The 56,714-nt window shown below is 40.4% G+C and carries 59 protein-coding genes and 2 pseudogenes (2 of these 61 running past the window's edge); 44 read left to right on the top strand and 17 right to left on the bottom strand.

The genetic code is table 11. The features are described from left to right. The 4 genes from tgt to secF all read left to right on the top strand — a co-directional run. On the top strand, window positions 1–971 hold the 3' portion of the coding sequence (gene tgt / locus PGX00_RS14290) for a tRNA guanosine(34) transglycosylase Tgt (protein WP_272137554.1). The gene continues 154 nt to the left of window position 1, outside the view; only the last 971 of its 1,125 coding nucleotides appear in the window; the start codon falls outside the window, past its left edge; it ends in the stop codon at window positions 969–971. Window positions 972–1,138: 167 nt separating this feature from the next. After that, complete coding sequence (yajC, locus tag PGX00_RS14285; RefSeq protein WP_272137552.1) at window positions 1,139–1,474, top strand: preprotein translocase subunit YajC; 336 nt, start codon at window positions 1,139–1,141, stop codon at window positions 1,472–1,474. A 21-nt stretch (window positions 1,475–1,495) separates the two neighbouring features. Beyond that, complete coding sequence (secD, locus tag PGX00_RS14280) at window positions 1,496–3,352, top strand: protein translocase subunit SecD (protein ID WP_272137551.1); 1,857 nt, start codon at window positions 1,496–1,498, stop codon at window positions 3,350–3,352. A gap of 9 nt (window positions 3,353–3,361) precedes the next feature. Continuing rightward, window positions 3,362–4,309, top strand: a complete 948-nt coding sequence (gene secF, locus PGX00_RS14275; RefSeq protein ID WP_272137550.1) for a protein translocase subunit SecF — start codon at window positions 3,362–3,364, stop codon at window positions 4,307–4,309. Between the two features lie 803 nt (window positions 4,310–5,112). Here the strand turns inward: secF and suhB are convergent. Beyond that, the gene (suhB, locus tag PGX00_RS14270) at window positions 5,113–5,916 is read right to left on the bottom strand and encodes an inositol-1-monophosphatase (RefSeq protein WP_272137549.1); all 804 of its coding nucleotides are present in this window, start codon (window positions 5,914–5,916) and stop codon (window positions 5,113–5,115) included. A 314-nt stretch (window positions 5,917–6,230) separates the two neighbouring features. On the opposite strand from suhB, the gene trmJ reads away from it, so the two are divergent. From trmJ to PGX00_RS14170, 20 genes and pseudogenes are all read left to right on the top strand, one after another. Further along, entirely contained in the window at window positions 6,231–6,959 is a 729-nt protein-coding gene (gene trmJ / locus PGX00_RS14265) for a tRNA (cytosine(32)/uridine(32)-2'-O)-methyltransferase TrmJ (RefSeq protein ID WP_272138078.1), read from the top strand. 111 nt (window positions 6,960–7,070) lie between these two features. Beyond that, window positions 7,071–7,580 carry a Fe-S cluster assembly transcriptional regulator IscR gene (iscR, locus tag PGX00_RS14260; protein ID WP_272137548.1) on the top strand — a complete coding sequence of 170 codons (510 nt, stop codon included), beginning with the start codon at window positions 7,071–7,073 and terminating at the stop codon, window positions 7,578–7,580. A gap of 26 nt (window positions 7,581–7,606) precedes the next feature. Then, on the top strand, window positions 7,607–8,821 hold the full coding sequence (locus PGX00_RS14255; RefSeq protein WP_272137547.1) for an IscS subfamily cysteine desulfurase: 1,215 nt from the start codon (window positions 7,607–7,609) through the stop codon (window positions 8,819–8,821). A 33-nt stretch (window positions 8,822–8,854) separates the two neighbouring features. Continuing rightward, a complete protein-coding gene (iscU, locus tag PGX00_RS14250) occupies window positions 8,855–9,238 on the top strand; it encodes a Fe-S cluster assembly scaffold IscU (RefSeq protein ID WP_272137546.1) in 384 nt (127 codons plus the stop codon). Window positions 9,239–9,338: 100 nt separating this feature from the next. Then, the gene (gene iscA / locus PGX00_RS14245) at window positions 9,339–9,662 is read left to right on the top strand and encodes an iron-sulfur cluster assembly protein IscA (protein ID WP_272137545.1); all 324 of its coding nucleotides are present in this window, start codon (window positions 9,339–9,341) and stop codon (window positions 9,660–9,662) included. Window positions 9,663–9,709: 47 nt separating this feature from the next. Further along, window positions 9,710–10,212 (top strand): annotated as a pseudogene (gene hscB, locus PGX00_RS14240) (co-chaperone HscB). 25 nt (window positions 10,213–10,237) lie between these two features. After that, entirely contained in the window at window positions 10,238–12,088 is a 1,851-nt protein-coding gene (gene hscA / locus PGX00_RS14235; protein WP_272137544.1) for a Fe-S protein assembly chaperone HscA, read from the top strand. A gap of 36 nt (window positions 12,089–12,124) precedes the next feature. Beyond that, window positions 12,125–12,463 carry an ISC system 2Fe-2S type ferredoxin gene (fdx, locus tag PGX00_RS14230; protein WP_272137543.1) on the top strand — a complete coding sequence of 113 codons (339 nt, stop codon included), beginning with the start codon at window positions 12,125–12,127 and terminating at the stop codon, window positions 12,461–12,463. A gap of 21 nt (window positions 12,464–12,484) precedes the next feature. Then, window positions 12,485–12,679 carry a Fe-S cluster assembly protein IscX gene (gene iscX, locus PGX00_RS14225; protein ID WP_272137542.1) on the top strand — a complete coding sequence of 65 codons (195 nt, stop codon included), beginning with the start codon at window positions 12,485–12,487 and terminating at the stop codon, window positions 12,677–12,679. Window positions 12,680–12,846: 167 nt separating this feature from the next. Next, window positions 12,847–14,139, top strand: coding sequence for an aminopeptidase PepB (gene pepB / locus PGX00_RS14220; RefSeq protein ID WP_272137541.1), 1,293 nt, complete (start codon window positions 12,847–12,849; stop codon window positions 14,137–14,139). 163 nt (window positions 14,140–14,302) lie between these two features. Further along, window positions 14,303–14,734, top strand: a complete 432-nt coding sequence (gene ndk, locus PGX00_RS14215; RefSeq protein WP_272137540.1) for a nucleoside-diphosphate kinase — start codon at window positions 14,303–14,305, stop codon at window positions 14,732–14,734. A 261-nt stretch (window positions 14,735–14,995) separates the two neighbouring features. Continuing rightward, complete coding sequence (locus PGX00_RS14210) at window positions 14,996–16,114, top strand: bifunctional tRNA (adenosine(37)-C2)-methyltransferase TrmG/ribosomal RNA large subunit methyltransferase RlmN (RefSeq protein ID WP_272137539.1); 1,119 nt, start codon at window positions 14,996–14,998, stop codon at window positions 16,112–16,114. Window positions 16,115–16,172: 58 nt separating this feature from the next. After that, window positions 16,173–16,904, top strand: a complete 732-nt coding sequence (gene pilW / locus PGX00_RS14205; protein ID WP_272137538.1) for a type IV pilus biogenesis/stability protein PilW — start codon at window positions 16,173–16,175, stop codon at window positions 16,902–16,904. 13 nt (window positions 16,905–16,917) lie between these two features. Next, window positions 16,918–17,853: a cytoskeleton protein RodZ gene (rodZ, locus tag PGX00_RS14200; RefSeq protein WP_272137537.1), complete on the top strand. Its 936-nt coding sequence runs from the start codon at window positions 16,918–16,920 to the stop codon at window positions 17,851–17,853. An 8-nt stretch (window positions 17,854–17,861) separates the two neighbouring features. Beyond that, window positions 17,862–18,986, top strand: coding sequence for a flavodoxin-dependent (E)-4-hydroxy-3-methylbut-2-enyl-diphosphate synthase (gene ispG, locus PGX00_RS14195; RefSeq protein WP_272137536.1), 1,125 nt, complete (start codon window positions 17,862–17,864; stop codon window positions 18,984–18,986). Between the two features lie 25 nt (window positions 18,987–19,011). Then, the gene (hisS, locus tag PGX00_RS14190) at window positions 19,012–20,280 is read left to right on the top strand and encodes a histidine--tRNA ligase (protein WP_272137535.1); all 1,269 of its coding nucleotides are present in this window, start codon (window positions 19,012–19,014) and stop codon (window positions 20,278–20,280) included. A gap of 11 nt (window positions 20,281–20,291) precedes the next feature. Next, window positions 20,292–20,906 carry a YfgM family protein gene (locus PGX00_RS14185; RefSeq protein ID WP_272137534.1) on the top strand — a complete coding sequence of 205 codons (615 nt, stop codon included), beginning with the start codon at window positions 20,292–20,294 and terminating at the stop codon, window positions 20,904–20,906. Window positions 20,907–20,917: 11 nt separating this feature from the next. Beyond that, window positions 20,918–22,075 (top strand): outer membrane protein assembly factor BamB, encoded by a 1,158-nt coding sequence (gene bamB / locus PGX00_RS14180; protein ID WP_272137533.1) that lies wholly within the window; start codon window positions 20,918–20,920, stop codon window positions 22,073–22,075. A 170-nt stretch (window positions 22,076–22,245) separates the two neighbouring features. Beyond that, window positions 22,246–23,733 (top strand): ribosome biogenesis GTPase Der, encoded by a 1,488-nt coding sequence (gene der, locus PGX00_RS14175; protein WP_272137532.1) that lies wholly within the window; start codon window positions 22,246–22,248, stop codon window positions 23,731–23,733. A 357-nt stretch (window positions 23,734–24,090) separates the two neighbouring features. Continuing rightward, window positions 24,091–24,321 (top strand): zinc ribbon domain-containing protein, encoded by a 231-nt coding sequence (locus PGX00_RS14170; protein ID WP_272137531.1) that lies wholly within the window; start codon window positions 24,091–24,093, stop codon window positions 24,319–24,321. A gap of 30 nt (window positions 24,322–24,351) precedes the next feature. Here the strand turns inward: PGX00_RS14170 and xseA are convergent, their stop codons facing one another. Further along, entirely contained in the window at window positions 24,352–25,683 is a 1,332-nt protein-coding gene (gene xseA, locus PGX00_RS14165; protein ID WP_272137530.1) for an exodeoxyribonuclease VII large subunit, read from the bottom strand. Window positions 25,684–25,916: 233 nt separating this feature from the next. Here xseA and guaB point away from each other — a divergent pair, with 233 nt between their 5' ends. The 3 genes from guaB to PGX00_RS14150 all read left to right on the top strand — a co-directional run bounded on the left by guaB (window position 25,917) and on the right by PGX00_RS14150 (window position 29,869). Continuing rightward, the gene (gene guaB, locus PGX00_RS14160; RefSeq protein WP_272137529.1) at window positions 25,917–27,380 is read left to right on the top strand and encodes an IMP dehydrogenase; all 1,464 of its coding nucleotides are present in this window, start codon (window positions 25,917–25,919) and stop codon (window positions 27,378–27,380) included. A gap of 107 nt (window positions 27,381–27,487) precedes the next feature. After that, on the top strand, window positions 27,488–29,065 hold the full coding sequence (gene guaA / locus PGX00_RS14155) for a glutamine-hydrolyzing GMP synthase (protein WP_272137528.1): 1,578 nt from the start codon (window positions 27,488–27,490) through the stop codon (window positions 29,063–29,065). Window positions 29,066–29,260: 195 nt separating this feature from the next. Beyond that, the gene (locus tag PGX00_RS14150) at window positions 29,261–29,869 is read left to right on the top strand and encodes an acetate uptake transporter (protein ID WP_272137526.1); all 609 of its coding nucleotides are present in this window, start codon (window positions 29,261–29,263) and stop codon (window positions 29,867–29,869) included. Window positions 29,870–29,956: 87 nt separating this feature from the next. Here the strand turns inward: PGX00_RS14150 and nqrM are convergent, their stop codons facing one another. The 3 genes from nqrM to PGX00_RS14135 are packed head-to-tail and all read right to left on the bottom strand — an operon-like array spanning window position 29,957 to window position 30,953. Continuing rightward, window positions 29,957–30,160 (bottom strand): (Na+)-NQR maturation NqrM, encoded by a 204-nt coding sequence (gene nqrM, locus PGX00_RS14145; RefSeq protein WP_272137524.1) that lies wholly within the window; start codon window positions 30,158–30,160, stop codon window positions 29,957–29,959. Window positions 30,161–30,168: 8 nt separating this feature from the next. Continuing rightward, on the bottom strand, window positions 30,169–30,666 hold the full coding sequence (locus PGX00_RS14140) for a NifB/NifX family molybdenum-iron cluster-binding protein (protein WP_272137521.1): 498 nt from the start codon (window positions 30,664–30,666) through the stop codon (window positions 30,169–30,171). Continuing rightward, window positions 30,663–30,953: a DUF134 domain-containing protein gene (locus PGX00_RS14135; protein ID WP_272137518.1), complete on the bottom strand. Its 291-nt coding sequence runs from the start codon at window positions 30,951–30,953 to the stop codon at window positions 30,663–30,665. Before PGX00_RS14135 ends, PGX00_RS14140 begins: the two co-directional genes overlap by 4 nt. 129 nt (window positions 30,954–31,082) lie before the next feature. On the opposite strand from PGX00_RS14135, the gene PGX00_RS14130 reads away from it, so the two are divergent. From PGX00_RS14130 to PGX00_RS14115, 4 genes are all read left to right on the top strand, one after another. Next, on the top strand, window positions 31,083–31,502 hold the full coding sequence (locus PGX00_RS14130) for a PaaI family thioesterase (RefSeq protein WP_272137516.1): 420 nt from the start codon (window positions 31,083–31,085) through the stop codon (window positions 31,500–31,502). A 115-nt stretch (window positions 31,503–31,617) separates the two neighbouring features. Then, window positions 31,618–32,532, top strand: a complete 915-nt coding sequence (locus PGX00_RS14125) for a dienelactone hydrolase family protein (RefSeq protein WP_272137512.1) — start codon at window positions 31,618–31,620, stop codon at window positions 32,530–32,532. 97 nt (window positions 32,533–32,629) lie between these two features. Continuing rightward, window positions 32,630–32,896, top strand: a complete 267-nt coding sequence (locus PGX00_RS14120; RefSeq protein ID WP_272137509.1) for an SOS response-associated peptidase family protein — start codon at window positions 32,630–32,632, stop codon at window positions 32,894–32,896. Beyond that, complete coding sequence (locus tag PGX00_RS14115; protein WP_272137507.1) at window positions 32,893–33,222, top strand: SOS response-associated peptidase family protein; 330 nt, start codon at window positions 32,893–32,895, stop codon at window positions 33,220–33,222. The genes PGX00_RS14120 and PGX00_RS14115 overlap by 4 nt, the downstream gene beginning before the upstream one ends. Window positions 33,223–33,247: 25 nt before the next feature. Here PGX00_RS14115 and PGX00_RS14110 read toward each other — a convergent pair whose 3' ends face one another. Next, a complete protein-coding gene (locus PGX00_RS14110; RefSeq protein WP_272137505.1) occupies window positions 33,248–34,012 on the bottom strand; it encodes a DNA/RNA non-specific endonuclease in 765 nt (254 codons plus the stop codon). A gap of 227 nt (window positions 34,013–34,239) precedes the next feature. Here PGX00_RS14110 and PGX00_RS14105 point away from each other — a divergent pair, with 227 nt between their 5' ends. Next, window positions 34,240–34,860, top strand: a complete 621-nt coding sequence (locus PGX00_RS14105; protein ID WP_272137502.1) for a hypothetical protein — start codon at window positions 34,240–34,242, stop codon at window positions 34,858–34,860. Between the two features lie 54 nt (window positions 34,861–34,914). On the opposite strand, the gene PGX00_RS14100 is transcribed toward PGX00_RS14105, so the two are convergent. Then, window positions 34,915–35,214, bottom strand: a complete 300-nt coding sequence (locus PGX00_RS14100) for a hypothetical protein (RefSeq protein ID WP_272137500.1) — start codon at window positions 35,212–35,214, stop codon at window positions 34,915–34,917. Between the two features lie 208 nt (window positions 35,215–35,422). On the opposite strand from PGX00_RS14100, the gene PGX00_RS14095 reads away from it, so the two are divergent. Then, a complete protein-coding gene (locus PGX00_RS14095) occupies window positions 35,423–37,189 on the top strand; it encodes a polysaccharide deacetylase family protein (RefSeq protein WP_272137498.1) in 1,767 nt (588 codons plus the stop codon). A 171-nt stretch (window positions 37,190–37,360) separates the two neighbouring features. Further along, the gene (locus tag PGX00_RS14090; protein WP_272137496.1) at window positions 37,361–38,053 is read left to right on the top strand and encodes a pseudouridine synthase; all 693 of its coding nucleotides are present in this window, start codon (window positions 37,361–37,363) and stop codon (window positions 38,051–38,053) included. Here the strand turns inward: PGX00_RS14090 and PGX00_RS14085 are convergent. Beyond that, window positions 38,032–38,700 carry a tRNA (adenine(22)-N(1))-methyltransferase gene (locus PGX00_RS14085; protein WP_272137494.1) on the bottom strand — a complete coding sequence of 223 codons (669 nt, stop codon included), beginning with the start codon at window positions 38,698–38,700 and terminating at the stop codon, window positions 38,032–38,034. The two genes, PGX00_RS14090 and PGX00_RS14085, sit on opposite strands and share 22 nt — an antisense overlap. A gap of 194 nt (window positions 38,701–38,894) precedes the next feature. On the opposite strand from PGX00_RS14085, the gene PGX00_RS14080 reads away from it, so the two are divergent. Continuing rightward, window positions 38,895–39,065, top strand: a complete 171-nt coding sequence (locus tag PGX00_RS14080; RefSeq protein ID WP_272137492.1) for a hypothetical protein — start codon at window positions 38,895–38,897, stop codon at window positions 39,063–39,065. Between the two features lie 124 nt (window positions 39,066–39,189). On the opposite strand, the gene PGX00_RS14075 is transcribed toward PGX00_RS14080, so the two are convergent. The 3 genes and pseudogenes from PGX00_RS14075 to PGX00_RS14065 all read right to left on the bottom strand — a co-directional run bounded on the left by PGX00_RS14075 (window position 39,190) and on the right by PGX00_RS14065 (window position 42,565). Continuing rightward, complete coding sequence (locus tag PGX00_RS14075; RefSeq protein ID WP_272137490.1) at window positions 39,190–40,818, bottom strand: NAD(P)/FAD-dependent oxidoreductase; 1,629 nt, start codon at window positions 40,816–40,818, stop codon at window positions 39,190–39,192. 170 nt (window positions 40,819–40,988) lie between these two features. Next, window positions 40,989–41,950: pseudogene (pfkA, locus tag PGX00_RS14070) on the bottom strand (6-phosphofructokinase). Window positions 41,951–42,316: 366 nt separating this feature from the next. Then, window positions 42,317–42,565, bottom strand: coding sequence for a DUF3297 family protein (locus PGX00_RS14065; protein WP_272137488.1), 249 nt, complete (start codon window positions 42,563–42,565; stop codon window positions 42,317–42,319). Between the two features lie 232 nt (window positions 42,566–42,797). Here PGX00_RS14065 and PGX00_RS14060 point away from each other — a divergent pair, with 232 nt between their 5' ends. Continuing rightward, window positions 42,798–43,088 (top strand): putative quinol monooxygenase, encoded by a 291-nt coding sequence (locus tag PGX00_RS14060; protein ID WP_272137486.1) that lies wholly within the window; start codon window positions 42,798–42,800, stop codon window positions 43,086–43,088. Window positions 43,089–43,179: 91 nt separating this feature from the next. Here the strand turns inward: PGX00_RS14060 and PGX00_RS14055 are convergent, their stop codons facing one another. Then, window positions 43,180–44,640, bottom strand: a complete 1,461-nt coding sequence (locus PGX00_RS14055; protein WP_272137484.1) for a DUF3360 family protein — start codon at window positions 44,638–44,640, stop codon at window positions 43,180–43,182. A 370-nt stretch (window positions 44,641–45,010) separates the two neighbouring features. On the opposite strand from PGX00_RS14055, the gene PGX00_RS14050 reads away from it, so the two are divergent. The 4 genes from PGX00_RS14050 to PGX00_RS14035 all read left to right on the top strand — a co-directional run bounded on the left by PGX00_RS14050 (window position 45,011) and on the right by PGX00_RS14035 (window position 49,331). Further along, entirely contained in the window at window positions 45,011–47,569 is a 2,559-nt protein-coding gene (locus PGX00_RS14050; RefSeq protein ID WP_272137483.1) for a DUF294 nucleotidyltransferase-like domain-containing protein, read from the top strand. A gap of 208 nt (window positions 47,570–47,777) precedes the next feature. Then, a complete protein-coding gene (locus PGX00_RS14045; RefSeq protein ID WP_272137480.1) occupies window positions 47,778–48,209 on the top strand; it encodes a DUF3010 family protein in 432 nt (143 codons plus the stop codon). A gap of 367 nt (window positions 48,210–48,576) precedes the next feature. Next, window positions 48,577–49,047: a DUF4405 domain-containing protein gene (locus tag PGX00_RS14040; RefSeq protein WP_272137478.1), complete on the top strand. Its 471-nt coding sequence runs from the start codon at window positions 48,577–48,579 to the stop codon at window positions 49,045–49,047. Beyond that, window positions 49,044–49,331, top strand: coding sequence for a hypothetical protein (locus PGX00_RS14035; RefSeq protein ID WP_272137476.1), 288 nt, complete (start codon window positions 49,044–49,046; stop codon window positions 49,329–49,331). Before PGX00_RS14040 ends, PGX00_RS14035 begins: the two co-directional genes overlap by 4 nt. A gap of 561 nt (window positions 49,332–49,892) precedes the next feature. On the opposite strand, the gene PGX00_RS14030 is transcribed toward PGX00_RS14035, so the two are convergent. Then, window positions 49,893–50,621 carry a helix-turn-helix transcriptional regulator gene (locus tag PGX00_RS14030; protein WP_272137474.1) on the bottom strand — a complete coding sequence of 243 codons (729 nt, stop codon included), beginning with the start codon at window positions 50,619–50,621 and terminating at the stop codon, window positions 49,893–49,895. A 138-nt stretch (window positions 50,622–50,759) separates the two neighbouring features. Between PGX00_RS14030 and PGX00_RS14025 the strand changes: the two genes are divergently transcribed. The 4 genes from PGX00_RS14025 to PGX00_RS14010 all read left to right on the top strand — a co-directional run bounded on the left by PGX00_RS14025 (window position 50,760) and on the right by PGX00_RS14010 (window position 53,634). After that, window positions 50,760–51,137 (top strand): hypothetical protein, encoded by a 378-nt coding sequence (locus PGX00_RS14025; protein WP_272137472.1) that lies wholly within the window; start codon window positions 50,760–50,762, stop codon window positions 51,135–51,137. Between the two features lie 139 nt (window positions 51,138–51,276). Next, window positions 51,277–51,693, top strand: coding sequence for a GFA family protein (locus PGX00_RS14020; RefSeq protein ID WP_272137470.1), 417 nt, complete (start codon window positions 51,277–51,279; stop codon window positions 51,691–51,693). 322 nt (window positions 51,694–52,015) lie between these two features. After that, window positions 52,016–52,381: a helix-turn-helix domain-containing protein gene (locus PGX00_RS14015; RefSeq protein ID WP_272137468.1), complete on the top strand. Its 366-nt coding sequence runs from the start codon at window positions 52,016–52,018 to the stop codon at window positions 52,379–52,381. Beyond that, window positions 52,378–53,634, top strand: coding sequence for a type II toxin-antitoxin system HipA family toxin (locus PGX00_RS14010; protein ID WP_272137467.1), 1,257 nt, complete (start codon window positions 52,378–52,380; stop codon window positions 53,632–53,634). The genes PGX00_RS14015 and PGX00_RS14010 overlap by 4 nt, the downstream gene beginning before the upstream one ends. Window positions 53,635–53,994: 360 nt before the next feature. Here the strand turns inward: PGX00_RS14010 and PGX00_RS14005 are convergent, their stop codons facing one another. The 4 genes from PGX00_RS14005 to PGX00_RS13990 all read right to left on the bottom strand — a co-directional run. Next, window positions 53,995–54,936, bottom strand: a complete 942-nt coding sequence (locus PGX00_RS14005; RefSeq protein WP_272137465.1) for a metallophosphoesterase family protein — start codon at window positions 54,934–54,936, stop codon at window positions 53,995–53,997. Next, the gene (locus PGX00_RS14000) at window positions 54,909–55,466 is read right to left on the bottom strand and encodes a hypothetical protein (protein ID WP_272137462.1); all 558 of its coding nucleotides are present in this window, start codon (window positions 55,464–55,466) and stop codon (window positions 54,909–54,911) included. The genes PGX00_RS14005 and PGX00_RS14000 overlap by 28 nt, the downstream gene beginning before the upstream one ends. Next, the gene (locus PGX00_RS13995; protein WP_272137460.1) at window positions 55,448–56,413 is read right to left on the bottom strand and encodes a hypothetical protein; all 966 of its coding nucleotides are present in this window, start codon (window positions 56,411–56,413) and stop codon (window positions 55,448–55,450) included. Before PGX00_RS13995 ends, PGX00_RS14000 begins: the two co-directional genes overlap by 19 nt. A 229-nt stretch (window positions 56,414–56,642) precedes the next feature. Next, window positions 56,643–56,714: the end of a TIR domain-containing protein gene (locus PGX00_RS13990; RefSeq protein WP_272137458.1), read on the bottom strand. The gene runs 357 nt beyond the window's last position; the window shows 72 of its 429 coding nt (coding positions 358–429); its start codon lies off the right edge, out of view; its stop codon occupies window positions 56,643–56,645.

Here is a 56,714-nt window from a genome sequence, read left to right as displayed (position 1 = left end):
AGATACTACTAGGTAATACCTTCCATCTTTGGTTGCGCCCAGGTCAAGAAGTTATGAAAATGCATGGTGATTTACATGACTTTATGAATTGGAACGGTCCAATTCTTACTGATTCAGGTGGTTTCCAGGTGTTTAGTTTGGGTGATATTCGTAAGATCACCGAAGAAGGCGTCCATTTTCGCAATCCTGTAAACGGTGATAAGATTTTCATGGACGCAGAAAAGTCGATGGAGATTCAAAAAGACTTAGGTTCTGACATCGTGATGATATTCGATGAATGTACTCCTTATCCAGCAACCCACGACGAAGCGAAAAAGTCGATGGAGATGTCACTTCGTTGGGCGCAACGCAGTCGCGATCATTTTGATAAGCAAGAAAACCCAAATGCGTTGTTTGGTATTGTCCAAGGTGGCGTATTTGAAGACTTACGTGATGTTTCTGTCGAAGGATTAACCAATATTGGCTTTGACGGTTATGCTGTAGGTGGATTGGCCGTAGGTGAACCTAAAGAGGATATGCATCGTGTTCTAGAGCATACGTGTCCTCAATTGCCTGAAGATAAGCCACGTTATCTCATGGGTGTTGGTAAACCTGAAGATTTAGTAGAAGGCGTTCGCCGCGGTATCGACATGTTTGATTGTGTTATGCCAACTCGAAATGCTCGTAATGGACACCTATTTGTGACTGGTGGTGTGATCAAGATCCGTAATGCGAAACATAAAACGGATACAGGACCACTAGATTCAGAATGTGACTGTTACACTTGTCAAAATTATTCAAAGTCGTATTTGCATCATCTGGATCGCTGTAATGAAATCTTAGGTGCAAGACTGAATACTATCCATAATTTACGCTATTATCAGCGTTTGATGGCGAGTATTCGCAAGGCGATTGACGAGGACCGTTTCGAACAGTTCGTAGAAGAATTCTACGCGCGTCGCGACAGAGACGTACCGCCATTGAATAAATAAGTGCTCTAACTAGACGATTTTTAATGTGATTGAGATGCAAATATGGACACTGACTGCATAAAAATCGTTTAATGTGAGTTCAATATATAGGGGTAGACCTTGAAATAAGGAAACTACTCCCCAATTTCTAATAGCAATTAAAACCTTAAAATAGAGGACGTTTTTGAATGAGTTTATTCATTTCTCAGGCTCACGCAGCAGCTGAAGGTGCGGCACCCGGTGGTGGTTTCGAGATGATAATCATGCTCGGCATGTTTGCAGCCATTTTTTACTTCATGATTTATCGCCCGCAATCAAAGCGTGCAAAAGAGCATAAAAACCTAATGTCCTCTATGGGCAAGGGTGATGAAGTGCTTACTAATGGCGGTATTGTTGGCAAGATCAGCAAAATCTCTGAAGACAATGATTATCTTGTGATTGCCCTAAATGACAACAATGAAGTAACGATTAAGAAAGACTACGTTACTGCAGTGCTGCCAAAGGGTACGCTCAAGTCTCTATAATTCAGCTTAAGGGTCCTTACTGTGCTGAACCGTTATCCTTTGTGGAAGTATCTGATGGTTGTGTTTGCCATTCTCATCAGTGCGCTATATGCCCTTCCAAATATCTACGGTGAAGATCCGGCTATTCAAATTACAGGGGCGCGTGGCGCCTCTGTTGATATGTCAACGCTGGATGCTGTCACTAAAACTCTCGATGAAAAGAGTCTATCAAGTAAATCCATTGCGTTAGAAAATGGATCTATTTTTGTTCGTTTTAACGATACAGATACTCAGATTAGTGCGCGTGACATAGTCAGCGAGGCACTGGGTAAAGATATTATTGTTGCGTTAAACCTTGCTCCATCTACGCCAGACTGGCTTGAGTCTATTGGTGCTGCACCAATGAAACTCGGCCTAGATTTACGTGGTGGTGTTCACTTTCTTATGGAAGTGGATATGGACGCCGCAATGGTTAAGTTAATTGAGCAACAAGAAGAAGCTTTCCGTGCTGAACTTCGAGAAGAGAAGATTCGCTATCGTGCTATTCGTAAACAAGGCAAAGAAGCAGTTGAAGTAATACTTCGTGATGCAGAGCAATTAGCTCAGGCAAAGCAAGTGCTCTCTTCAAAGCATGCGGATATGAGCTTTGTTGATTCTGAAGCGAACGGTAGTTTCTCCCTTACGGCAACTTTTTTAGAAACACGCTTAGCCGAAGTTCGCAATTACGCTGTTGAACAAAATATCACTATCTTGCGTAATCGTGTAAACGAACTCGGTGTAGCTGAACCACTTGTTCAACGTCAAGGCGCAAGTCGCATTGTTGTTGAATTACCGGGTGTACAAGATACCGCGCGCGCTAAAGAAATTCTTGGTGCGACGGCAACACTTGAATTCCGCGAAGTAGATGATAAAGCGGATTTAGCCGCAGCGGCGAGTGGACGAGCACCTGCGGGCAGTGAAATTAAAACCGATCGCGATGGTCGCCCAGTAGTACTTAAAAAGCGCATTATTCTTGGTGGCGAAAGTATTACTGACGCAAGTTCAAGTAACGATGAATACGGTCGTCCTCAAGTGAATATTTCACTAGACAGTGAAGGTGGTAGCAAAATGTCAGCATTCTCTAAAAAGAATGTCGGCAAGTTAATGGCTACCGTATTTGCAGAGTATAAAGACAGTGGTCGTAAGAATGCTGAAGGCAAAGTAATTTTGTCTAAGCATGAAGAAGTAATCAACCAAGCGACGATTCAAACTGCTCTTGGGCGTAACTTCCGTATCACAGGTATCGATTCACCAGCTGAAGCTCACAACCTAGCGTTGCTACTTCGTGCTGGTGCTTTGATTGCGCCAATTTCTATTGTTGAAGAGCGAACCATTGGTCCATCAATGGGGCAGCAGAACATCGATATGGGTATTCAGGCGTGTATCTGGGGTATGGTAGCCGTAATGCTGTTTACTCTGATTTACTACCGTACGTTTGGCTTAATCGCTAACATGGCGTTGATGGCAAACCTTGTATTGATTATTGGTGTGATGTCGATGATACCAGGGGCGACTATGACGTTGCCGGGTATTGCAGGTATTGTTTTGACCGTTGGTATGGCGGTGGATGCAAACGTACTGATTTTCGAGCGTATACGTGAAGAGTTGCGAGAAGGTCGTAATCCTCAGCAAGCTATTCACCAAGGTTATTCAAATGCACTAAGTACGATTGCTGATGCAAACATCACAACCTTAATTACAGCGATTATCCTATTTGCTGTAGGTACGGGTGCGATAAAAGGTTTCGCAGTTACGCTATCTATCGGTATTTTGACCTCAATGTTTACCGCCATTATCGGAACACGCGCTGTCGTGAACTTGATGTATGGTGGCAAGCGCATTAAGAAATTGTCGATCTAAGGGAAAGTTATGTTTCAGTTAATGAAAGCAGACAAAACGATCGACTTTATGCGTTGGTCAAAAGTGGCGTTTGTTTTATCTATTTTAATGATCGCGACCGCTATTGGTACCCTTTCAACCAAATGGTTGAACTGGGGACTAGATTTTACCGGTGGTACGTTAATCGAGGTCGGTTTTGAACAACCTGCGAATTTAGAACAGATTCGTGGAGCTTTACAAGCTGAAGGTTTTGGAGATGCAACAGTTCAAAACTTTGGTTCTGCTCGTGAAGTATTGGTGCGCCTTCGTCCTCGTGAAGATGCAACAGGTGAGAAGCTTGGCAACCAAATTTTGGATGCAATTAAACTAGGTACTGGTGAGCAAGTTGAGATGCGCCGTATCGAGTTTGTTGGGCCGAATGTTGGTGACGAACTAACCGAGGCTGGTGGTTTAGCTATTATTGTATCGCTTATCTGTATCTTGATTTATGTCTCGATGCGATTTGAATGGCGTCTAGCCGCTGGTGCTGTGTTAGCGCTGACTCACGATGTGATTATTACGCTTGGTATATTCTCTTTGCTACAAATTGAAGTCGATCTAACGATAGTCGCTGCGCTATTAACCGTTGTTGGTTACTCGCTTAACGATACCATTGTTGTATTTGACCGTATCCGAGAAAATTTCCGTAAGATGCGTAAAGGCGAACCAGTTGAAGTAATGAACAATTCGATTACTCAAACACTGAGTCGTACATTAATCACCTCAGCAACCACGTTATTCGTTGTTATCGCACTGTTTACTCAAGGTGGGGCGATGATTCATGGTTTTGCTCTGGCGCTTCTATTAGGTATTACTGTAGGTACATATTCTTCAATCTATGTTGCTTCGGCGCTCGCATTGAAACTGGGTATCCAGCGTGAACATTTAATGCCAACTCAGGTAGAGAAAGAAGGCGAAGAATTTGATGAGATGCCATAACGGAAACGTTACGTAACTTATTAAATTAGAATCAAAAATATAATGCCGCTAACAATAATGTTAGCGGCATTAATTTTTGGTGACTGTATTATTCGACGTAACACAAACCGGCCACCATGCGGTAATAAGCGGATGGGTTCAACTGTCAATAAATAATTAATAATATTCAAACGCAATAATATAGTTATTGCTAGGTTGAACTGTATTTTCATTGTCGAGCCTAGTTATATTGACTTTGATATTATGCTTGCTTGTTAGTTTGTTCATGTTATTCAAAATCGAGGCTTTAGAAGGGGACTGGTTTACGACTTTATTAATGTCAGAAAGGGGAAAGCTCGAACGAGTCTGAACGCTGTTACTTAAGCTATAGCAACCGGTTATCTCAAGTGTCGCGTCTCGAACTGAATTCGATACTGTACAAGTGGGCTCCGTGATTGCTCCTGTAAACGAAATCTTGCCCTTTGAAGCAAAGCTAAATGAGGACGTGCATAAGAGAGTTAATGTTAAAACTAAAGATATTTTATTATTCATTGTAATGTACTTATTGTTGATTTCTTAATTAAGCGCATAAGACACATATATTTACGAACAATGATTGATTGTATTTATAGTGTGCAATTACAAGCTCGACTATTTCTTAATATCATTACAATGGTAGACCATATTTTTTCTGCTGTAGCAAGTTATCATTAAAAATGGAAGCAATATGCTAACAGGTTGGGAAGTTTGAGCATAAAAAAACTCTCTTCTTTCGAAGAGGGCTTATAAACTTTAGCTATAACGGCCAGTATAAATGGCCTGTATTATTTTAGAATCGCACTGTTACCGTTTTCACGGATGTGCTTTAGTATATTCTTAGTACCACGGGCACTTGATGCAACCACATTGCCAGATTCCATGTAATTTGTACCACCGGCAAAGTCAGTTAAGATCGCGCCAGCTTCACGAGCTATAAGCTCTCCTGCTGCCATATCCCACGGCTTAAGACCAAGCTCGAAGAAACCATCTATACGACCGGCCGCCACATAACATAAATCAAGCGCTGCAGATCCTGCACGACGGAAGTCAGAACATTCGGTAAATAGAGATGTCATGATTTTGAAATAAGCTTCAGAATGTTGCTTTTGCTTAAATGGAAAACCTGTTCCTAAAACCGTACCTTCAAGATCTTTAAGTTGTTTTACGCGGATACGTGAGTTATTTAGTTGTGCGCCAGAACCACGTTGAGCAGTGAATAGCTCATTTAGCATTGGGTCATAAACGCAAGCAACTTCAGTTCTGCCGTTCATTCGAACTGCAATAGAAACTGAAAATTGAGGAAAACCTTTTACGAAGTTAGTAGTGCCATCCAGTGGGTCTATGATCCATTGTACGCCTTTATCTTTACCTTCAATGGCACCGACCTCTTCTGCGAGTACGCAGTGATCAGGATAAGCCGCTTTGATGATATCGATAATGATAGCTTCAGCTTCTTTGTCTACGTTAGTGACGTAGTCATTACTACCTTTAAGTGTAGCTTCGATTTTTTCAGCGTTTTCTAGTGATTTGGCAATATGATTGCCTGCTTTTCGCGCAGCGCGAATAGCGATATTTAGCATAGGATGCATAAATTTATACCCAACAGATGTTAAAGAACAGAAAGCGGCCGCGAGTATACCAGAGCCATTAAAAAATGGAAGTGGTTATTTTTTGTCCTTTGTTGGCGCTAAGTAAGATTTAATCAGATATGGTTTTGAGGGCGTTAATATTATTCACGCCAACTTATTTCTAGTCGACGTTTCGTTTCATAATACTTTGTTGGTCAAGTTGGCAATATAGCCCATTAATACAGTAAAATTTCACCAAGCAGCACTCTCTCAGTTTCCCGAAAACCCGAGCTGTGCTACCATTCTTCGGATTTTTTAATAGAGCAATTTTGAGTATGTTAGATAACGTAAAAGTAGTACTCGTCGGGACTTCTCATCCTGGTAATATCGGATCTGCCGCACGAGCAATGAAAGTAATGGGTTTGAGTCAACTTGTATTGGTTGAACCACAATGTAAAGTAGATGCTCAGACGTTAGCATTAGCTGCTGGAGCAGCAGATATCGCTCAAAATGCTCTAGTTGTTGATAGTTTAGAAGAAGCCGTTGCAGATTGTGGTCTGGTGGTTGGTTCAAGTGCTCGTTCTCGCACATTAGAATGGCCTATGCTTGAGCCAAGAGAATGTGGCGAAAAGTTTGCTATTGAAGGTGAAAGCCACCCCGTTGCTTTAATATTTGGCCGTGAACGCACTGGTCTTACAAATGAAGAGCTGCAAACCTGTCATTACCATGTTTGTATTCCTGCTAATCCTGAATACAGTTCCTTGAATCTCGCAATGGCAGTACAGACACTCTCCTACGAAGTGAGGGTTGCTCATCTTAATCGTCTACAAAGTGTTCACCTACAGCGTCAAGAAGAGTACCCGCGTCACAAAGAATTAGAGATGTTCTATGAACACCTTGAAAAAGTGATAACAGATACCCAGTTTATTGCACAGGATAAACCAAATATGGTGATGAATAAGTTGAGACGTTTATTTAATCGTGCTCGACCAGAATCACAGGAAATCAACATATTAAGAGGTATTTTGACCTCTGTTGAAAAGCAATTGCCGGGTAAAAAATAACCATTTTTTAAAAAAGGTTAAATACCTGACTAAATTAGTCAAATAAATACTTGACCATTTTGGTCGGGTATGAAAAACTCTTGAGTATGTTAGACATACAAAGAGTGTGATATGAGACTTACATCCAAAGGAAGATATGCAGTAACTGCAATGTTAGATGTTGCGCTTCACTCCCAAGACGGGCCGGTGCCACTAGCGGATATATCTGAGAGACAAGGCATTTCGCTCTCGTATTTAGAGCAACTTTTCTCGAAACTGCGTAAAGCAAGTTTAGTTGCTAGTGTGAGAGGTCCTGGTGGTGGTTATCGCCTCGGGAGAGAAGCATTTGATATCTCTATTGGAACCGTTATTTCTGCCGTTGATGAGTCGGTTGATGCGACTAAATGTGCAGGAAAAGGTGGTTGCCAAGGCGGCACTCGCTGTTTAACTCATACACTTTGGCGTGATTTAAGTGACCGAATCAGTGATTTTCTAGATAACATCACACTTGGTCAGCTTATGAATGACAATGAAGTATTACAGATTGCAGATCGCCAGGAGATAGAACTGGTGGTTAATAATGGGTATACACAAAAAACAAAAAGCACTGTCGCACCCATCAGTGCAAATGCGCGCTCATAGCGGCAATTTTTTACTGGAGTTAAAAAATGAAACTGCCTATTTATTTCGATTATTCAGCTACGTGCCCTGTTGACCCAAGAGTTGCTGAGAAAATGGTTCAATGTATGACGATGGATGGTAATTTTGGTAACCCTGCATCTCGTTCACATCGTTACGGCTGGCAGGCAGAAGAAGCGGTTGATACCGCTCGTGAGCAAATCGCAGATCTTATTAATGCGGATCCACGTGAGATAGTATTTACTTCTGGTGCCACAGAGTCAGATAACCTTGCGATTAAGGGTGCTGCGCATTTTTATGGCAAGAAAGGTAAGCACATTATTACCTGTAAAACAGAGCACAAAGCTGTTCTTGACCCTTGTCGTCAGCTTGAGCGTGAAGGCTTCGAAGTCACATATCTTGAGCCTGAAACTAATGGTCTTATTGACCTAAATAAATTATCAGAAGCATTGCGTGAAGATACGGTTTTGGTTTCTATCATGCATGTAAACAATGAAATTGGTGTGATTCAAGACATCACCTCTATTGGCGAATTATGCCGTGAAAGAAAAATAATTTTTCACGTAGATGCAGCTCAGTCTGCTGGTAAATTACCCATTGATGTTCAAGAAATGAAGGTGGATCTGATTTCATTTTCTGCACACAAAGTATATGGACCGAAAGGTATCGGCGCTTTGTATGTTCGTCGTAAGCCTCGCATCCGTTTAGAAGCACAAATGCACGGTGGCGGTCATGAGCGTGGATTCCGTTCTGGTACTTTAGCGACACATCAAATCGTTGGTATGGGAGAAGCTTTCCGTATTGCCAAAGAAGAGATGCAACAAGATTTTGACCATGGCTTAGCCATGCGTGACAGAATGCTTGCAGGCCTTAAGGACATGGAAGCGTTAACGATTAACGGTGATTTAGAACAAAGATTACCGAATAACCTTAATATCAGCTTTGCCTTTGTTGAAGGTGAGTCTTTATTGATGGCATTAAAAGATCTTGCTGTTTCATCAGGTTCTGCGTGTACATCCGCCAGCCTTGAGCCATCATACGTTTTACGTGCGCTTGGTCTTGACGATGAATTAGCACATAGCTCTGTACGTTTCTCTTTTGGTCGCTTTACGACTGAAGAAGAAATTGATTACGCAGTAGAACAAATTCGTGTAGCGGTAAGTAAGCTACGAGACATGTCTCCTCTATGGGATATGTATAAAGAAGGGGTTGATTTGAGCACAGTGGAATGGGCGCATCATTAATCTCAAGGAAATAGAGGATTCGAGGAAAATATTATGGCTTATAGTGAAAAAGTAATCGACCATTATGAAAATCCACGCAACGTAGGTTCTTTCGATAATGAAGACCCAAGTATCGGTAGTGGTATGGTCGGGGCACCGGCTTGTGGTGACGTGATGAAACTACAGATTAAGGTAACACCAGAAGGTATTATCGAAGATGCTAAATTTAAAACCTACGGTTGTGGTTCCGCCATTGCGTCTAGCTCATTAGTAACAGAGTGGGTAAAAGGCAAAAGTATCGATGAAGCAGCCGCGATTAAGAACTCAGAAATTGCAGAAGAACTGGAACTTCCCCCAGTAAAAGTGCATTGTTCTATTCTTGCTGAAGATGCGATTAAAGCTGCGGTTTCTGATTACAAGAAAAAGCATCAAGAGTAACGAATCTTAACAGTAAACCCTTTAGCTATTTATTAGCATTAACTGGAAATAAGGGAGGAAATTTCCTCCCTAGTAAAGAACAAACATTTAAGGTTGAAGTATGGCCATCTCCATGACTGAAGCGGCGTCTAGCCGAGTACAAACATTTCTTGATAACCGAGGCAAAGGTATTGGACTGCGTCTTGGGGTAAAAACAACAGGGTGTTCGGGAATGGCGTATGTGTTGGAATTTGTTGACCAGTTAAATGAAGAAGATCAAGTTTTCGAAATGAACTCTGTTAAGATTATTGTTGATCCCAAAAGCTTAGTTTACCTTGATGGTACCGAACTCGACTTTGTAAAAGAAGGTCTAAATGAAGGCTTTCAGTTTAATAACCCAAACAAAAAAGACGAATGTGGATGTGGTGAAAGCTTCACCGTCTAATTGCTGTTTCTAGGAACCATCTTCCTAGCAAATTGGAATCTATCTTAATGAATCATTTTGAACTATTCGGGCTACCTATCCAATATGAATTGGATGGTAGCCTTATTTCTTCCAAGTTTAGAGATTTGCAGCGTACTTTTCATCCTGACAACTTTGCTACCGCTTCGGAAAGAGACCGCTTGTTGTCCGTGCAGAAAGCCGCGCAGATTAACGATGCCTATCAGGTACTAAAGCAGCCTATTGCTCGTGCTGAATATATCCTTCTGCTCAACGGTTTTGATATAAAGGGTGAGCAGAGAACACTACAGGATCCACTCTTCTTGATGGAGCAAATGGAACTACGTGAAGAACTAGAAGAAATCACCTCCGAAGATGACTTGTTTGACTTTGATAACAAGGTCAGCAAAATGTATAAAAAAACCTACTCGATGTTAAAAAAGAACTCGATGAATCCCTTTGGGAACAAGCGACCGATCGAGTACGTAAACTCAAATTTATTGCCAAACTTAAGAATGAAATTGAGCGAGTTGAAGACAAATTAGTTGGTTAATCGACCGCTCAGATAAGGAAGCTCCATGTTATTGCAAATTGCTGAACCGGGACTAAGCCCGGCACCACATGAAAGTAAACTTGCTGTTGGTATTGATTTAGGTACGACAAATTCATTAGTCGCTTCTGTTCGAAGCGGTACAGCTTCACCACTACCTGATGTTAATGGAAATAATATTCTACCGTCTGTTGTTCATTACCAAGGCGAAACTCATCAGGTAGGTATCGAAGCACGAACTCATGCTCAAACCGATCCAAGTAATACGATTATTTCTGTTAAACGTCTTATTGGTCGGTCCTTAGTTGATATTAAAAATCGTTACCCATCGTTGCCATATAATTTTGAAGAAAGTGATAATGGCTTGCCGTTATTACAAACCAAATCTGGCCTGAAAAATCCTATCGAAGTGTCATCTGATATCCTAAAGGCATTAAATATTCGCGCTGAAAGTACCTTAGGTGGGGAACTGGAAGGTGTGGTTATTACCGTTCCTGCTTATTTTGATGATGCACAACGAGCAGGCACAAAAGATGCGGCAACATTAGCAGGAATGAAAGTACTTAGGTTGCTCAATGAGCCTACGGCCGCTGCTATTGCTTATGGGTTAGACTCTGGACAAGAAGGTGTTATAGCGGTTTATGACTTAGGTGGTGGTACGTTTGATATCTCTATTTTACGCTTGTCAAAAGGTGTATTTGAGGTACTTGCTACTGGTGGTGACTCTGCGCTAGGTGGTGATGATTTTGACCATTTGATAGCGAATTATTTTCAAACCCAGATGGGGCTAAAGTCGCCATTATCTGCTGAGCAAAATAGAACACTGCTAGACGCAGCGACAGAAGCTAAAATTGCGTTATCAAAAGAGTCTTCTATAGAAATTACTATTTTTAATAAAGTTTGTAACTTAACACGTGAAGAGTTTGAATCTTTGATTCAACCGCTCGTTAAAAAGACGCTACTTTCTTGCCGTCGTGCAATGAAAGACGCAGATGTCGATAGCGAAGAGGTGCTGCAAGTGGTTATGGTGGGAGGCTCTACTCGCACCCTTCTTGTACGTGAAATGGTTGGCGAATTTTTTGGTCGTACTCCACTGACAACAATAAATCCTGATGAAGTCGTTGCAATAGGAGCGGCTATTCAAGCGGATATTCTTGTTGGTAACAAGCCTGATGCAGATATGCTTTTGTTGGATGTTATCCCTCTCTCTTTGGGTATAGAAACCATGGGAGGATTAGTTGAAAAGATCATTCCACGTAACACCACTATTCCTGTAGCTAAAGCACAAGAGTTTACGACTTTTAAGGATGGGCAAACCGGTATGATTGTTCACGTGACGCAAGGGGAACGTGAACTTATTGATGACTGCCGCTCTTTAGCTAAGTTTTCACTTAAAGGGATTCCTGCAATGACGGCGGGTGCTGCTCATATACGCGTAACTTATCAGGTAGATGCGGATGGTTTGTTGTCAGTAACGGCAATGGAGAAAAGCACCGGTGTACAAGCGGATATTCAAGTAAAGCCTTCTTATGGTCTAAGTGATGATGAAATTGCTAACATGCTAAGAGACTCAATGACGTATGCTAGAGACGATATGGAAGCGAGAGCGTTAGCGGAGCAGAAAGTCGAAGCTGATAGAGTGATAGAAGGTTTAGTTGCGGCAATGCATACTGATGGTGATGCTTTGCTGACTGACGACGAAAGTAAAGAACTAATAAAAGCCATTGAAGCCCTAATAGAGCTTCGAAATGGTGATAATGCAGACGCAATAGAGCAAGGTATTAAAGACACAGATAAAGCAAGTCAAGAATTTGCTTCACGTCGAATGGATATTTCGATACGTAGCGCTCTTTCTGGACAGTCTGTTGACGATCTTTAGGCCGTTGTTGTACTGATTAAAACGTAGGAAAAAGTTATGCCGAAGATAGTTGTATTACCTCATGAAGATCTTTGTCCTGAAGGCGCTGTATTTGAAGCGAAATCAGGTGAGACGGTTCTTGATGTAGCATTAAAAAATGGAATTGGTATTGAGCATGCGTGTGAGAAATCATGTGCCTGTACAACCTGCCATGTTATCGTACGAGAAGGGTTTGATTCGCTTGATGAAAGCGATGAGCTAGAAGATGATATGTTAGATAAGGCTTGGGGACTTGAGCCTGAATCTCGTTTAGGTTGCCAAGCTAAAGTTGCTGATGAAGATCTCGTTGTTGAAATCCCTAAATATACGCTGAATCACGCATCAGAAGACCACTAGAGATAATAAAGGGAGTGAATGATGAAATGGACTGATTCTCTAGATATAGCTATCGAATTGTGCGAGTTATATCCAGACACCGATCCTAAAACGGTAAGGTTTACTGATTTGCATAAATGGATCACAGAATTGGAAGAGTTTGATGATGATCCCCAACGTTCTAATGAGAAAATATTAGAAGCGGTCATCCTTTGCTGGATGGATGAAATGGATTAATCATCAGATAAATCTACTCTACATGGTCAAAAAGAAATCACATAAAAATAGAAGGGCATAGCCCTTCTATTTCGTTTGTAATAGCGATGAAATAGACTGTCACTACGAACAATGAAAATAGACGCAGCCATAATAAGAAAGAGCTGCATATAGAGCTAGGAGAAATCATGTCTACACAGATGCAAGTAAAAATCTCAAATGAACAAGCTGATGCACAATGGGGTAACAAAGCGATTATCTCATTTAATGAAAATGGTGCACAAATTCATACTGATGGAACACACAAGTTAGGTGTTATTCAAAAGGCGGCTCGAAAACTCGATGGAAACGGTATTAAGTCTATTCAATTAGTTGGAGAAGGTTGGGGTTTAGAAGAAGTTTGGGCATTCCATCAAGGTTTTCGCTCACCTAAAAACCAAGAAACTATTGAGTGGCCACCATTAGAAGATGCAGCGCAACAAGAGCTAAACGCAAGAATAAAAACGACCAATTGGGTTCGTAATATCATCAATAAACCAGCAGAAGAAGTGGCCCCACGGCAACTTGCTTCTATGGCGGGTGAATTTATTAAATCTCTTTCTCCAGAGCACGTTACGTACCGTATTGTTAAAGATAAAGACTTATTAACAGAAGGTTGGACGGGTATCTTTGCGGTAGGTCGAGGTTCAGAACGAACATCTGCCATGCTTCAGTTAGACTATAACCCGACTGGCGATGAAAACGCTCCTGTATTTGCTTGTTTAGTCGGTAAAGGGATCACGTTTGACTCTGGCGGTTATAGTTTGAAGCCTTCTAATTTCATGACATCAATGAAAGCAGATATGGGAGGAGCTGGCACAATTACAGGTGGATTTGGTTTAGCCATTCTTCGAGGCTTAAATAAGCGTGTAAAGCTGATTTTATGCTGTGCAGAAAACATGGTGTCGGGTCGAGCCTTGAAACTTGGTGATATTATTACCTATAAAAATGGTAAAACTGTTGAGATCATGAATACAGACGCTGAAGGGCGTTTGGTACTAGCGGATGGACTTATTTACGCTAGTGAACAAGAACCAGAGCTGATTATAGACTGCGCAACTCTGACTGGAGCAGCTAAAAATGCACTAGGTAATGATTTTCACGCATTACTATCTTTTGATGACGAGCTATCTCATAAAGCATTAACTAGCGCAAATGAAGAGAAAGAAGGTCTATGGCCGTTACCGTTAGCTGACTTCCATAGAGATATGTTACCGTCAAGCTTTGCTGATTTGTCCAATATCAGTAGCGGTGATTACTCACCAGGAGCAAGCACAGCGGCTGCATTCCTATCTTATTTTGTGAAAGAGCACAAAAAAGGGTGGTTACACTTTGACTGTGCGGCGACTTATCGTAAAACTGCTAGTGATAAATGGTCTGCAGGAGCAACAGGTATGGGTGTACGTACGTTAGCGCGCATATTAACCGACCAGTCAAAGTAAAAAATAGAAAGAAAAATTAGAATAATAATGTGGCTTATACCTCAACAGTGAGTCTAAATAGATGGGTATAAAGCCACGAGTAAAGTCAGTTAGTAAATTAGTATCAAGCTGCCGATTTCGTGATTGGAATATAAGCAGATAATAATAAATTAAAGGAAAAGATATGGCCCTAGAAAGAACATTCTCAATTGTTAAGCCAGACGCAGTGAAGCGAAACCTTATCGGCGAAATCTACAACCGTATTGAAAAAGCCGGCTTAAGTGTTGTTGCAGCAAAAATGCTTCACTTGACGGAGGAACAAGCAAGTGGCTTTTATGCCGAACATGAAGGCAAAGAGTTCTTCCTTGCTCTAAAAGAGTTTATGACATCCGGTCCAGTAATGGTTCAGGTGCTAGAAGGGGAAAATGCTATTCAGCGTTATCGTGAACTAATGGGAACAACAAATCCTGAAACGGCCGCATGTGGAACTATTCGTAGTGACTATGCATTGAGCATGAGATTTAATTCTGTACACGGATCCGATAGCCCTGCTTCCGCAGATCGTGAAATAGAGTTTTTCTTTCCGGCATCTGAAATCTGCCCTAGGGTAGAATAACATTTGAAAAGACCAAATCGTCAAGAGCGTTTTCCCATTTCTGGAACCTAATAAAATAGAGCTAGGTTTTGGTAAGTGAAAACGCTCAAGATTCTATATCTTACGTAATCAAACTCTTACCTAGCATGCTCCTTTCACCCCTTGTTGTAGCTGATTAAACGCTGTACAATTCGCGCCCTTATTTATATTTAACCTGATAGCATCAATGGTGTGTTCAGGCTATTTGGTATTTTTAAAAATTAACTGTCGTCGAGAGGTCACATGACTACTGCAAAAGTCAATTTAATGGATTTTGATCGCAAAGGACTTCGCCAATATTTTGTTGATGAATTGGGTGAAAAAGCTTTCCGAGCAGAGCAAGTGATGAAATGGATCTATCATTTTGGTATCGATGATTTCGAACAAATGAGCAACATCAATAAAAAGCTACGTGAAAAACTAATGCGCGTAGCGGAAATTAGAGCTCCTTACGTTTCCGATGCGCAGCATTCATCTGATGGAACGATTAAATGGGCGATGCGTGTTGGCGATCAAGACGTTGAAACGGTTTATATCCCAGAAGAAGATCGTGCAACTTTATGTGTTTCGTCACAAGTAGGTTGTGCACTTGAATGTAAGTTTTGTTCTACTGCACAACAAGGTTTCAATCGTAATCTAAAAGTATCCGAAATTATTGGCCAAGTATGGCGGGCAGCTAAAGAAGTTGGCTTATTAAAAGATACAGGCCGTCGCCCAATTACCAACGTGGTAATGATGGGAATGGGTGAGCCGCTTTTGAACATGAAAAACTTAATACCAGCATTAGAAATTATGCTTGATGATTTAGGATTTGGCTTGTCTAAACGCCGTGTAACGGTTTCGACTTCTGGTGTGGTTTCTGGTTTGGATCAGATGACGGGTGTTATCGATGTCGCGCTAGCGGTTTCTTTACATGCCCCGACAGATGAACTTCGTAGTCAAATTATGCCAATTAACGATCGCTGGAATATTGAAGATTTACTCGCATCTATTCATCGTTATGTTGATTCATCAAATGCGAATCGCGGTAAGGTTACCATCGAATATGTTTTGTTGGATCATGTAAATGATGACATGCAGCATGCAAGGCAACTCGCAGAAGTAATGAAAGGTACGCCTTGTAAGATCAATTTGATTCCATTTAACCCTTATCCTGGTTCACCATATAAAAAACCAAGTAACTCCCGTATCGATCGTTTCCAAAAAACGTTAATGGAATATGAGCATACTGTAACTGTGCGTAAAACCCGTGGTGATGATATAGATGCAGCATGCGGGCAGTTAGTTGGTGATGTGATAGACAGAACAAAACGAACAAAACAAAACCAGCTTGGGGAACCAATTCCGGTAAAATCAATCTGATAAGATTGTAACTATTGAATTGGGTGTGACCTAACTGCTTATTTAGGGCTTCGATTCAATGGTTGAATGGGTTGTAACAACTTTTCTTGCGTGCATAGTGATGGGTTGTGTTACAGTTACTGAGCAAGAAAACGGTAGTAAAAATAATAACGTTGCAGCCGCAGATGCAAGAATAGAGCTAGGTTTAGGCTATCTTGATGCGGGAAATAGGCTTAAAGCAAGGGAAAACCTTGAGTTAGCTATAAAATATGCACCAAAATACTATCGAACATTGAATTCAATAGCTTATTATTATCAGTTAGTTGGCGAGAACAATCTTGCCGAACAAACGTATAAAAAAGCAATGAGGGAGTCTCCAAAGAACAGCGAAGTGCTTAATAATTACGGTGCATTCTTATGTCGACTTGGTCAATATGAAAAAGCCGACGATTTTTTTACCCGTGCTATCGAGCAACCAAATAACTATCAGGTTATTGATAGTTTAGAAAATGCAGCAATATGCTCACTAAAAAGTGGCAACAGAGCAGAAGCAGAGCATTATTTCACGCGCTCTTTGGAATACGATCCAGAACGTTATTTTTCACTGATTCAATTGTCGAAATTGAACTCAGAAAATGGAAATTATAATGATGCAAGGATCAGACTCATTAAGTTTCACGATAGATTTGGATATCAACCAAGTAGTTTACGCTTGCTGATTAAATTGGAAGAAAAAGCAGGTAATAAAGAGTTAGCAAATAAATACGCTAAAATACTTGCGGCAAGATATCCGAATTCTACAATAAATTAGAAATACGAAGCAGATGACTACTGAAATAGAAACAATTGTTACAGAAGAAGTGGTAGAGACGACGGCAGCAGTGCAAGCTGGCGACATGCTCCGTGCTAAACGTGAAGAGCTAGGGATTTCTCAAGAAGAGATAGCTGACCGTTTAAGATTGAGACTTTCTATCATCCAAAGTATTGATGAAAATAATTACGACTTTGATCAAGTAGCTACGTTTACACGTGGCTATTTGCGTTCTTATGCTAAAGCTGTATCTCTGGATGAAAAAATGGTGCTTGCCTCTTTAGATGGCTTTAAAGAAGCGCAACACTCTGAACAGAAAATGCAGAGTTTTTCTCGTAAAACGAAAAGAGAAAAGCATGATCGCCGTATCATGAAGTTAACCTGGGTAATTGGTCTTGTCATTGTTGGGATATCTTCTGTTTGGTGGTATCAAAACCAGCAAGATACATTAACGCAAGTGAGCGATGTTGAGATGGCTTCACCCGTTATCGAAGTTGAGCCAGTTCAATCAAATGAACCCGCTTCTCCTGACCGCTCTCAATTTGAGCAACCAGCAGTTGAAGTCATTCCTGAGATGATAGAAGAAAACCAGTCAGAGCTTGTAGAACCGACACCAGAAGTAACGTCAAATAGTGAACCTCAACAAGCTATCCCTGAAGTAGAAACAGAAATTGTTATTACGGAAGACACATCAGAGCCACTTGAACAAAACAGCCACGAGTTAACCATGTCGTTCTCGGCTGACTGTTGGGTACAAGTGAAAGATGACACAGGCAAAACATTTGCTACTGGTGTTAAAAAAGCAGGTAGTTCGCTTAAGTTTAATGGAAAAGCGCCCTACAAAATTATTTTAGGTGCGCCTGAAGGCGTATCGATGACATTTGCGAATGAACCGGTCGACCTTTCTGGGTATAATACCGGCAAAGTAGCAAGATTCACCTTACCTTAGAAGTTAATATGCAACACAAATCCCCTATTAAACGTCGCCCATCGACAAGAATATACGTGGGTGATGTACCTATTGGTGACGGTGCACCTATTGCCGTGCAATCAATGACAAATACACGTACTACCGATGTAGACGCAACCGTTGCCCAAATCCGAGCTTTAGAAAAAGTTGGTGCAGACATCGTTAGAGTTTCTGTTCCTACGATGGATTCGGCAGAAGCGTTTAAACTCATTAAACAGCAAGTGAGAGTGCCTCTGATTGCTGATATCCATTTTGACTACCGTATTGCGCTAAAAGTGGCGGAATATGGCGTTGATTGTCTGCGTATTAATCCAGGAAATATCGGTAAAGAAGACCGTATTCGTTCTGTAGTTGATTGTGCTCGAGACAAGAACATACCAATTCGAATTGGTGTTAATGGTGGCTCTTTAGAAAGGGATATTCAAGAGAAGTATGGTGAACCAACACCCGCTGCGCTCGTTGAATCCGCCATGCGTCATGTTGATATACTCGATAGACTCAATTTCGACCAATTCAAAGTAAGTGTAAAAGCTTCTGACGTTTTTTTAGCGGTAGACTCTTATCGTCTACTAGCAAAAAAAATAGATCAGCCTCTACATTTAGGTATTACTGAAGCCGGTGGCGCTAGGGCTGGTTCTGTTAAGTCAGCAGTAGGACTTGGATTACTTTTATCAGAAGGTATTGGAGATACTCTAAGGATTTCTCTAGCAGCGGATCCTATAGAAGAGATTAAAGTCGGTTTTGATATTCTTAAATCACTACGCATTCGCTCAAGAGGTATTAATTTTATTGCATGCCCGACATGTTCTCGTCAAGAGTTTGATGTTATAGCGACAGTTAATGCATTAGAACAGAGATTAGAAGATATCATCACACCAATGGATGTGTCTCTTATCGGTTGTGTGGTTAACGGACCAGGAGAGGCCGAAGTATCCCATTTAGGGCTCGCTGGTGGTGCAAGAAAGAGTGCTTTTTACGAAGATGGCAAACGTACCAAAGAGCGCCTTGATAACAATGATCTTCTCGACAATTTAGAAGCAAAAATTCGTGCTAAAGCATCGGTTTTAGACGCTAAACAACGAATTGAAGTAAACCAAATTGAAAGTAATTAATCTCAACGAATTACGGTAAAAGACAGTGGCAAAAACAATTCAAGCAATTCGAGGCATGAACGACTGCCTTCCAACTGACTCACCACTTTGGCAAAAAGTGGAAGGGACAGTAAAACAAGTGATTGGTGCTTATGGGTATAGCGAAGTACGCATGCCTATCGTTGAACAAACGCACTTATTCAGCCGTGCAATTGGTGAAGTAACCGATGTGGTTGAAAAGGAAATGTATACCTTTGAAGACCGTAACGGAGATAGTTTAACTCTTCGTCCTGAAGGCACGGCTGGCTGTGTTCGTGCAGGGATAGAAAACGGTCTTCTATATAATCAAGAACAACGTCTTTGGTATATGGGACCAATGTTTAGGCATGAGCGACCACAAAAAGGGCGCTATCGTCAGTTTCATCAGGTTGGTGTTGAAGTATTTGGTTTAAACGGCCCAGATGTTGATGCCGAGTTGATTATGATGACGGCACGTTTATGGCGTGAACTAGGTATCGCGGAACATGTGCGTCTAGAGCTTAATTCAATTGGTTCTTTAGAAGCGCGAGCTAATTACCGAGATGCCTTGGTTACCTATTTAGAGCAATATGAAGATGTTCTAGATGATGATTGTAAACGTCGAATGTATACCAACCCTTTACGTGTATTGGACAGCAAAAATCCGGATGTGCAAGCTATTCTAGGTGATGCGCCAAAGCTTTCTTCATTTTTAGATGAAGAGTCAGTACAACATTTCTCGGGCTTATGTGAACTTCTCGATTCCGCTGGAATCGAATATCAAGTTAATGAACGTTTAGTACGTGGTTTAGATTATTACAATCGGACTGTATTTGAATGGATTACAGAAAGCCTAGGGGCTCAAGGTACTGTTTGTGGCGGTGGTCGTTACGATGGACTGGTTGAGCAATTAGGCGGAAAAGCAACCCCAGCAGTTGGTTTTGCCATGGGCTTAGAGCGTTTAGTCTTATTACTTGATACTCTGGGTTTAACTGATGTACGCCGTAATGTTGATGTCTACTTAGTGACCGCTGGTGAAGGCACTATGATGGCTGGTATGAAATTAGCCGAGCATCTACGTGAAACCTCTCCGAGTTTACGAATTATGACCCATTTTGGTGGTGGTAATTTTAAGAAGCAGTTTAAGCGCGCAGACAAAGTCGGTGCAGCTGTAGCTCTTGTGCTAGGTGAAAATGAAGTCGCTGAAAATACCGTTGTGGTAAAAGACCTCAAAGGTGGCGAACAAAAAACGGTTGCTCAAACAGACATCGTAGCTCAACTAATAGAATTGGTTTAAGAGGATTTAAAGTGGAATTGTACGATAGCGAAGAAGATCAAGTTCTGGCCATAAAAGATTGGTGGAGAGAGAACGGTAAAGCGGTTATTTTGGGTGGAGTTATCGGTTTAGGTGGCTTATTTGGTTGGCGCTTTTACCAAGACTCAGTGATCGAAGCAAAAGAAGCTGCATCTGATGGCTATTCTCAAGTTATTGAGAAACTTGCTACTCAAGGTGTTGCTGCTTCTTCTCAGGTCGAAAGTTTTATAGAGTCGAATAAAGGCACGGAATACTCTGTATTAGCAGCACTTCAGCTTGCTAAATCTCAGGTTGATGCTGGTGAGCTAGATGAGGCTTTAGCACAATTAGAGTGGGCGAAAGCAAACACGCAAGATACTGCTATAGGACCAATTGCTAGTTTCCGTATTGCTCGAATTCAAGCACAGAATGAACAATTTGATGAAGCTCTATCTACACTTAACGCATTGGATTCTAAAGCTTGGACAGGCAGAGTAGCTGAACTAAAAGGTGATATCTTACTTCGCAAAGGCGATAAAGATGCAGCATATAGCGCATATACTGAAGCTCAACAAGCGGATGATGCTAGCCAAGATATTCAATTTAAGTTGGATGACCTTGCCAAGTAAGGGCTGAAGCAATGAAGAAAACACTCAGTCGAATCTTATTAGGTACCGCTATTGTTGTTGGACTAACAGCATGTTCTAGTGAAGAAGATACCGTTGTAATGGCACCGGTTCCTCAAGTTGCTAGCCAGTTCACGCCGAACAGCAGCTGGTCTGCAAATATAGGTGATGGCGTTGGTCAGTATTTTTCAAAATTACAACCTGTTTTTGCTTACGATAAAATTTTTGTAGCAGGTCGTGATGGCGAAGTTAAGGCGCTGGATCCTGAAAACGGTAAGACTATTTGGAAAAATGATCTAGAGAAAGACACTCTTGCTCGTTTGTCTGGTGGTATAACCGCGTCTTACGGAAAGTTGTTTATTGGTTCGGAAAATGGCGAAGTTATCGCGCTTGATAGTGAAACAGGTGAAGAACTGTGGCGTCAACAAGTCATTGGTGAAGTATTGTCTAAGCCAGCGACTGAAAATAACCTTGTTATTGTTCATACTAGTCGCGGTATTTTAGAAGCTCTTGATTCCGAAACGGGTACGCAAGAGTGGACGATAAGTACAGAGGTACCAAACCTAACATTAAGAGGGGATAGCTCTCCATCGACTGTTTCGGGTGGCGTTTTTTGGGGCACGGCAAATGGTCGATTAGCCGCAGCAATTGTTGCCCGTGGTCAACTTATTTGGCAGCAACCTATTGGTATACCAAAAGGAGCGACAGAAATAGATAGATTGGTTGACGTCGATTCTTCTCCCGTTATTTTGGGTGGGATGCTTTATACCGTTGGTTATAACGGCCAACTCGTCGCGATTGATTTGCGTTCAGGTGCACCTGCATGGAAGCGCAATTACTCTTCCTCTTTGGATATGGCAACTGATGGTTCTGACCTATTCTTAGTGACCGACAATGATCATATTGCGGCAGTAGATGTGCGGAGCGGGACTGAGATATGGACGAATAAGTTGTTAGAAAACCGATTACTTACTGCACCTGTATTAATAAATGGTTACTTAGTATTGGGTGATGCAGAAGGTTATCTCCACTGGTTGGATAAAGACACAGGAGAATTTGTGGCTCAGCAGTTGGTTGATAGCAGTGGTTTTGCCGTTGGTCCAATAGAGGTCAATGATGAATATTTAATCACGACACGTGACGGTAGTATCCGTAAGTTAAAGGTCGACTAGATCTTAACTCAAATAATGAAAGTGTGATAGAATTCACGTTCGGCTCCTGACTTTGCGGTCAGGAGCCGTTTTGTTGCAGTAAATAATTCTTGTTGAATTGAGTAGTTATAGGTAAGTCTTCAAAAACTTACCTATAACTACATAATAAAATGTTTTTTGTAGAGGTTGTTATGATTCCTGTTGTTGCTCTAGTTGGGCGTCCAAACGTAGGTAAGTCTACGCTATTTAATCGATTAACACGTACGCGTGATGCACTTGTTGCAGACTTCCCTGGACTGACTCGTGACCGAAAATACGGTCAGGCAAAACTTGGAGAACACGAATTTATTGTTATCGATACCGGCGGTATTGACGGCACCGAAGAAGGCGTCGAAACCAAAATGGCTGAGCAATCACTTGCCGCTATCGATGAAGCGGATGTTGTGTTGTTCATGGTAGATGGTCGTGCAGGTTTAACCGTATCAGATGAAGCGATAGCACAACATTTACGTAAGATAGAAAAGCCTGCCATGCTTGTAGTCAATAAAGTAGACGGTGTTGATGCAGATGCAGCGAGTGCTGAGTTCTGGCAACTAGGTATGGAAAATATGTACCAAATAGCGGCTTCTCACGGTCGTGGTGTAACAGGGCTGATTGATCGTGCTTTGAATCCATTCGCAGAAGCTCTTATCGAGAAGGAAAAAGGTGAAATCGAAGATTTGACCGATCTTGTTGATGGAGATGAAGAGAAGCTAGAGTATACAGAGGAAGAAGCAGAAGCTGAGTTTAAGCGTCTTCAAGACCAACCAATTAAATTGGCGATTATCGGTCGTCCAAATGTGGGTAAATCAACTCTTACAAACCGCATTTTAGGAGAAGAGCGTGTTGTTGTCTATGACATGCCCGGAACTACGCGTGACTCAATCTACATCCCGATGCAGCGTGATGAGCGCGAGTACGTATTGATTGATACCGCTGGTGTTCGTCGTCGTAAGCGCATAAATGAAACGGTAGAAAAATTTTCTGTGGTGAAAACGCTTAAAGCGGTAGAAGATGCTAACGTTGTTTTGTTAATAATCGATGCCCGTGAAAACATTTCAGATCAAGATTTAAGCCTACTTGGTTTTGCGCTAAATGCAGGTCGTTCCATTGTTATCGCCGTTAATAAGTGGGACGGTTTAGATACCGATGTTAAAGAGCACGTGAAAAAAGAGCTCGATCGCCGTTTAGGTTTTGTCGACTTTGCTCGTATTCATTTTATTTCTGCATTACATGGTACAGGCGTAGGCCATCTGTTTGAATCAGTACAAGAAGCTTATAAGTCTGCAACGACTCGTGTTGGTACTTCGGTTCTTACCCGAGTAATGAAGATGGCAACAGATGATCACCAACCACCACTTGTTCGTGGACGACGTGTTAAGCTTAAGTACGCCCATGCTGGTGGTTATAACCCTCCGATTGTTGTAATCCATGGTAACCAAGTTAAGGAGCTACCTGACTCCTATAAGCGTTATCTGATGAATTACTATCGTCGTTCTCTAGAAATTATGGGTACACCAATTCGCATCCAATTCCAAAACAGCGAAAACCCATTTGAAGGAAAGAGTAACAAGATGACATTGTCTCAAGAGCGTAAAAGAAATCGCGTAGTGGGAATGATGAAAAACAGAAGAAAATAAATAGAAAGGCGCTTTAAATGCGCCTTTTTTTATGGAAGCATGAAAATATTCCTGTTTTACGGTAAGTTACTGTGAAGTGAATTTCGAATTTTAAGTTTTTCCGATCAATTTTCAAAAACTCTGCGATCTATGGTTTGGCACTAGCCTTTAAAGAATAATTATCTATATGGAATCCAAAAACAGCACATGTAACTTATGCTTTCGGGTTGTGTGTATATTTATGTTCTTAATAGGGTAGATCGCTGATCAAAATTGATAAAGCAGACGATCTGGTAAAGATCTTTGATCGCGATAAGTTATTGCTTATCGGCTTTGTTACGGTAACTTAGACATATTTTAATTTCTTGAGGTGAGACAATGTCAGCAGAAAATACATGCCCTAAATGCAATAAAGAATTGATGTGGGACGCAGGATCATACCGTTGTGATGATTGCGATGCTAGTTATAGCAAAGTAGCATTTTGTCCCAAGTGCGATGCAGAATTAGAAAAATTACAAGCTTGTGGTTCAGTGAGCTATTTTTGCAATAGCTGTAACGAGATGAAATCTAAGTCCGCTGTTCGCGTTGAATTTCAGATCAAAGGTTAACTATTCTGATTCAGTTTGATACGACTTAGACTAATTAACGGTGGAAGATATTTCACCGTCAACGAATTGGGTGATCATTTGATCACCCTTTGTCAATTTAGAAGCGTGAGAGATTACTTTTCCCGATTGATCTTTAGAGATGGAATAACCACGTTTCAATGTCGCCAATGGGCTAACCGCATCTAGTTTTTCGGCATGAAGGGCGAGGTTATGTTTGGATATCATCATATTTCTATTGATAGCGTCTATTAGTTTTTGTTCAGCTTGAATTAAAGAATGCTTTTGTTGATTAAGTTTTCTATCTGGTGAATTAAGATGTAATTGATGGCTAAGTCCCTGAATTTTACTTTGTCCTGAACGTGTTTGTTTCTCAATTGCTCGAAGCAAACGAGATTCCAAGTCATCTAATCTCTGGCTCTGCTGTTCTAAACGATAGTTTGGATGCTGTTTTTCTAATCTATGGTTAGTTTGTTGCAATAGATAAAGTTGTTGAGATAGCGAGGCCTTAATGGCACTTTGTAAACGATTAACCCGAGATAATAGAGCTTGTTCTTTATGGCTTTGATCTCGGCTGACTAACTCTGCAGCGGCTGAGGGGGTAGGCGCTCGAACGTCAGCCACAAAATCCGCGATAGTTACGTCAACTTCATGCCCTACGGCGCTAATAATAGGGATATTGCTTGCAGCAATTGTTCTGGCGACCACTTCGTGATTAAAACACCAGAGATCTTCTAATGAGCCACCACCGCGACCAACGATTAAAACATCACACTCATTGCGAGAGTTTGCTCTTCCAATAGCTTGCGCAATTTCAAACGTTGCCGCGTCTCCTTGAACCGTTGTTGGGTATACAATGACCGGTAGGTTAGGGTCTCTACGTTTCAGTACATCTAAAATATCGTAAAGTGCTGCACCTGTTTTAGAGGTAATGATACCGACGCATTTGGGGTTCTCTGGTAGTGTCTTTTTTAAAGACTGAGCAAAAAGCCCTTCTGCTGCCAATTGCATTTTGAGTTTGTCAAATTCTTGCTGAAGCTTCCCATCACCTTCTGGCTGCATACTCTCAATAATAAGTTGATAATCCCCACGTGGCTCATATAACGACAAGCGAGCTTTAACCAATACTTGATTACCGTTTTCAGGCTTGAATGTAACTCGACGATTGTTGCCACGAAACATCGCGCATTTAACTTGCGCGCGAGAATCTTTTAAAGACAGATACCAGTGGCCTGAAACAGGTGCAGAAAAATTCGAAACTTCACCTACTAGCCAAACTATGCCCATCTCGCTTTCTAGCAGTAGACGCACTTCTGCATTAAGACGGGAAACGGTGAATATGTTTTGGTTGGTTTGCAAAGACAAGGGAATACCACGGAACGTGAGTATGGAAATTAGCGGCAATATAATACATAGCAAGGGGTGAATTGCAAATAAAAAGTAAAAAAATGAGTGGCTAAACGATTGCGTCGTGCGTATAATCCGTCTGCAATATCAATTTAGATTCAAATTTGGTTCATCCTTATTATGCGAAACGATAAGGGTGAATTTTTCGTTTTAACCTCGGTTTTTAATAACCATAGTTGAGAGATATTGCAATGCTACGAATAGCAAAAGAAGCACTCACCTTTGATGACGTATTACTCGTCCCTGCACATTCGACAGTTCTTCCTAATACAGCGGACCTTCGCACTAAGTTAACTAAAAATATTTCGCTGAACATTCCTATGTTATCTGCATCTATGGATACAGTTACGGAAGCTCGCCTTGCAATCGCCTTGGCTCAAGAAGGCGGTATCGGTTTTATCCATAAAAACATGTCTATTGAAGAACAAGCTGAACAAGTGCGTTTAGTGAAGATCTTTGAAGCTGGTGTAGTATCACATCCAGTAACCGTTAAACCAACAAACACAATTGCAGATGTATTAGCGCTAACTGAAAAAAATGGTTTTGCTGGCTATCCTGTTGTTGCTGATAATAATGAATTGGTGGGTATTATTACCGGTCGTGATATTCGTTTTGTTACGGATCTTGAAAAAACCGTTGATAAGGTGATGACACCGAAAGCACGTCTAGCAACGGTAAAAGAAGGGGCTTCTCCAGAAGATGTCCAAGAAGAGATGCATAAAGCGCGTGTTGAAAAAGTATTGGTTGTAAACGATGCATTCCAACTTACCGGTATGATCACGGCAAAGGATTTCCATAAAGCAGAGCGCAAACCAAATGCGTGTAAAGATGATAAAGGTCGTCTTCGCGTTGGTGCTGCCGTTGGTGCTGGAGCGGGTAACGAAGAGCGTGTTGCTGCGCTTGTAGAAGCTGGTGTAGACGTATTGCTTATCGATTCTTCTCACGGTCATTCAGAAGGCGTGCTGACTCGGATTCGTGAAACCCGTGCTGCTCACCCTAATTTAGAAATCATTGGTGGTAACGTGGCAACTGGCGCAGGTGCTAAAGCGCTTATCGAAGCCGGTGTTAGTGCTGTCAAAGTAGGTATTGGCCCAGGTTCAATTTGTACTACTCGTATTGTTACTGGTGTTGGTGTTCCTCAAGTTACTGCGATCTCTGATGCAGTAGAAGTAGCAGACCAATATGGTGTTCCAGTTATTGCTGATGGTGGTATCCGTTTCTCTGGCGATATCTGTAAAGCGATTGTTGCTGGTGCATCTTGTGTAATGGTTGGTTCAATGTTCGCAGGTACCGAAGAAGCGCCTGGTGAAATCATCCTTTATCAAGGTCGTTCGTATAAGTCTTATCGTGGTATGGGCTCATTAGGGGCTATGTCTCAAGGTTCTTCAGATCGCTATTTCCAAAGTGATAATGCAGCAGACAAGCTTGTACCTGAAGGTATTGAAGGTCGAATTGCTTATAAAGGTCGTTTAAAAGAGATTGTTCATCAGCAGATGGGTGGCTTACGTTCAAGCATGGGCTTAACGGGTTCTGCAACCATTGAAGACATGCGAACTAAAGCTGAGTTCGTTCGTATTTCAGGCGCAGGAATGAAAGAATCCCACGTACATGATGTGCAGATAACGAAAGAAGCGCCAAACTACCGTTTAGGCTAATTTTTGTAATCTAGTTATTGATGTGAATATAGCTATCGCGGTATTCACATTAATTGAGAAATGATTTGTTATAGAGTTATTTCATCAACCTATTTTGAGAAGAGAAAATGACAAAAGACATCCATGATCAACGAATTCTGATTTTAGATTTTGGCTCTCAATACACACAGCTTATTGCTCGTCGTATTCGTGAAATTGGCGTTTACTGTGAATTGTGGAGCTGGGATGTGGATGAAGCGGATATTCGTGATTTCAATCCTAACGGTATTATTCTTTCTGGCGGCCCTGAAAGCGTTACAGAAGCAAACTCTCCGCGTGCGCCTAAGTATGTTTTCGAAGCAGGTGTTCCTGTATTTGGTGTCTGTTACGGAATGCAGACTATGTCTGAGCAGCTTGGTGGTAAAGTAGCAGGCTCTGACGAGCGTGAGTTTGGTTATGCTCAAGTTAAAGTTATTGCTGAGTGTGAACTGTTTAAAAACATTGAAGATGCTATTGCAGAAGATGGCGCACCACTCCTAGATGTTTGGATGAGTCACGGTGACAAAGTGGTAGAAATACCATCTAATTTTACCAAGGTTGCAGAAACCGATACGTGTCCATTTGCCGCAATGGTGAATGAAGAGAAGAAGTTTTATGGTGTGCAGTTTCACCCAGAGGTAACGCATACTCGTCAAGGGCTGCGTATGTTAGAGAACTTTGTTCTCAATATCTGTGGCTGTGAAAAACTTTGGACTTCTCAGTCTATTATTGAAAATGCGGTTGCTAACATTAAAGAGCAAGTAGGGGATGACGAAATTATCCTAGCATTGTCAGGTGGAGTGGATTCTTCTGTTGTTGCTATGCTTGTTCAGCGAGCCGTTGGCGATAAACTGACCTGCGTATTTGTAGATAACGGTTTACTGCGTTTAGACGAAGGCCAACAAGTGATGGATATGTTTGGTGATCATTTTGGTCTGAACATCATCAAAGTTGAAGCTGAAGAACGCTTTCTAAATGCATTGGCTGGTGAAGTAGACCCAGAGAAAAAACGTAAGATCATTGGTCATCAGTTTATTAATGTCTTTGATCAGGAGTCACAGAAGCTTAAAAATGCTAAGTGGCTTGCCCAAGGAACTATTTACCCGGACGTCATTGAATCTGCAGCATCAAAAACTGGTAAGGCACATGTCATAAAGTCTCACCATAACGTTGGTGGCCTGCCAGACGATATGGAAATGGGTTTAGTCGAACCGCTGCGTGAACTGTTTAAAGATGAAGTGCGTAAAATCGGCTTAGAGCTTGGCCTTCCTTACAATATGCTTTATCGCCACCCGTTCCCAGGGCCTGGTTTAGGTGTTCGTGTACTTGGTGAAATCAAGAAAGAGTATTGCGATCTTCTTCGTCGTGCTGACGCTATCTTTATCGAAGAGCTGCACAATGCTGACCTTTATAATAAGGTTTCTCAAGCATTTACGGTATTCCTTCCTGTCCGCTCTGTTGGCGTAATGGGTGATGGCCGTAAATATGATTGGGTTGTCTCTTTGAGAGCAGTTGAAACTATCGACTTTATGACGGCACATTGGGCGCATTTACCATATGATTTCTTAGGTAAAGTATCTAACAGAATTATCAATGAAGTAGATGGTATATCCCGAGTGGTATATGACATTTCTGGTAAACCACCTGCGACCATTGAATGGGAATAAGTTGCTGTTTAAAAAGCACTTAATTAGTTTTTTAAAACCAGCTTTCGAGCTGGTTTTTTTGATTTTAATTGATGAAATTTCTTTTTTGTTTTTGGGACTGAATAACAGTTGAACCTGAGCAAACTTTCATCTAGTATGCCCCCGAATTCAACTTTTTTGTATTTTTTAAACTATTTTTGATAAGGTTAAGGCCAGATGTCGACACAACTAGCAAATCCAGCTCCATTAGGTCTAATGGGCTTTGGGATGACAACTATTCTTTTGAATATCCACAATGCAGGATTTTTCCCAATCGATTCTATGATCCTAGCAATGGGTATCTTTTACGGCGGTCTTGGCCAAGTTATTGTTGGTATCATGTGCTTCAAGCGTGGTGATACATTCGGTACTACGGCGTTTACTTCTTATGGTTTATTCTGGTTAACTCTAGTTGGCTTGATTGTTATGCCTGAGATGGGATTAGCTGCGAGCCCAGAATCGTTTATGGGTTGGTATCTTGCTCTTTGGGCTGTATTCACTGGTTTTATGTTTATTGGCTCTCTTTGTTACCCAACAGCGAAGCAAGTGGTATTTGGTTCTCTAACTATTCTGTTTGCTCTGTTAGCGCTTCGTGATTTCACTGGCAGCGAATTAGTGGGTACTATTGCCGGTTTTGAAGGTATTTTTGTTGGTGCGAGTGCTATTTATTTCGCTATGGCGCAAGTCCTTAATAACGAGTTTGGTCGTGAAGTATTACCTGTAGGTAAACCAGTGATCGGTCGCGTTAAAGAAGAAACAGTAGCAACCGCACAAGCAGTTGCATAAGTGGAATAAATTGTAAGCTTAAATAACGTAAATGTTCCATAAAGGCTTTAGTGAAAACTAAAGCCTTTTTCTATATTCAGCACCGAGTTATTTATTATTCTCTTCAGGCTCTGATATCTGATAGAGTTTATGCTCATCACAAACGTCTTCACAGTTACAAACACGGTCAACGCCCACTGTATTTAAGCCACCACAGCTACCTTGTATCGTTCTCTTATTCAGAATAACGCCAATGGCCATTAACAGAATCACAATTAGAAATGCACCAAAGGTTATGAGCATGATTATCATGTTTAAGCCTACTTTTTATGTAGTGGAGAAAGCGAGGAAATAGCGTTCATTTTTCCATGTTTTTTGTGGCCTCTTGTTGTTTCGCCAAGGTGGTGGCCACAACCGCCAGAGTGCCCTGAACAAGAACCTGAATGACCAGAACATCCTCCTTTTTTAAGGTGGTTATTCGAAGGACGTCCTTGGGAGGATTCAGTTAGTTCTGTCATAGAACTGCTAGTTGCTGCCGTTACTTGAGTTTGTTGTTTAACTCTGAAAACACGAATACCTGATTTAAGTAGCTTACCAAGAGCGCGTTCGCCAATATTGTGTACAATGACGGCATCTGCCTTCATATTTTCAATGAGAGTAATAGTCTCTTTTTTATCACTGCAAGATGAGTCGCCACCCGCGCTAGGGCTAACGATATCTTCTATCAATAAATTATCTTCGTTTAAGAAAGCGAATTTTTTTGCTTTCATGAAATGATTAGCGACGCAATTTCGGCTATGTGGGATTGCATAAATCATTGTTCTGGCTCCTTATAATCTAGAACAAGTGCATTACCTTCTACCAAACTTGAAGCAACTTTAAATCGAGCGCGATTTATAATATTACCAAAAGTCTGCCTTGAAACTCCCATTTGGTCGGCTGCTTGCTGCTGACTCATATTCTCAAAATCTGCGAGTCGTAACGCTTCGAATTCTTCGGGTAGTATCTCTACCTGTTTTAGTTTTCCTAGCGGTATACCATTTGGTTTAAAGCAGCTGTGTGCAGGTCGCCCACAAATGCGGCGGCATTTCTTGGGTCTGGCCATAATATCTCCTAAAAGAGTTTCAAATAAACTATACGTCAGTTTTTAGCATATGCCAATAATTAGTTGGATTAATTTGTGGCATATGCTATAAATTATGCACGAAAATAACACCTATCTCTAGGATAAAAAATGAAAGTTGTTAAGCCGAATAGCCATAGTAGTTGTATTGCTTGTGGTGAATCTAACCTAAGCTCTCATTCATTTGGATTGCAGTTTTTAACAGATTCAGAATCGAGTGTTATTGCGAAAGTGACACTAGATGAGCGCTATCAAGGCTACTCTCAGGTATTACATGGTGGTGTAATTAGTACCTTATTAGACGCAGCCATGACCCATTGTCTGTTTTCTAAAAGTATTGAAGCAATGACTGCAGAGTTGAATGTGCGCTTTATTAAATCTGTTCCTATAAATCAAGAGCTTGAAATAGGTGCTCAGTTGTCTGGTGAGCGAAGGGGGATATATCAATTAACCAGTTATATCTCGTTACGTGGCGATATCCTTGCTCGAGGGAAAGCAAAATTCCTTATTGGCAAGTGTAAATTAATGTAAATCATTCTCAATATCATTTTTTCTGAACTAAACTTTTTCTGACATCTTTACGTACTAAACTACGAAACATATCGCTAATTAATAAAGATGAATATTCATAATTTAAGGAGAAAGTATGGAGCACCAGAACAAGGACAGTGAAATAGGAACGGTTACTCGTCAAATCCCACAAGAAGCGTTCGATTGGTATGATGAGTATGCACATGGTTTGATCGACCGACGTGAATTTATGGGGCGACTCGGGGGGCTTGTTGCTTTAGGTTTTACCATGACAGTGCTCACCAGTGCATTATTACCTAATTATGCAAGCGCAGAGCAGATATCATTTAATGACCCATCAATTACAGCGTCTTACGTTAAATACTCTTCACCTAAAGGGCATGGAGAGTGTGAAGGATACTTAGTTGTTCCGAAAAATTTGGAAGGAAAAGCACCGGTTGTTTTGGTAATCCATGAAAACAGAGGTCTTAATCCATATATCAAAGATGTCGCAAGACGCCTAGCTTCTCAAGGCTTTATCGCCTTTGCTCCTGATGGTCTATATCCTTTGGGTGGCTACCCGGGTAATGATGATGAAGGGCGCGCCATGCAAAAAGAGATGGACAAAGGAAAATTAGAAGAAGACTTTATTGCCGCAGCGCAGTTTTTGAAAACTCATGAGCTGAGTACAGGCAAATTAGGTGCAGTTGGCTTTTGCTATGGAGGCTACATTGTCAATATGCTGGCGGCAAGTATCCCTGAAAAGCTCGATGCTGGCGTCCCGTTTTATGGCACTCCTGCTGCGGAATCGATTAGAGATAATGTTAAAGGGCCACTTTTGCTGCAATTTGGTGAGCTAGATAAACGAGTAAATAGTACATGGCCAGATTATGAAAAATCATTGATGGCAAATAAAGTAGATTACACTGCCCATATTTATAAGGGAGTGAACCATGGCTTTCACAATGATTCGACTGGTCGTTATGCACCAGAAGAAGCAGAGCTAGCGTGGACTAGAACAATTGAGTTTTTTAATAAAAATCTATCTTGATATCTTAAAATCTCAGCCCTTTTACTATTGGGCTGAGATTTTGTGAACGAATATTTGCGACTCTAGAAATAGACTTTTATTGAAAGTGTTGATTGATATGTGTGGAAGATTAAATATTGTTGATGACCCTTTGGCAGAACTGGTTAGTAGTGCATTAGGTATTCGATTTTTCTCTGAATCCAATACAAATTTGAGCCCTACGGAACGGGTTTCAGTGATTGGAAAACAAGGTGATTCACTGCAACAATTAGAATTGGTTTGGGGAATAAAACCAGATTGGGCGACTCGGATAATTATTAATGCTCAAGCCGAGACTGTAGGGAAAAACCGACATTTAGGTCAGCGTTTTCTCATTCGCGTGTGATTGTACCTTGCTCTGGTTGGTATGAATGGAAAGGGGATAAAGTAAATAAACAGAAATACCTTTTTTCAGATATTGAGGGGATGCCTATTTATATGGCGGGTATCGCGCTAGACAGCGGTCAGAGACTTGTCACTCTAACCACAAAACCCAATTCACAATGCGCTGCCTTTCACCATAGGATGCCACTCTTGCTAAGTGAATCTAATGTCGAATCTTGGTTACTCGGTTCGTTAGATTTTGCAGATGATCTTCTGCATGAACCTTACCAAAAGGAGTTAAAGATAACGACGAAGTCATCGTTACCTCAACAAGGTTCTCTTATCTAAGTCGTTCTTTTTTCTTACACCTAACTTATTGACAACCCAAGCGAGTCGCTATTTCACTGCTGTCTTGTAGAGACTCTGGAAGCGAATAATTTATCTGCGATTTTAGAGTTTTTAAATCGGTTAATGTCGTGCAGAAGTCGGTATCTTTTTCTATATTTTGAGACATAACAAACACGGCAGCTTTACCATTGCTAAGATCTCTATTTGGTTTGTAGACGATTTTGTAATAAGCAGATGGGATAGTATGCGGTTCATCGGCAGACGGTAGGGTCATACTGTCTTTAGAATAAAGCGGCCCACTGATCACATATAAAGAGTCTCTAAATGCTACTTTCTCCCTTACTTTGCTTTCTAGTTCTTGCCATGCGTTTTGATTTAACGCGCTTGTTTGAGGGGTAATATTACTGAGGTAATTTAATGTATACCAATATTTATTACCGGTAAAACTTGCCAGAGGTACCTGATGACCTCTATCTGTTTTAAGCTGCTTGTAAGCATTTTTGTAGTCTTTTTCTTCCAGTCTCTCATCTTCCGAAAGCAGAGGTTGATTTCCCCAATCTCGATTTGTATGAGTCCCAAAGTTTTGCACGTCAACTTCATAGGCTACCCAGTCTGCAAATTTAGTGGTTGGGTTTTGAGATAATGCATAAAGTCGCTCAAAAATCATGGTATTGCCGTCGATTTGGATTTCAGGACAACCTATAGGGCAGTGTGGACTCTTAATTTGTGTGGCTGAATTTGCCATTGCAAAAGGCAAAGCTGCCAAGAAAAATAGAGTGATACGTTTCATTGTTACCTTCCTAACCGTACAAGATACTGATTAGGTTAGCAGGTTGCTGTTCGGTATCAAGTGTAGGAGAGTGGTATTATTTTTATACTTTCTAGTTATGTTGGCGATACGAATGTGTTGAATTGATGATGTCGCTTGCAAATGTATGGTATCGGAAAAGGTGGTTGTTTCTTTTGTTGCTTCAAATAATGCTATCTTTAAATGAAACAATTATATAGGTACTGAGTATGGTTTTTGATTGGGTAGAGTGGTTCGGTTATTTAGCATCGTTAGTGGTATTGGTTTCATTGACGATGACCTCTATTATTAAGCTTCGGGTTATCAATTTTATCGGTTGTATCTTATTCGCTATGTTTGCTTATTTTATAGACTCGTACCCGACGATGTTTATGAACATTGGTATCGCTGGTATCAATGTCTATTTTTTATGGAAAATAAGAACGTCTAAAGAGCAATTTACCTTAATTACAGCGTCGGTCGGTTCAGAATATTTTGATTATTTCGTTTCAAGTTACAAGAGCGAAATAGAGCTTCAAGTACCAGTTACTGATTTAAAAGGGGCTGATACTGCCTTTTATATGTTAAGGAACAACAGTATCGCTGGTGTGCTCGTTGGCCATATAAACTCTAAGGGTGAGCTGTCAGTATTACTCGACTATGTCACACCTGAGTATCGCGATTTCAAATTGGCACACTATTATTACGAGTCTCATCCTGATGTTATTAAAGATAGAGGCGTTAAAGCATTAAAAGCTCATGCAACCACCCCAGAGCATAAAGAGTACTTAATTAAAGTAGGTTTTCAGTTAGTGGATCAAAATGAAGGGTTATACCTGAAACAGCTCTAGTGTACGAAATAATTAAATCCATAATTTTGTTTTTGTGAAAGAGAATCTAATTTTTTAGGTTCTCTTTATTATTTTTAATTTCATAGTGATAGGTATAAAAAATGGGTTAGCGATTGCTAACCCATGAACTGACAAATGGGGAGGTTCAATGTTGCGTGTCAGCTTCAAAATAAGGTTTATAGACATCAGCCAATGACTTGATTTTTGATTTGTGTTTTCTTTTTTTATGATTGGGGTTGGCGTTTCTTGCGATTCTATAGCTTTGGCATGTTGTTGTGCTGATTGTTGAAAGTGCGAATTTTGCTGAGCCTTTTTTCTGGCTTGATTGACTCGATCGATTACATCTTTAAGCATAAGCAGTACCTCACTTCAAGGAGAAATTAAATACATACTGATCAATTTAACAATAGTTTTACTTCTGGGTTTAGTCAACTGATTAGCCATTCGTTTCTAATCGATAGCATTACGATGAATAAATTGATTCAAAACTGATATGTGTTGATGAGTTCAAGATAGTTATCCTGCAGATAACTTTTTAATAGAACTTAGTAACGTAATAGTTATGAATATTTTAATGGCTTTATCTCAACTTGAGGTTACTGGTGCTGAAGTTTACGCTACGACAGTAGGCAACGAACTGACTAGCCGCGGACACCAAGTTTTTTATATCTCCGATACGCTTACCAAATTTCATCAAGGACGATTGTTTAAGTTCCGTTTTAACAAACGCAGTATCCCTAGGCGCTTTTATCATGTTGGATACCTTATTTATTTGATAAAAAAACACAATATCCAACTTGTGCATGCGCATTCTCGTGCTTCAAGTTGGAGCTGTCACGTGGCATGTAAGATCACTGGTACTCCGATGGTGACGACGGTGCATGGTCGTCAGCCAGTTCATGCTTCACGTAAAAAGTTTCATGCAATGGGAAATAAGGCATTACCTGTATGTGAGGCTATTAGGGAGCAATTGATTCATGACTTAGGCGTTGAAGAAGGGCAACTTGTTGTTGGATATAATGGCGTTGACACAAATCAATTTTCGCTTTTAAAGCCTGCACGTAATCTGAGGCCGGTTATTGCTATTATTGGTCGGTTAACAGGGCCTAAAGGAGAGCTGTGTTTCCGACTACTTAAACAATGCCTAGATCTAGAAAAGTATGATGTTCGAATCATATCGGGTTCTCCCATTGATGCTCGTTTTGAAGTGTTTAAGCAGCAGGTAACATTCACTGGTTATACTGATGATGTGCCAAAAATGCTCGGAGAAGCCGATCTGGTAATAGGAGCTGGTCGAGTAGCAATAGAATCCTTGTTGTGTGGGAGACCGACTTTTGCTATTGGTGAGGCTAATAGTATTGGTGTCGTCACGTTGAAAAATATTGATCACGCTGTAGCGACTAATTTTGGTGATATTGGTCCAGTTGATTTAGATATCGATTTTGATAGTTTGGCAGAAGAAATTGAATTAGGGCTTTGTAGTAAACATTGTGACCCGAAGGTAACTGAGCAAGTTAAAAAGAACTATGATTTAGTCTCGGTTGTAGACAGTCTTGAGAATGTTTATCAAGATGTTTATGTCGATGTTTTAAAAAAAGAAATGCCTATTATTATGTATCATCGGTTTATTCAAAATGAGTTCGAAAAAGGTGTACATGGAACTTACTTACATATTGATATGTTTGAAAAACATCTCAAACTTTTAAAACGTATGGGGTTTGAGTCTATCACCTTTGAAGATTTATCTGATGGCAAAGTTATTCATCGTTTAGCGCCAAGTAAACGTTACATAATAATCACGATTGATGATGGTTATAGCGATAACTATAACCTGATGCTGCCGCTACTCAAAAAATATGGGTTTAAAGCTGTGGTGTATGTGGTGACAGGTGAGACATTTAATCGATGGGATGTGGAAAATCCATACAATCCAGAAAACCCAGTCGCGTTAATGAGTGCTAAACAGGTCAAAGAGTTAGCGGAATCTGGTTTGATTGAAATTGGTGGGCATACAATGACCCACCCTAGATTGGACTCGCTCTGTATGCAATCACAGTACGACGAAATTAGTCACAATAAACGTCAACTTGAAGACTTGATAGGTAAACCTTTAACCTCCTTTGCCTATCCATTTGGTGTTTATAACGAGGATTCAAATAAAATCGTCAGTGATGTCGGTTACCGGTTTGCGGTTGCGACTAACTCAGGGCCGCTGGCTATACATAAAGAGCTTTTTAAGATACGTCGTATTGCTATCTTTCCTCGAACCAATGTTTTTGGGTTATGGCGAAAAGTCCGCGGTAACTACTTTTTTAGAAAACTTAAGTAACGTATCTTCAGTTCAACAATACGTTTGAATAAGTAATTTACTTACGAGCTGTTTTTTCGCTGTTCCTTTTCTCTTGAACGTCAATGAATCGTAGAATATTTTAGTGGGTGAAGGATAATGCCGCTTTTATCATTTCCTTTTTGATCATGAACTTAACGAGTTTGGTATAACATGCGCCTTGATAAATTTGTTTGTAAAAGTACTGAGTTAACCAGGCATGAAGCGATTGTGAAAATTAATGAAGGCGCAGTTTGCGTTAATGAAAAAGTGACGACAAATGAAGCGACTCAGGTACATGAAAACAATGCAATCGTCTTAAATGGCATAAGATTGAAGGCTCGAGACTTTCGCTATATTTTGATGCACAAACCAGCAGGGACGATCTGTTCAAATATAGATGAAATGTACCCATCTTTATTTAATTATGTCGATGTTGAGAATGTATCAGAGTTGCATATTGCTGGCCGTTTAGACGCAGATACAACTGGTTTGGTCTTAATTACGGATGATGGCCGTTGGTCATTCGGCATCACGGCTCCTAACAATAAATGCGGTAAAACTTATCGCGTCGGTTTGTCAAAAGCGATTACCGATGATGTGGCGATTAAGTTTAAACAAGGCTTGAAATTACAAGGGGAACAACAGTTCACACGACCGGCTAAATTAGAAGTGATTAGCTCTAAAGAGGTTCTTCTAACTATAACAGAGGGAAAGTTCCATCAGGTGAAACGAATGTTTTCTGCAGTAGGAAACCGTGTTATGTCGCTTCATCGTGAAGCAATAGGCGATATTTTCTTAGATGTTGAAGTAGGGCATTGGCGTTACTTAACACGGGATGAAATTCATTCTCTTACTAAGCGATAGGCATCGATAATATGTTGAACATTGGCCCTATTACCTCGCCCAATTCGTTGGTAATGATTTAATGTTTTATCTAAGTATTGTCCAATAATGTCGGTTTGTTTATCTGAATCCGATTGCCAGATCCTGTCGCCAATGGGACTAATTTTATCGTTGCCGTCTAATACCGAAGAAATATGAATAACTTCATAGAAACGTTGGTTGTCTTCAATCAAAACTTCATTTTTCAACCCAAATTTGAGCTCTATTAGCTTCTGGCGTAACGCATATTGGTGATGAACGGGACAGAGTAAAAAATCGATATCAACCCCTGAATGTTTTTGATAAATAGCTTCAATGAATTGGATCATTAAATCACCGCCCACGCCTGCAATTATAATTAAGTGATTCCCTTTATACTGCTCTAAAGGTAGCTTAGCTACATCAAGACAGTGAGTTTCCCACCTTGAATTGGTATAAAATCGATGAAGTTTATTTTTTAGTTCAGCCATTAATTCTGGCACAATATCAACGAAGTGGATGGGGGTGGTGGCGTGTCGAGACAGTAAAGCGGCACCAAGAAAACCATGGTCGCAACAACAGTCCCAAATATGGGCATAACCTGACGTCACCATTTGTTCAATTTGCGTTAATCTTTTACTGAGTTTCAAAGTAACTACCTAGTCGATGGCTTAAAACGGGCGCATTGTAATGGTTTTCTAGCCTTTAGCGAAGTGAGTTTATCTTGTTTATGCTTACAGCTTCGCTATTCAGTACGGTAACGATTTGTTTATTAAGTGGAATTGAGTGTGTTTTGGATGGTAGTTCATCTTTTATTTATAAAATTGCTTAGCGGGAAAAACCGATGTCAAAGAAAGTAGTACAGTTTGAATATGAAAAAGAGACAAAAAATAGTGTTCGCTACAAGGAAGTCCCAGAAGAAGGTACAGCCCCGATTGTGGGAACGCTGTATGTTCAGAAATGGTTTGCTGGTAATAGCAAATCTATAGAAGTCACCATTGATAAAAAAGACTAATTGCCACTAAAAAAGGAAAGCACTGGTGAGCTTTCCCTTAATTATTCTAGTGTGATTGCTTCTTCATTATCAATACGAAAGAACAATGACAAGCGACTTAATGTAATATCAGTCGCTCTTGATATCACGCCTGACTATATTTAAGCATATCTAGAGCAACTGCTTCCGCTATTTTTATACCATCAATACCAGCCGATAAGATCCCACCTGCATAACCCGCGCCTTCACCTCCCGGGTATAAACCTTGAGTATTGATGCTTTGGAAATCAGAACCACGTTTAATTTGCACCGGTGATGAAGTACGGGTCTCAACGCCAGTTAGCATGGCGTCTTTGTTATCAAAACCACGAATTTTCTTAGCAAAGGCTGGTAGAGCTTCGCGAATTGCATCAATCGCAAAGTCAGGGAGTGCATCGCTAAGGTCGGTCATTTTTACATTCGGCTTATATGATGGCTCAACTGCTTCAAAGGGCTTACCTTGACCTGCGGCTAAGAAATCTCCAACCATTTGAGCAGGGGCGTCATAGTTGCTTCCACCCATCACATAAGCATTGCGTTCGAGTTTACGCTGTAATGCAATACCCTGTAGGGGATCGTTATTAAAGTCCTCAGGAGAAATACCCACGACAATCGCACTGTTTGCATTACGTTCGCTACGAGAATATTGGCTCATGCCATTAGTGACGACAGCCTGTTCTTCAGAAGTTGCGGCAACGACTACGCCACCGGGACACATACAGAAGCTATACACTGAGCGGCCATTCTTACAGTGATGAACGAGTTTATAATCTGCTGCCCCTAAAAGTGGGTGCCCTGCATTTTTACCAAAACGAGCATGGTCAATCATCTCTTGTTTGTGCTCAATTCGAAAACCAATAGAGAATGACTGTGCTTCCATATGCACACCCTTATCATGAAGCATCTGGAATGTATCACGAGCACTGTGGCCGATCGCAGCAACGACATGTTTGCTATTAATGATTTCGCCACCGTTTAGTGTTACACCAGTAACATGCTGATTATCACCAGAGCCTTCAATGTTTATCTCTTCAACCCGTGTTTCAAAGCGAATATCACCACCAAGTTCAAGGATTTTAGTACGCATTTTTTCAACCATGGTGACTAATTTGTAGGTACCAATATGCGGTTTACTCACGTAAATGATTTCTTCGGGTGCGCCTGCTAGAACAAATTCATTTTTAACTTTTAACCCAAGGAAGCCGGGATCTTTTACTTGGCTATATAATTTTCCATCTGAAAATGTACCTGCGCCACCTTCCCCAAATTGAACATTCGATTCAGTATTTAGTTCACTGGTACGCCAAAAGCGAAAAGTATCTTTCGCACGTTCGTGAACAGACTTACCGCGCTCTAAAACAATCGGTTTAAAGCCCATTTGAGCTAATATTAGTGCGACAAATAAACCACATGGCCCCATTCCGATGACAATAGGACGTTCTGTTAAATCTGCAGGTGCACTAGCAACATATTTGTATTCGGTATCCGGTGATACTCGTACGTTTTGATCGTTTTCAAAATTCGTGAGTAGTTGCTCTTCATTTACATTTTGGAGCGTAATATCCAAGGTGTAAATTAGGGTGATTTGATTCTTTTTTCGAGCGTCATAACCACGTTTAAATACATGGATATCAACCAACTGTTGCTCAGATATCGACAGTGTATTTAAAACATAATCTTGTAGTGCATTTTCACTGTGATCCAGCGGTAATTTTACTTGGTTGAGACGTATCATAATTCACCTGATAATTGGCCGAAAAAATAATCGCGTAGTCTACGTGATCTATCTTAAAAATGTAATAAACATTATCGTTGAAAATAGCTGGCTCTTCTCATCCTCAAAAATAAAAGTAAAGTCACTCTATTGGGGCTATAGAGTGACTAATTCTAAGAGGATATAAGAAACTAGAATAGAGAATTAGAGAGGTCGTATAGCTCTTGGTTGAAGGGGCGTTTCATATTATTAATGCAGTCGATAATGTCATGATGAACCATTGCTGAATTCATCATACCAACGCAGCGACCTCCATGACCTTCCATAAGAAGTTTAACTGCATACGAACCCATACGGCTGGCGATGATTCTGTCTCGTGCGGTTGGTCTTCCCCTCGTTGAATATGCCCAAGAATCGTTGTACGTGCCTCATGACCAGTTTGAGTCTCAATATTTTTGGCAAGGAGCTCAACATCTGTGACATGTTCACATACCGCGACAAGAGCATGTTTTTTGCCTTTTTTTATACCCGCTTGGATGTGAGATATTAATTCTTGTTCATCAAATCCTTTTTCGGGAACGACAACAAATTCTACTCCACCAGCAACTGCTGCTCGCAATGTTAAGTCACCACAATAACGGCCCATTATTTCAACTATAGAGATACGTTTATGTGACGCTGATGTATCTCTTAGGCGATCAATCGCTTCAACAACGGTGTTGAGTGAAGTGTCGTAACCAATAGTATAGGTCGTTCCAGGGATATCATTATCAATTGTGCCCGGTATACCGATGCATGGGTAACCCATTTCAGTGAGTTTTTTGGCACCAAGGTAAGAACCGTCCCCACCAATAACCACCAAGGCATCAATATCATGTCTTTTTAGGTTTTCAATCGCTTCTGCTCTAACTCGCTCCTCTTTGAATTCGGGAAAGCGAGCAGAACCTAAGAAAGTACCACCTCGATTGATGACATCGGATACAGAATGACGGTCAAGTTTTACTATTTTATCTTGGTGTAGGCCTGCGTAGCCATCGTAGACTCCAAAAACGTCTAAACCTTGATGCAGGCCTTCCCTTACTACTGCACGGATAGCGGCATTCATACCTGGTGCATCACCGCCACTTGTTAGTACACCTATTCTTTTAACCATATAAAACTCCATTTCATGACTAATAATCAAAGTGGCCCTTTTTAATATTTAAGTTTTTGTAGTGGGCTGTCACTTGATCGTGAAATAAATACAACGTTATGGTTTCACTATATCGCATTCATAAAATATACAATCGACGGCATAATTATTCATTCGTAGATCACGGTTTGAGTAATAAATAGGCAATTAATATGATCTAAAGTTATTGATAGTTGTGACGTTAGTAGGTGAGAAGCTGAGAGAAAATGGCATTGCGTATTGATAATGGGGAGGTTAAATAAAAAGTGAATCTAAAAAGGACTTAGAATTAGCGGGTTATAGAGTGTAAACCCGCCACTCATCTTGTTTGTTGTGTATAAAAATAACTTAGCTATAAAAGGCTTCTACTGTTCCTTTTAGCGTAATAAGGATTGGTTGTCCGCGACGATCTAGCGCTTTAGGTGATGGTATTTTTACCCAGCCCTCGCTAATGCAATATTCCTCAACATCGAAGCGCTCTTTGCCATTAAGTTTAATACCTATTTTATGCTCGAAACACGCTTCAATATAATGCGGGCTGCGAGGGTTACCGGAAAGGTGGTCTGGTAAAGTTGGTTTTGATGTAGTGTCAGTCATGTTCGAAGTCTGTTGTAAATAAAAAGTACGCCATTGTAGACAATGTAGACCTAACGCTCAAGAATTGTAATAAAGGATATTTGTGCCGTTCAACCTCACGATAGCTTATCAATATCAGTTCTGTTGATATCCTAGTTCGCCTTACCAGAACATGGGTAGAATTGGGTGGGTAGTTCTGTTTTAATCGCTATGTTTAAAATGAATTTATCGAAAATAAAGAAAGGAAAACAACGTGGCTAATCTAACTATCCTAGCAAAAATAGAAGCGAAACCGGGTCAAAGTGAGTTTGTTAAGCAAGAAGTGTTAAAGCTCGTCACTCCATCACGTCAAGATGAAGGTTGTATTGAGTATCGCCTACAAGCTGACAATAATAACGATGGGTTGTTTGTGATGTTTGAAGTGTGGCAAAGCTCTGAGATGCTGAAGAAACACATGGAGACAGAACATTTTCAAGCTTTTGTAAAAAATACCGAAGGTAAGATAGAGCCTTTAGTCGTAAATGAAATGACAGAACTGGCTTAAAAAGTGGGCAATAAAAAGGGCACGAATTAATTTTCATGCCCTTAATTTTTTAATTAATTGGTGACTAGCTACTACGAGCGATAGCTCAGTCTTAGTTACCAATTAGCGCAGGAATACCAGGTAATTGACCTACAATTGCAAGTGAACCAACGCAGATAATAAATGCAACACCAGGGATTAAGTATTTGTCTTTAGCTGAAAGTGTTTTAGCGCGTTCGTGATCACCAATTAGTCCCATATTATCAAGCAACATTGTTGCTGCCCATCCAAATACTGGGTTTACAAAGGCACAAGCGAAGATACAAATACCAGCACTTAATGAATCTTTGTGTTTGTGTATCATTTGCATACCAGCTTCAAGCAATGGAAGGAAAACACCCACAATAAGTGCAACACGCAATACAGGTTCCCACATTGCTAGATCCATTGGATAACCAATCACAGCAGCAAGAATACACATAATACCTGTCAGTAATGCACCACCAGGAATAGGGCGTTTTGCAATCGCTGCTGGGATCATATAAGTACCCCAAGAAGATGCTAAGTTACCACCACCTAGTAGAGTACCAACACCTTGGCGGATTGAAGCAACAGTCATAGTGTCATCAACATCCATTAATACGCCTTTTGCTTCTTTCGGGTAGTTTAGCTCTTGAAAAACACGGTGACCAAGATAGTCAGGTGACCACATTGCAACCGCTAAAATTGCAAAAGGGGTTACTGCAATGAAATGTTCTAGGTTTGGCCAACCTAATTGCCAACCTGTTGTTTCACCCCACCAATAGAATGGGCTGAAATGAGGCAATCCAGGTGCTGTTGTAAAGGCAAATTCTGCACCCAACGCATAGGCTACAATACCAGCGATTAAAGAACACAGTGGAATGGCTAACCAGCGCTTGTTTATTTTTGCTAGATAAGCGTAAACCAAAACAGTAATACCAATGACCGCAAATGAGATGTACCCTTGATCGGTACTTGCTGCCCAGGCTTCAGTTTTATTAATTTGACCAATGAGCCCTACTGCACCTAAATAGATAAGTAGTCCCCCTCGAACTCCAACACCTGTTAATGTCATGAGCTTTGAGCCACCTTTGGTATAGGCGAGCGTTAAACCAAATAAACAAACCATTATCCCCAATGCTAATGGATGCCCACCTGCGGAAGCTATGAGTGGTATGAGTGGAATCATTGGCCCATGCGTACCAGCCAGGTTAGCGTTCGGGTTTAAAATAGCGGAGAACAAAATTACAAACAGAGCACCAGCAATAAGTAATTCGTAGCGAACGTTTTCTGCAACAAACTCAGGCGAAAGACCAAACTGTGCTGCAAATACCGCAACCATTGCGGTTACCATCACGACTTTACCAATGGTTGCGGCAAGTGCTGGTACAAAATCTTCTATTTCAATGCTGTAGTCACGTGAAGGTAAGTAGATCCCCCAACGCTTAAAATTCATGATTTTAAGATCATGGTTTAGAAACTCTTCTCGACTTTCAAATTCTTGCGCTTTTTTGCGCATATCTCTATAAAACTTCTTATCTTTGTCAGACATATAGTTATTCCTATAAGGATTTCGAGTTTTACCATAGCCAGTCACGTTCCACTTGCGCGTGGTATACTGATCTTCAACCAGTACTAGACGACATCCCAGACGCTACCATGCTTCTTTATATGGTTAGTAATAAAGAGGGAAAATGACGGTTGGTATTTCTCATTGATAAATTGCTGAGAGAAAACCTCTCAGATTGAGTGAAAATCACTTAATCGGGCTGAGTGTATGAAATTCATTCGGCAATATTATTGATTTAGGTTAATTTATCAAAAATAGTTGGGGTGTAATGTGGATGTTTGAACAGACTTGCCACTTAGCGCACACTTTTTTGATTCATTTATCAATAATCCTGTTGAGATAAATATAGTTAATGAAAATTACCGAGCACGCTGATCGTACCGAATACCTCTTTGGTGTCCGTGGCGAAGACATTCATAAGTGGATTGATGAATTTTTTGACCATGATGGAACTGAACATTCGTTGAGAATGGCCAGAAATATGGATTATGATCCCTACGATCATCGTCGTTTCCGTCATTGTAAAGAAGCCCTTTCTGAAGCGATTCAAGAGTTTGGCGATAAATACACCAATCAGCAGATCAAAGATGTGTTTGAAACCCATTTGCGAGATGATTACGAAGGTTACTTACCTACTCGTGCGGATTTTGAAAACGGTACTTTTACCGCAAGGTTTCATGAAGCCACTCACGGGCAAGAACTTAGTGAAGTTTTAGATGCGAACGAGTTAGCCGACTATTTTGATGGGTTACCCTCTTCGCAGCAGGAGAATCAAAGTACCCTAGCGAGTTTCAGCCTTCGAATTGTATTGCCAACCGTAGCGGCTATTGTTCTGTTTGTTACCAACATCATTTACGTCATTGTTCCGCTAGTGGAAGATTCAATGCTGTCGCAAAAACGCCAGATGCTTAAAGAGTTGACATCAACGGCCGTCAGTATTGTTGATAGTTATGTCGCATTAGAGCAGCGAGGTCTTCTAGAAAGAGAGGATGCTCAGTCTCAAGCGGCGACAGATATTAAAGCAATGCGCTATGGTACCGAAAACAAAGACTACTTCTTTATAACCGATATGCAGCCAAAAATGGTGATGCACCCTTATCGAAATGAGTTAAAAGGGCAAGATTTAACGCACTACACCGATAGTGAAAATACGGCCGGTTTTCCTGTGTTTGTTGAGATAGTAAAAATGGTCAATGCTCAGCAACATGGATTTATCGAGTATCAGTGGCAGTGGAAGGATGATCCGAGCATTACTGCACCTAAAATGACTTATGTTGAAGGGGTCGAAGAATGGGACTGGATCATAGGGACTGGTGTCTATTTTGAAGATGTTCAACAAGGAATCGATCGTCTTGAAAGTACGTTATACCGCGTGTTCTTTGTGATAACCATTGGGCTTGCTGTCATCATGGGGTACGTAATTACTCAATCTAAAGTGATTGAAAATCGAAAAAAACGGGCTGAAAAAGCGCTGCATGAGGCGAAAAATAGATATAGAGCTTTGGTGGAGTCGTCAAATGAAGGTTACATATTGACCGCCGATGGCAAAGTCATCTTTTCCAATAGTCGGCTCCATCAGCTGCTTGGTTATACTGACTCTGAGTTGAAATCCCAATCGATTTGGAAAAATCTTTTTTCAGACAGCCCACAAAATACAGAAGTGTTACGTCATCTATTATCGCTTTTTAATCATGACTGTGAACCTGGGGAGTTTGAGGCTCAGCTTCAATCAAAAGGGGGAAAGCAGGTTGATATAATATTGAGTACATCCAGAATATTTTTGTCAGAGAAGCTTGGTCATGTCATCACATTCCGCCCCATTGTGCGTAAGATTTATGGTGGTCGATTTGGCCCGATGAATCACATAACTAATTATCAAAAAATTAGCAGTAATATCGTGGTTGAGATAGAGAATGGCGGCAGTCATGGTCAAGTCGTAGAGTCACTTAATCGACTTCCAGATCTTATACGAGATATGATAGAAACAGGTACTCGACCTGATTATTTACGCCGTCTTATTGGCAGCACTTACGATGCCGCAATCTGTCGATTTATCGAGCTGACTATCAATGATATTGGAGAGCCGCCGGTGCCGTTTTCTTTTATATCGTTTGGCAGTAATGCACGTCATGATATGACACTCTTCTCCGATCAAGATAATGCCATCGTGTTTGAAACCCCTGCGGACGCAGACCTAAAGTCAATTCGGCGTTACTTTTTGCATTTAGCAGAAAAGGTATGTGCCATGCTTAATCAGGCAGGTTATAGCTATTGTGATGGGTTAATTATGGCGTCTAATCATCAATGGTGCCTAAGTCAGAAAGAGTGGGAAGAAAACTTTAGTGTTTGGATTGAACAAGCTTCACCCGAGTCGATCTTGGAGCTCAATGTGTTTTTCGATATTCGTTCTACTTATGGTCATGCTGACTTGGTTGATGGTATTCAGTCGTACATTCAAAAACTACTCCATATACACCCCGATTTTTTGCCTACTTATGCGCAAAACTGCTTGTCATATGAGATACCTTTAAATACTTCAGATGAAATAAAGACAGAAGATTATGATGGTAGGGCATCACTGAATTTAAAAGCAGCTTTAAGGCCAATGGAGATTTTTTGTCGAATCTATGCCCTTAAACATGATATCAGAGAAAGCAATACCATGGCCCGATTGAAAGGGTTGTTAGCGCAAGGAGAGATCGACGCGCTTACATTTCGTGAAATGGTTTATATTTTTGACCATATTTGGCAACTGCGATTTATCAATCAGATCATCGAATATACAGATTTGCGTAAAGTGAATGATGCTCTGGCACTTAGTGACATAACGGAACTAGAGCAGAAAAACTTAAAAAATGTGCTGAGTCATATTTCGTTATTCCACGATAAAGTCACGCGAGATTTTCTTTGATATTGTTAGTGAATAAAGAGAAGCGAAAAACGATAATCTGTACAACATCGGACAAAGAAAAGCGGGTAACTTCGTTGTGGAGCCTTTTTAGTGCATTCTCGGGTACGTTGTAGTGAATGTGTAATTCGGTGTGTCACATATTGAGCGCACTGGTACATAGCGGCAACGCACCGTATAATCGTTGGCTCATCAATGACAAGGTAATGAAATGAAAATTTGTGGTGTTGAAATTAGTGGTAATGACGCGATTGTAAGCCTGCTATCACTGTCCGATGGGGTGTTTACGATTCCTGATTGCCGAGTGGCTAAGGTATCTATAGGCGATGCAAACGACACTCAAAAAATGAAAGACTTTCAGTTTTCGTTCGCTAAATTAATGGAAGATTATCAGATCGATAGTGTAGTAATTCGTCAACGCCAGACAAAAGGTAAATTTGCTGGCGGTGCGGTCGGCTTTAAATTGGAAGCAGCTATTCAACTGATTGATGGCCTTTCAGTCGAGGTAATTACCGCTAGTGACATTAAAGAGCGCTTAAAACGAAATCCACTTGCGGTACCGTTTAAAGAAACAGGTCTAAAGAAATACCAAGAACCTGCATTTCTTGTGGCCTATGCGTGCATAATGGATTCTAACGGGTAATAGTTACTATCTGAGATTCAATGTCTTTATTAAAGGGACATTCGCCTCTATGGTGATGTCCTTTTAGACCAACTTTCTGACCTAAGCACTTAAAAAGTCCTACCTGTATCACTTCCTAAAAAATTAATGACGTCGCCAGAAAATAATTTGATTTTATAGAGTACTCAGTCTATGTCACTGAGGATATTTATGTGACTAAAAGCATAGATAAGTGAAGATAAAATGTACTTATAGATTAGATAGTTGTTCGGTTTTCTCGTGTAATTTTTTGTAAATAGAGTTGATAAGCATCGAGTCTGCGTTGATGATGTTTATCATATTTAAGTTTGAGCCAAGTTTATATCATTCATTATAAGGGATGCAGAAAATGTCTGATTGGAAGCAAAGTTTGCAGAAAACACGTTATGCGATGGATTGCCTGCTATTGATAAGCTTTATGCTTGTTTCCGCGCCACAGTCAACAGGTATACCATTGCACGAATGGTTTAGCCTGCTCTTCGTTGTCCCCTTTGCCATTCATATCCTGTTGCACTGGGATTGGATTAAATCAAGTTACCGCAGAGTATTGTCGAAGGCCTCAAAGAAAGAAAAATTTGGTATTGTTTGGGCTTATTTGCTTTATCTCGTTATGTTGCTTGTATTTGTTAGTGGCTTTTTGGTTTCAGTCGCCTTGCTACCCGCTTTTAATATTGATATTCATATTCAGGATTTCTGGTCCAAAATTCACCACGACTCGGCTACATTTATCATGCCAATGCTTGGTATTCACCTAGCGCTTTATTGGAGCTGGATTGTCAAACTTACTCAGCGTATGAGAGAGAAGAGGGTATCATCATGAAGTATCTTCAGTATCAGTGGAAATCCCGTCTAGCAGTCGTGTTGGCCGTTTCAGTTGTTATTAGCGTGGGAATGGTTATGTTAGATATGACAGACTGGGCAACCCAAATCAATCAGCAGGGGTATTCTCACGGTGAAGGTGATGGACCGGATGTACCTTCTGCATTAATGTACATCCTACCCTTCGTAAAAGAGATCGTTTTAATTGGCGTCCCCATGTCGATATCACTATTGCTGATGAGAATTTTTGGTCGTAAAAAACGGTCTTCGAAAGTGCGTAGATAGCACTCACTCGTTTTGAGGGTAAATTTGCGCGTGAACGCAATACTTTGAAGACCACGAAAACCCTACCCAAAAAGGAACTGCTCTCCCCCGTCTACACCTAATTAAATGATTGTCATTAGTGTCCATTGTTTTGGTCAATCAATCTAAGATATTTCACACACGTATTGCTCCTATGTATCCACCAGCATAGGAGTCCGTTATGCCCGCCTCAACTGTCCAATTAATTTCGCTTGCCAGTAATCTGACACCAGATAATCAAGCTGCTCGTTCAATTAAATCACCTAAAAGCTAGCATGTAGAGCGTCGTTTCTTGCTATCAAGAACTCTGAGATTAAGTTGTTTCAATCTCGCTATACCGTCACCTCTATTTTGACCTATTGTGTTAAATGCTCTTTCGCTGCACATTTTAACTGTATAATTTTTGAAATTGTATCCATCATCGGTACGTAGTAAAAAATTAAAATTGACAAGGCAGAAGGTAGATCAACTTAACCAGAGTCAAACTATTTGTATTTTAGTGATTTAAAGCGTTCAGTTCCCTCATTTTGAGAACGAAGTTCGTTACATACTATCGAAGTAACTCCCATAATCACTGATTAAATCGCGGGTTTTTCTAAGCCGAAAGCGTTCTTTTTCGGCTATGGCATCGGTTATTCTGTCGATTCGAAACAGTCTAGGGGCCTCTCTCAAATTATCCCACCCTAAAAGATACCAAGCAGGCCAATTGAGCAATATAAACTGCGGCTCAATGCGTCTTTGGGTTTCGACTGCTTTGTCTGAGGTGTAACTAATGAAGAGTTTTTGTTGTTGTATAAATGCTTGGCTAACCTCGTTTAAAAAAGGATGGCGAGTATTTGTTACCGTTCTTGCGACTGCTTCAGAAGCAATTGGGCCAACTAGTACGCGTTGGCGTAATAGGTTGATACGCTTTCTCTGTTCATCATTTAAAAAGAAGGTGAGTTTATTTTTCACACTTGAAATGTTGTCGCCCAGTATAGGGCAGCTTAGTGACTCGGTTAGTGCCAGAGCCATTAAGGTATTTAAGATCTCTTCATCACTTAAAAAGAACCTAGGAGAGCGAACCTTACCTCTCAATTCTACACCGCCTCCCGTACCGCGTTCAGCTTCGATATCGTAACCTTGCTGACGCAGTAAGTTAATATCTCGAGAGATACTTCTAACAGAGATACCAAGTGAGTTAGCGAGCTCTTTCGTTGTCGACAAATTCTTGTTTTCTAACAGAGCAATAAGATTATCAAGCCTTTCCTGCCTGTTTCGAAAGTCGCGCATTATTAATATGCCATTTAACGTCTTATTTACAGGTAGCATAGCATTTCACTTCTGATTGAGACAGAGAAGCGCACTGACTCTGAAGATCAAACGTTACTTAGCCAACTAAACGGAACGTTTAAATAAAGGAAAATAGAAATGAAAACACTTACGACAAGTACAATCGCTGCAGTTTTGGCCTCTTCTATTAGCTCCGCATCGACATTTGAAATTGTAAATACCCAGTTTGTAGAGGGTGTTAGTTATCAAGAACAACAAGAGGCGATGGAAAGCTTGAATTCGGTAGTAAAGCATTTCGATGGCTTCCAGAGTAGGAGTTATTTTTATAGCGAAGAGCTTAATCGCTGGACGGATATTATCGTGTGGGAAAATGCTGATCTTGCTCAATCTGCAACCGTAAAAGCAATGGAAAACCCAGAAGCTCTTGAGGTGTTTTCAAAAATGGACTCGGAAAATACGATATTTTCGCACTATCAATCCATAGGCTACATTGAGGCGGAATTGACGTCACAATGATAGGGTCGTAGCAAGTATAAAAATCGTAATTTGCTTATATTTGATGTTATTTGTTTCTGGTAATTGAACCTTTAAGACTAACTTGTAAGTTACCCTATGATAGATAAAAAATTAAAAAACTAATTCAGGAGTGATATTAATGCCTCATTCAGAAACAAGCTGCCTTTGTGGTGCTGTCAAAATCGTAACCGAAGATGTTGATCCCAAGTTCACCGTTTGCCACTGCCAATCATGTAGAACATGGGGTGGTGGCCCATTCTTTGCTGTGAAATGCGGTTCAAAAGTAAAAATTGAGGGCGACGCCTATGTCAAAATGTATAAATCGTCATCTTGGGCGTCGAGAGGATTTTGCACTGAATGTGGGACTCATCTCTTTTATAAACTTAAAGCAACCGGAGAATACAACATGCCAGTAGGTTTATTTCCAAACTTAGATGGATTGGAAATGAATATGCAATATTTTAGTGATATGAGGCCGTCTTATTATTGTTTTTCAAATGAAACAAAAGAGATGACAACTGCCGAGATAATGGCCTTTTTTGCTGATAAAATGTAACGCCTTAGAGGTTATAATACACTAACTTGTTGATTTTCGTTATTGTAGGCATATCTAAAGACGTCTTGAGACGTCTTTAGATATTGAGCTGGCGTAAGTTGATTTTGTGAATTATATTATTGTTTTAATTGAAATAACTTCGATTTTATTTTACTTGGTGTACCCATTCGTTATTGCTACCTCTTTTTTCTCACAGTTAAGTACTTTTCTTTAGAATCTCACCATCACGGGATATGTTTTTAAAACAACTTTTAAGTTGTTATTGGGCGCATTTACAACGTAAAAGTTGTTATTTGGCTTATATACAACTAATATATTGTTTATGGAGTCTGGTACAACTGATGGATTGTTTGGTGGAATAGTGAAAAGCTTAGAAGAAATTGCGTTGCTGCTCACTGAGCAGCGTAGAAAGCTCGGTATCGAGCAAAAAGACATGTACATGCGGATTGGAATGAAGCAGCAACAATATCAGCGTATTGAAGCGGGCAGTGATGTGAAGCTATCGACCTTGCTTAGAGTATTAGAAGGGCTCGATTTAGAATTCTCGATCACACCAAAAGAAATCAAAGCGCGTTCTACTCCTTTAGAGAGTGCTTCTCGAGGTCAGAGCGAAGCACCTAAAAGCAATCAGTTGCAAGATGATGTTGATGATCTTGGCTTTTGGTTCGGATCTGAGGACAGTTCATGAGTAAGCAAATAGAGAATGTTGAAGGTCTTAGTATTCAATTGCATGGTATCGATGTTGCGGTTGTTGCACATTATGCTGGTGGCAAAAACATTCTCTCCTTTAATCCTGCCTTTGCAGCCATGCCAGATTACGAGCGGCCTGTTTTTACGTTGAGGCAATTACTTGACCCTACCTATTTGAGTAAACCGCAGATTAGAACCGATAAGGTTCCCCCAGTCCTGTCTAACCTGTTACCTGAAGGGGCATTAAGAGAACTGACAGCCAAAGCGCTTCGGTGCCACACCAACAATGAGTTTTCAATCCTTGCTTATTTGGGCTCTAACTTGCCGGGAGCCGTCATTGCCAAGCCGATAAAAGCGGGTAATGTTCCAGCTTGGGCGTTGGAGCAGCGTTTGTCGACCGAGCCTCAGCAGATAGATGTTAAGCATGCCGATACCAAGTTCTCATTGGCTGGTGTACAGATGAAATTTTCATCGTCTCATGTGGATGGCCGTTACCACATCGATAAGGAAATCTCTGAGGACATGTGGATTATTAAAACACCTTCGACTGTTCATAAAGGTGTGCCTGTCAATGAGTATACCTGCATGAAGTTGGCTGAAGTTGCTGGGGCTGATATTCCGGAAATACGCTTGATCGAACTTAGTGAGCTGGAAGGGTTGCCAAGTATCAGATTGCCGGATGAACAGTACGCCTATGGCATCAAGCGATTTGATCGTAGTAGCTCTGGTCGTATTCATACCGAGGACTTTGCACAGGTCTTTGGCCTCTATCCTTCAGACAAGTATCAAAAAATCAATTATGAGCAACTTGGTAACGTGCTCTATCGAACAAGCGCAGAGCGATTGAAGGACATTCAACAAATGGCAAGAAGGTTGCTCATTAATATCTTGCTTGGCAATGGTGACGCCCACTTGAAAAACTGGACGCTTATCTATGGCGATAAGAAATCTCCACGTTTGTCCCCAGTTTATGACGTGGTGTTTACCGCACCATATATCGATCTTGACAGTCTCGCTCTTAACATAGCAGGTACTAAGCAGTGGTTTGAAATCACCATGCAGCACTTCCAAGTGTGGGCAGAGAAAGCGGGTGCACCTTGGGTAGCTATCAAGCCGCACCTTCTGGATGTAATGGAAGTGGCGAGAACTCAGTGGTTAGAACAACTACAAGAACTGCCAATGCTTGATGCTCACAAAGCTGATCTCATTCAGCACTGGAAACAGTTGAATACGGACTTTCAGGTTCTATAGACAGCAGCACAGAGTCAGGTATGAGCACTTAGGGTCAAATAGCGCATGTTTTAGTACCTACGTTCAGTACAAAACGGCTAAAACTAAATGTGTAAATAAAAAAGGACGATAACTCAATGAGTTATCGCCCTTTCCAATGCATTGGTGGAGCTGGCGTCATCTGAATTTACGTGTTAACTATATGATTTTTAAGGCTTGGCTGTTCTCTTGGTTTTGTTCTTGGTACCTACCTTGGTACTAAAATGATTTACTACAATAGTTTTCTAATAGTGTTAACCTCCTCAATATTTCGGGGGTTTTAGTACTTTCGAATACTTCGTCAAGAAAACTTTCAGTTCCAATAAATATGATTTTGACTAATTACTGCAAGGCAACTTCTAATTCAGGAATCCCCTGTTCTATAAGTGGAACTTCTTTGTACAGATAGCTATGCATCTTACCTTCGTTGTTTATTTCTCTAGTGGTTAACTTAATATTATCTTCGTTGAAAGTTATAACTGAATAAGAGTTCTTCATTGATTCAGTTCTTCTGCTACTTTTCACACCGCAACTTCCTGAAGAAACTATGGATATAGGGTTTATAGCCTTAGTCTCACTTAAATATTGAAATCGTTTATATTGTGTGACCCTTGAGCAATGTTGATGGCCATGTAGAGCAATACACACGCCGACTTCACTTGCTTTGTCTAATAATTGGATAGCATCTAGGGTTAGAGAAATACCTTTTTCATTCAGAAGGTCCACTTGAGTAACCGGAAGTAAATGATGATGCAAAGCCATTAATGAGTATGTCTTCCTTTTCTCTTTTGCGTTTTTCAGCTTATCTAAAATTGATATACCAGCTTTGCCTACATAGCCATATTCGGTCCATTTACTTTCAGCTGCTACTCTACAGGAATTCAGTATACATATATTGACGTTTACATCTTTCAAGTGGAGTGTTTTTAGATAATCTAGTGGCTCTGTTTTGCCTCGACCAGTAAGATCTTCTATAAATTCTCTAACATACCTCTCATGCTCTTGCGTCGTTTGAAGTTCTACATTTATTTCATTTATCTCTCTTTCATCATTTTCATGATATCGAACTACATCATGATTGCCGGGAGCAATAAATATGTTCTCTTTATCAACCTTTATTGATTCGTATATGATTTGTAATTCAGTAATTATTGATTTGATCGATTCGAGCTGCCAATCTCCCTGAGTGGTTATGTCTCCGGTGATTATTATTCCTTCTATATCGTCCAATAACCCAATCGATTCTAAATCTTCAATCAGTACATCAGATAAACTTTTTTCCATATCCCGCTCTTTTTATTTGATAAATCGAAAGCATGGTCTTTACCAAAATGTATATCGGATATATGTAGAATAGAAGATTTTTTTGTTGTTATTTGTAACTGCTTATCGGATTCATCGTGTATAGAGTCTTTTACATTTACTCGTAATTGTTCAAAGGTTTTCTGGCCAATTATTGTCTCAAATTCTTTACTGTATGGGACTTCTTGTATACGATTTAATACAAACCAACCTGCAACCTTGTCACAATTTTCTCTATAATACTCAGGGACTAGGTTAATCGTTGGTTTTTCTTTTTCTGATAAAAATGATTTCGAATACTCAGCTAAGTACAATTTTTCTTCACTAGTATCAATGATGTAGGCACTGCCTGGTTGCTCTCCAAATAAATGGGATTGAGAAATTTCGGTATCTTTTTTCCACCAGCCCCAATAAACATTATCATGTAGATTAATTAATTTTTGATGTTCTGAAATAGTATCGACATCAGTTCTAGCATTTCTAAAACGCAATATTATTCGTGGTGCTGCCATTTTTTTACTTTCTCTGGACAATTATAAGGAATAGACCAAGACTTGAAGAAATCTTTAAAGAAGTCATAGTCACAGTTTAGAGATACTATTTCATTCAAGTTTCTCATGCCCAAGTATACTTCGAGCATTATGATAAGTTTTTCTGAACCAATTAATTTTGAAGCGTTATTATTAGAACTCCAGAATCCTATGTCCTCTCTTCCTAAAGCTCTTTTACTGATATGAGGCCATATCCATCCATAACTCCCATCAATTTCACCTAAAATTGGCTCGCTGTTCTCTTTGTCATTTCGAATGGCTAACTGTAGATGGTCAATTGTATATCGCTGCCAAGAATTACAACGATTCAATTTTGGTGCTAATTCTACATCTTGAAAAGGTTTTATAGTGAGAAGCCCGCCATGAAACCATCTCTTTTCCTCTGAAAACTCAGAGTTGAATTTTTTAGAGATAGTTTCATAAGGCGGCTGGTCATATGACATACACTCTTCTTCGATCGTAAAATTGGCCCAACTTCTTAGCCAACTAAAGATTTGCTCTCTTTCATTACTCGCTGTTGGTCGGGTGCTTTCAGGCCAAATTGTTGTATATATTAAACCACCAGGAGTTAAGCATTTATTTGCCCAACTTATCCACCTGATAATATCCTTCGGATACCAAGGTGCATCTATAACAATAGAGTCAAAACGCTTTTCGATAGGGAGGGCTATGCCTATATCTAAATTTACTTGAAACGGCATATTTTCAATAAATTGGCGATCAATAAGAGTGAAATTCCTTTCTTCTTCTATTAATTTATAGGCAAGGGAAGGAGTTCCAAGTAGAAGAGCACTTTTGCTATTATCTAAAGTGCGGAGTAACTTGTCAGTTGATTCTTGGGTGAATCGCCAATCATAATCGAGAGGGTGAGGGTCAGGTCTTTTCTTTTTCAGGGATAAATCACTCATCAATTAGCTACGTAGATGTGTTGTTGGTAAGAAGGTTACAAGAATAATTTTTCACTTTCAATGATTTACAACATTATGTTAGGGGGTTATCAAAGTGGCATACAAATTTGATATTTATAGAAAGCGTGTAACTGATGTTTTCGGATATTAAGTAACTCTTGAACTTAATACTTGTAAACACAATATAGCTACTAGCTATCCAATTATTTCAAATGGGATACATTTCTTACTATTTGTATAGATCCCATATACCGTTTATAACGGGTTGTTTATTCCAGCCAACTTTTTTGTTTGCAGCTCT

The organism is Vibrio algarum, from assembly GCF_028204155.1.
In the GTDB taxonomy this organism is placed as follows: Bacteria; Pseudomonadota; Gammaproteobacteria; order Enterobacterales; family Vibrionaceae; genus Vibrio; species Vibrio algarum.
The sequence above is the reverse complement of the archived record's forward strand: the minus strand, read 5'-3'. Positions and strand labels throughout refer to the sequence as shown.

What these genes read in the sequence shown, in the direction of transcription:
- pilW (WP_272137538.1), top strand. Translation starts at nt 16,173, where the DNA reads ATGGTTGAATGGGTTGTAACAACTTTTCTTGCGTGCATAGTGATGGGT.
- bamB (WP_272137533.1), top strand. Translation starts at nt 20,918, where the DNA reads ATGAAGAAAACACTCAGTCGAATCTTATTAGGTACCGCTATTGTTGTT.
- nqrM (WP_272137524.1), bottom strand. Translation starts at nt 30,160, where the DNA reads ATGATAATCATGCTCATAACCTTTGGTGCATTTCTAATTGTGATTCTG.
- PGX00_RS14015 (WP_272137468.1), top strand. Translation starts at nt 52,016, where the DNA reads ATGGAGTCTGGTACAACTGATGGATTGTTTGGTGGAATAGTGAAAAGC.
- PGX00_RS14100 (WP_272137500.1), bottom strand. Translation starts at nt 35,214, where the DNA reads ATGCTTAAAGATGTAATCGATCGAGTCAATCAAGCCAGAAAAAAGGCT.
- guaA (WP_272137528.1), top strand. Translation starts at nt 27,488, where the DNA reads ATGACAAAAGACATCCATGATCAACGAATTCTGATTTTAGATTTTGGC.
- PGX00_RS14055 (WP_272137484.1), bottom strand. Translation starts at nt 44,640, where the DNA reads ATGTCTGACAAAGATAAGAAGTTTTATAGAGATATGCGCAAAAAAGCG.
- pepB (WP_272137541.1), top strand. Translation starts at nt 12,847, where the DNA reads ATGTCTACACAGATGCAAGTAAAAATCTCAAATGAACAAGCTGATGCA.
- iscX (WP_272137542.1), top strand. Translation starts at nt 12,485, where the DNA reads ATGAAATGGACTGATTCTCTAGATATAGCTATCGAATTGTGCGAGTTA.
- PGX00_RS14110 (WP_272137505.1), bottom strand. Translation starts at nt 34,012, where the DNA reads ATGAAACGTATCACTCTATTTTTCTTGGCAGCTTTGCCTTTTGCAATG.
- iscA (WP_272137545.1), top strand. Translation starts at nt 9,339, where the DNA reads ATGGCCATCTCCATGACTGAAGCGGCGTCTAGCCGAGTACAAACATTT.
- PGX00_RS14095 (WP_272137498.1), top strand. Translation starts at nt 35,423, where the DNA reads ATGAATATTTTAATGGCTTTATCTCAACTTGAGGTTACTGGTGCTGAA.
- PGX00_RS14170 (WP_272137531.1), top strand. Translation starts at nt 24,091, where the DNA reads ATGTCAGCAGAAAATACATGCCCTAAATGCAATAAAGAATTGATGTGG.
- PGX00_RS14030 (WP_272137474.1), bottom strand. Translation starts at nt 50,621, where the DNA reads ATGCGCGACTTTCGAAACAGGCAGGAAAGGCTTGATAATCTTATTGCT.
- PGX00_RS14210 (WP_272137539.1), top strand. Translation starts at nt 14,996, where the DNA reads ATGACTACTGCAAAAGTCAATTTAATGGATTTTGATCGCAAAGGACTT.
- PGX00_RS14035 (WP_272137476.1), top strand. Translation starts at nt 49,044, where the DNA reads ATGAAGTATCTTCAGTATCAGTGGAAATCCCGTCTAGCAGTCGTGTTG.
- PGX00_RS14000 (WP_272137462.1), bottom strand. Translation starts at nt 55,466, where the DNA reads ATGGCAGCACCACGAATAATATTGCGTTTTAGAAATGCTAGAACTGAT.
- der (WP_272137532.1), top strand. Translation starts at nt 22,246, where the DNA reads ATGATTCCTGTTGTTGCTCTAGTTGGGCGTCCAAACGTAGGTAAGTCT.
- trmJ (WP_272138078.1), top strand. Translation starts at nt 6,231, where the DNA reads ATGTTAGATAACGTAAAAGTAGTACTCGTCGGGACTTCTCATCCTGGT.
- ispG (WP_272137536.1), top strand. Translation starts at nt 17,862, where the DNA reads ATGCAACACAAATCCCCTATTAAACGTCGCCCATCGACAAGAATATAC.
- PGX00_RS14050 (WP_272137483.1), top strand. Translation starts at nt 45,011, where the DNA reads ATGAAAATTACCGAGCACGCTGATCGTACCGAATACCTCTTTGGTGTC.
- PGX00_RS14025 (WP_272137472.1), top strand. Translation starts at nt 50,760, where the DNA reads ATGAAAACACTTACGACAAGTACAATCGCTGCAGTTTTGGCCTCTTCT.
- fdx (WP_272137543.1), top strand. Translation starts at nt 12,125, where the DNA reads ATGCCGAAGATAGTTGTATTACCTCATGAAGATCTTTGTCCTGAAGGC.
- rodZ (WP_272137537.1), top strand. Translation starts at nt 16,918, where the DNA reads ATGACTACTGAAATAGAAACAATTGTTACAGAAGAAGTGGTAGAGACG.
- PGX00_RS14005 (WP_272137465.1), bottom strand. Translation starts at nt 54,936, where the DNA reads ATGGAAAAAAGTTTATCTGATGTACTGATTGAAGATTTAGAATCGATT.
- PGX00_RS14130 (WP_272137516.1), top strand. Translation starts at nt 31,083, where the DNA reads ATGAAAGTTGTTAAGCCGAATAGCCATAGTAGTTGTATTGCTTGTGGT.
- yajC (WP_272137552.1), top strand. Translation starts at nt 1,139, where the DNA reads ATGAGTTTATTCATTTCTCAGGCTCACGCAGCAGCTGAAGGTGCGGCA.
- secF (WP_272137550.1), top strand. Translation starts at nt 3,362, where the DNA reads ATGTTTCAGTTAATGAAAGCAGACAAAACGATCGACTTTATGCGTTGG.
- hscA (WP_272137544.1), top strand. Translation starts at nt 10,238, where the DNA reads ATGTTATTGCAAATTGCTGAACCGGGACTAAGCCCGGCACCACATGAA.
- PGX00_RS14065 (WP_272137488.1), bottom strand. Translation starts at nt 42,565, where the DNA reads ATGACTGACACTACATCAAAACCAACTTTACCAGACCACCTTTCCGGT.
- PGX00_RS14010 (WP_272137467.1), top strand. Translation starts at nt 52,378, where the DNA reads ATGAGTAAGCAAATAGAGAATGTTGAAGGTCTTAGTATTCAATTGCAT.
- PGX00_RS14120 (WP_272137509.1), top strand. Translation starts at nt 32,630, where the DNA reads ATGTGTGGAAGATTAAATATTGTTGATGACCCTTTGGCAGAACTGGTT.
- PGX00_RS14140 (WP_272137521.1), bottom strand. Translation starts at nt 30,666, where the DNA reads ATGATTTATGCAATCCCACATAGCCGAAATTGCGTCGCTAATCATTTC.
- PGX00_RS14105 (WP_272137502.1), top strand. Translation starts at nt 34,240, where the DNA reads ATGGTTTTTGATTGGGTAGAGTGGTTCGGTTATTTAGCATCGTTAGTG.
- suhB (WP_272137549.1), bottom strand. Translation starts at nt 5,916, where the DNA reads ATGCATCCTATGCTAAATATCGCTATTCGCGCTGCGCGAAAAGCAGGC.
- PGX00_RS14075 (WP_272137490.1), bottom strand. Translation starts at nt 40,818, where the DNA reads ATGATACGTCTCAACCAAGTAAAATTACCGCTGGATCACAGTGAAAAT.
- PGX00_RS14020 (WP_272137470.1), top strand. Translation starts at nt 51,277, where the DNA reads ATGCCTCATTCAGAAACAAGCTGCCTTTGTGGTGCTGTCAAAATCGTA.
- PGX00_RS14090 (WP_272137496.1), top strand. Translation starts at nt 37,361, where the DNA reads ATGCGCCTTGATAAATTTGTTTGTAAAAGTACTGAGTTAACCAGGCAT.
- PGX00_RS14045 (WP_272137480.1), top strand. Translation starts at nt 47,778, where the DNA reads ATGAAAATTTGTGGTGTTGAAATTAGTGGTAATGACGCGATTGTAAGC.
- PGX00_RS14150 (WP_272137526.1), top strand. Translation starts at nt 29,261, where the DNA reads ATGTCGACACAACTAGCAAATCCAGCTCCATTAGGTCTAATGGGCTTT.
- PGX00_RS14040 (WP_272137478.1), top strand. Translation starts at nt 48,577, where the DNA reads ATGTCTGATTGGAAGCAAAGTTTGCAGAAAACACGTTATGCGATGGAT.
- PGX00_RS14125 (WP_272137512.1), top strand. Translation starts at nt 31,618, where the DNA reads ATGGAGCACCAGAACAAGGACAGTGAAATAGGAACGGTTACTCGTCAA.
- PGX00_RS13995 (WP_272137460.1), bottom strand. Translation starts at nt 56,413, where the DNA reads ATGAGTGATTTATCCCTGAAAAAGAAAAGACCTGACCCTCACCCTCTC.
- PGX00_RS14255 (WP_272137547.1), top strand. Translation starts at nt 7,607, where the DNA reads ATGAAACTGCCTATTTATTTCGATTATTCAGCTACGTGCCCTGTTGAC.
- ndk (WP_272137540.1), top strand. Translation starts at nt 14,303, where the DNA reads ATGGCCCTAGAAAGAACATTCTCAATTGTTAAGCCAGACGCAGTGAAG.
- iscR (WP_272137548.1), top strand. Translation starts at nt 7,071, where the DNA reads ATGAGACTTACATCCAAAGGAAGATATGCAGTAACTGCAATGTTAGAT.
- guaB (WP_272137529.1), top strand. Translation starts at nt 25,917, where the DNA reads ATGCTACGAATAGCAAAAGAAGCACTCACCTTTGATGACGTATTACTC.
- PGX00_RS14080 (WP_272137492.1), top strand. Translation starts at nt 38,895, where the DNA reads ATGTCAAAGAAAGTAGTACAGTTTGAATATGAAAAAGAGACAAAAAAT.
- PGX00_RS14135 (WP_272137518.1), bottom strand. Translation starts at nt 30,953, where the DNA reads ATGGCCAGACCCAAGAAATGCCGCCGCATTTGTGGGCGACCTGCACAC.
- iscU (WP_272137546.1), top strand. Translation starts at nt 8,855, where the DNA reads ATGGCTTATAGTGAAAAAGTAATCGACCATTATGAAAATCCACGCAAC.